Source organism: Nocardioidaceae bacterium SCSIO 66511, from assembly GCA_023100825.1.
Classification (GTDB): domain Bacteria; phylum Actinomycetota; class Actinomycetes; order Propionibacteriales; family Nocardioidaceae; genus Solicola.
Genome location: CP095846.1, coordinates 4,315,373 through 4,372,033 on the forward strand (window position 1 = coordinate 4,315,373; position 56,661 = coordinate 4,372,033).

Sequence of the window (56,661 nt, forward strand, 5' to 3'; positions counted from 1 at the left end):
CGCATGGTCGTCGACTTGCCGGCTCCGTTTGGACCCAGGAAGCCGGTCACGCGACCGGGCTCGACGGTGAAGTCGACAGAGTCGACCGCCCGGGTCGACCCGTAAGTCTTGGTGAGTGCGTTCGCGACGATCATGACTCGACCGCCCGGAGGAGTGGTGTGTTCATGCCCCATACGTTCGCGCCGAACGACGCTTCCCCGCATCGGGGACGACCCGCGATCCGACCCCGATGACCCCCTGAGGGCAACTGGTGCCGCGGGCGTTCTCAGTCGCCGAAGATGCCGCCGTCGTGACGGTGTGCGCGACCCGACGGGTCGATCTGGAAGTGCTGCCAGTCGGCACTGCCGAGCCAGCCGAAACCGGCCCCGCGCATGGCCCGTACGACGCCCTGCTTCGCGGACCGGTACGTGATGCGGTGCGGACGGGAGCGGAAGTTCCACCACCGGTTGGGTTTGAATCCGCGTGCGGATCGGTAAGGGTTCTCCCAGGTGTTGATGTCGATCGAACGCCCGAGACTGTGTGGGCTCAGGTCGTTCGGACGTCCGACGATGCCGCGGCAATTGAACGCGGAGGTGTTGCCCGCCCGCATCGACTTGAAGTCGTTTGCTCCGTGCAGCTTGCGGCTCCACCCGAACCGGTCGACGCGGAACATGTGCCGGATCGGAAACTTGCCACGGTAGATGGCCCGGAAGGCGCGCACGGTGTTACGCGCGATGGAGCGATGCACGACGAGCTCGCCGCGGTGGCGGTAGCCGTCGTACCCCCAGTAGTTCATCCGGACGAGCCGCAACTGCTTGCGCCCCACCGGGCAGCCACGGTGCCAGCTGCGGCCGGTCATCGACCGCCACACCTTGCCGGGGATCCGCATGACCCGCGGGTGCATACCGTGCGCGGTGGGTCTCGGTTGCTGTGGAAGGCGTATCCGTGGCCGAGGCGCCTTCTTCGGAAGCTGGACGGGTTCGATGCGTTCGGACCCCGCATGCGAAGCCGAAGCGGCCGGCCGGCTCGGCGCGGCCTCGACGCCGGCACCCCCGAGGGTCGTGACCGCACAGGCGGTGACGCTCGCAATGACGACAGTCCTACACCCGATCATCTGCACCACCTTCCTGCCGTCAGGTCGAGTCAAACACGGCAACCGACTGTTGTCAGACTCACCGACATCACAATGCGCCACAGCAATGTCATTGTGACGCTTGCGATGACGTCATAGTGATGTCATGATGGCGTCATGAACCTCACGCAGTACGTCGAGCGACTCCGCTCCGACTTGGCCGATGCGGCCGCAGTGGGCGACGACGATGTCCGCGCCGCGGGTGAGCGGCTCGCCCAGTCGCTGAGCCCGTCGACCCGGATGGTGCTGCTCGAAGCTCTCTCGGATGCAACTGCCGAGATCACCAGCGAGCTCGAGCAGTCGACGGTCGAGGTGCGGTTGAACGGACGCGAGCCCGAGTTCGTGGTGAGCGACGTCTACTCCGAGCCGCCCGTACCTCCGGCGCCCCCTGCTCCGCCGACTCCACCGCCGCCGCCCGGCCAGGAGGATGCCGACAGCGATGCCGTCGCGCGAGTGACCGTCCGCATCCCCGAATGGCTCAAGACCCGCGCCGAGGAGCTCGCCTCCGATCAGGCCCAGTCGCTCAACGCGTGGATCGTCAATGCGATCAAGTCGGCATCAGCAGAACGAGCCGTCAGCATCGACCTCGATCTCGGCTCGGGCCGGATCAACGTGGGCCATCCACACGGCCCCCGCTCCCGCCGCGTCCAAGGCTGGGCCCGATAGCGGTGCCCTAGACAACCTGACCCGAGCCAACGCAGGTGCGCGTACGCCCTGCGGCGGTCCCGCACACCCTGAAAGAGGCAGCACATGCAAACCTTCAAGACCGACGGCCCCGTCCGCTTACGCGTCGAGAACCGCGCCGGACGAGTGACGATCGACGCGGCCGACGTCACCGAGTCGACCGTCGAACTCACCGCATTGAGCCCCGAGGCCGAGCAGGCGATCGCCGAAGCGGTTGTCGAGCAACGCGGCGACAACCTGGTCGTCCTCCTCCCCCGTGGCAGATCCGGCCTGTTCCGTGGCCGCGGCGCGAAGGTCGCGGTCGACATCCGGGTGCCCACCGGGTCAACGCTGAGCGCGTCCCTGCAGTCAAGCGATCTGCGCACGACGGGGTCGCTCGGCGACGCCAAAGTCGAACTCGGCTCAGGTGATGTCGTCGTCGACACGATCATGGGATCGGCTCGGTTCGCCAGCGGATCGGGCGACGTACAGGTCGAGCGGTGCGACGGCAGTCTCGTGACGACGATGGGTTCCGGAAACGTCACCGTCGGAACAGTTCAAGGCAAAGCACAGGCCCGGACGGGCAGCGGTGACGTCACCATCTGGCATGCGCTCGGCGCAGTCATGGTGGGCTCGGGATCGGGTGACGTTTCGGTTGGCGAAAGCGTTTCGGGGGTCACGGCGAAGACCGGTTCGGGCGACGTGCGAGTGCAGCAGGCCCGATCCGGCGAGGTTCGCGCGACGACCGCGTCCGGCGACGTCGACGTCGCGGTGACCGCCGGAACGGCCGTATGGCTCGACCTGAACACCATCAGCGGCGACGTGCGCAATGAGCTCGACACGATCGCCGGCCCGGACGACACCGACAACCAACTCGAGCTACGAGTCAAGACCGCGAGCGGCGACATCAGCGTCGCCCGCGTATAGACACGAAACGAAGGGGAGAGGACCGTGATCAGGCCGATGAACCACACAATCGAGATGGTCGCCGCGCAGTACGAGACCTACGTACGCGAGCAGACCCGCCGAAGCCGCGCGTACGAGAACGACTTCGAGACGACGGCACGGCGACGTAGAACCAAGCGCACCCAGCGAGTGGCCGGTGCCGCCGACCCCAACGAGTTGTAGCTGCGCTCAGATCTTGGTGCGATGGAAGTTCGCGTACGAGCGCGACGGCGTCGGGCCGCGCTGGCCTTGGTACCGCGACCCGTACTTCGCGGAGCCATATGGATGGTCGGCCGCCGAGCTCAGCCGGAAGAAGCACAGCTGCCCGATCTTCATGCCTGGATACAGCTTGATCGGCAACGTCGCGACATTGGCCAACTCGAGCGTGACGTGACCGGAGAAGCCAGGGTCGATGAAGCCGGCAGTTGCATGGGTGAGCAGACCGAGCCGGCCAAGCGATGACTTGCCCTCGACGCGGGCCGCGATGTCGTCGGGCAACCCGACCTGCTCGTACGTCGACCCGAGCACGAACTCTCCCGGGTGGAGGATGAACGGCGCGCCCTTCTCGGCCGTCACGGCCTGAGTGAGATCCGACTGGTCCTCGGCGGGATCGATGTGCGGGTACTTGTGGTTCTGGAACACCCGGAAGTACTTGTCGAGTCGCATGTCGACGCTCGACGGCTGGATCATCTCGGTATCCCACGGATCGATCTCGATCCGGTTCCGGTCGATCTCGTCGAGGATGTCGTGGTCAGAGAGCAGCACTCTGTGAATGTACCGAATACGGGCGCCCGTACGCCGGGGTGCCCACGCGGCCGGACGGGCGACTAGTATTCTTCTCGCAACGCGCGGATGTAGTTCAATGGCAGAACCTCAGCTTCCCAAGCTGATAGTGCGGGTTCGATTCCCGTCATCCGCTCCACATGCAAAGGCCCAGGTCAGAGCCGGTTTCCGGTTGACCTGGGCGCAATGCATCTAGTTCGGTGCGGGCTCGGCGTGCCACCTACGTGCCACTCCGCGCGCCCGCCATCGGTGGATCGTCTCCCTCGCCGGGCTTCTTCTTGCTCGCCTTCTTTGCTTCCTCGATGAGGTCGTTCAGGCCTGCCGCGATGGCATGGTCCCGCTCGTCGCTGGCGTGTTGGTAGATCAACGCGGCCCGTTCACTGCTGTGTCCGAGTCGCTCCATCAGCTCGCGGATCGTCGCCCCGGTGCGCGCGGCGTACGTCGCACCGGCATGGCGCAGGTCGTGAAGGTGCACCCCTGAGACTCCCGCCTCATCCAGCGCGGCTACCCAGATGCGTTGGAAGTTCGAGCGCAGAGGCGTAGCTCCCTTCGGACCGACGAACACCCGGCCATCGCGCCCCTTCTCTGCGAACACCCGCAGGTGCCACGCAAGATCAGGGCCGATCATCTCGGGCAGCACGATTGACCGCCTGCCCGCGCCGGATTTGGTCGGCCCGATGATGCGTTCGGCTCCGAGCTCCTGCACCGCCCGCTCGATCCTCACGCGGGGCACTGTCACGTCGAGGTCGGGACGCTGAAGGCCCATCAGCTCACCCCACCGCAGACTGCCGAACGTGGCGAGCAGCACGAGCGCGCGATACCGAGGCTGAATAGCATCAGCAATGGCGAACACCTCAACCAGCGTCGGCGGCTTCCTCTCGGCGCTCCGCTCGATACCGCCACCTTCGATCCGGCACGGATTCGCACGGATCAGCCGATCGTCAACCGCCGTGTTCATGATCGCTTTCAGGAGGCGGTACGCCTTGGCGACGGTCACAGGACCGGCTCCGTCGTCCAGTCGATCCCTGCGCCAGGTCCGCACACGCGCATAAGTGATGTCTGCCAACCCGAGGGGTCCAAGGTCGGGTTGGAGGTGACGGCGGTACAGCAGCTTGTAGAGCGCCACTGTCCGAGGCCTCAGTCCCGGTCGCTCGTCGATCCACTGGGGCGCGTACTCGTTGAGCGGGATTGCGCCCGCGTCCGGGTCGTACCAGTCGCCTCGCCGCACTTCCACCTCCTTGTCACTGAGCCACGTGTTGGCGTCGGTCTTGTTGCCGAACGTGAACGGAGCTGGCCGCATGATGCCGTCGAGACCCCGGTATCGGACCTGATAACGCCCAGACGGCAGCTTGCGAACGGCTCCGAAGTGTCGTCGCGCCATCACGCGGCCGCCTTCCGGTCAAGACGGCGTACACGGCGCGGCTCGACCGTCCCACGCTCGATGTACTCGACAAGCGCAGCAGTCGGGATACGTACGTGCCGCCCGAGCTTCACGAAGCGGATACGTCGTTCCTCGACCAGGCGGCGGGGAAACCGATCGGTCGTACCAAGCACCTCGGCGGCTTGAGCAATCGTCAGCAGCTTGTCACTCATCGTTTCTCCTTCGGGTTATGCCGCGTCGGGTGCGGCGGGTTGTGGAGTTGCCGAACAGTTGTCGGGAGGTCCATCACGGGCGGCGATGATTGCTTGAGCGCGGTCGTATTCCGCGCGCCACCGGTTCCGCTCCGTGACAGCGGCTTTGATCACGCGTTGGTAGTCCGGGCACGTTTCGCCGGCGGTCGGGTCGAGGGATTCCCACACGTAGCGAGCCTGCCCGTCATCGTCTGTCGCGTCGGCGGCGAACCGATCCGTGTCGGGTGCGTCGATCCCTGCTTCGGCGAGGGTTTCGCGGACCACAGCGGCACGGTCGGCCTTGTGCTCGGACAACTTCTTGCCCGACCACTGCCGGGAGGCGAGACACCTTCTGCCGCCGTGGCCGAGGTTGTCCAACTCGTGCGCCTTCTTCCCACACTCCCCGGGACGCATCCCCGACTTCGCGCCCTTGGGCTGGACCCCGAACCGCAGCCAGTTCGCACACTGCGGGGTACACGGCAGATACACCAGCTCGGCATGCAGCCGGTCGCGATGGGCACGCTGGCGTTTGGTGATCGTGTCCGGGTCGTACGCCTCCGCGATCGACTTGGTGAGGTACTTCGTCAGATACCCGACCGACTTCGCGATCTGGCGTTCGTTGGACGCGATGATCCCCTGATAGTCGAACTGTTTCCCGGGCCGGATCATGTGCGCCGGCTCATCGGTGGCGGGGTCGATCGCGTCGAGCGCTTCATCCCAGGACGGGAGCAGCACACCCGTGTCGGGGTCGACGTAGCCGTCCTGTCGTTCGTCCCACACCGGCAGCCGGTCGACGTAGACCGGTTCGTCGAGCTGGGGCCACCACACTTGGTGATAGACGCCGTCGACGACCTGGCGCACCGTCTGTCGCGGGATCGTTCCCCGTACCGCGGCGTGTAGATGCAGCGCGAGGCGTTTCTGGGGTTCGACGGTCGCGAAATACTGGACCTTGTAGCCCGCACCCCGGCGCAGTGCCTGCCACAGCCGATCCACCAGCGCCGGGAAATGCAGGGCGTCCAACGCGGCCTTGCGGTAGTCATACGTCGACGGGTTGCACGGTGTGCCATCGCGGCGGACCCGCCCATACGACGGGAGCGTGAACGTCAAGAACATCGACGGCCTATAGACCGTGCCGTCCGGGGCCGTGAACGTGCGCCCCAGCGTCGTATCCGCCGTCGGGCGCTTCGGGAGCTCGCCCACATCATCACGACGCTTCGTCGACCGCACCCGCCGCGCCAACGCCCGCTCAGCATCCACGGCTCTCGCGTCGTCGCCGGGGTCGTCCTGGTCGTCGGTGTCGTCGGGTTCCTCGAGGTCGTTGCTGTCGTCGTGTTCGGGTTCGTCGACACGGTGCCAGCCCTCGAGGCACTGCGAAATGCGCAGCTGGCGTGCCTTCTCCGCACACGGTGGACAGACCCGCGACTTGGTCGACCCGCACGGGATCGGGATCACCCGTTCCTCACCCGTGGACAGGTCGATCAGTTTCCGCACGATCGGACGCACACACACGCCCGCGTACTCGGCCAGCTCCCGCACGGTCGCGTTATCCAGCTCCGGAAGGCCGTTCATGCCGCCGCCCCCTGGCCGTCGAGGCGTGGCCGGATGGTCTCGACCAACACGACATCGACCGACACACCGCGATCGAGTGCGGACAGCATGCGGTCGCGGTCGGCTTCGGTCGTTCCGCCCCACACACCTTGTTCGGCGTTGAGGAGCGCAGCGGCGCGGCACGAGGACCGGACCCGGCAGCCGTTGCACACCGCGAGCGCGGCAGCTTCCACCGATGCGCCGCGTTCGTCGGGTTCGGGATAGAACACGTCCCCGTGGGTGTCGACGCAGGCGGCTTGTGCCTGCCACCCCGGCGTGATCCGGCGCGCGAGCTGGGCGTCGTGGGTCGGTTCGGGTAGCGGCAAGGCGAGCTGACCGTCGAGCTTGGCAGTCATGACGCCTCCCCCTGCTCGCCCTCGGCCTGCTCGGCGTCAACGTCGGTGTCGGTGTCGCTCGACGAGCTGTCGCGCCGTGCGTCCAGCTCGATCACCTCCGCGTCACGCGGTGCCGGATGCGCGGCCGCCAATTGGCGAATCTGCTCGTCGGTCGTGAACGGGAACCGCAGGCGTACCGGGTCGGGAACACCGTCGACCACCGCATAGCCGGTACCCGGCAGCGAAAGCGGAATCTGGTCACACAGTGCGCCCCGCTCGCGCGCCCCGTCACCAAGGACCATGTCGACCTGCTCGGACGTGCGCAGCGACAGGGCGACACGGGACGGGAACAGGTCCCGCAAGCCCAAGTTCTCCTTACGCGGGTCCTGCACGGCGCCAACCACGGTGATTGCCTGTGCGCGGCCTTGGGTGAGGAGCGTCGACAACGCGGCCTCGATCCGCTTCTTCGCGGCCCTGTCGGTCATGTAGGCGGTGAGTGCGGCCAGCTCGTCGACGAGGACGAGGTAGAACGGCTCGTCGACCGTGGGAATGTGCAGTCGCTTGATTCCCCGCATGGCGCGCTTGCGTTGATCGTTGACCTCGACGAGCTGCTCGAGCCCGTCGGCCATCACCGACCCGTCCCCGTCATAGAGGGCGTGGAACAGAGGTGCGCCCATCGTGAGCTCGTTGAACTTCGGATCGAACCCCACCAGGCGCACCAGCCCGGTGCTGATGCCGGACGAGACTTGGTTGACGATCGACCACAACACGGACCCTTTGCCCGCGCCGGTCTGCCCCACGATCAACAGATGCGTGCCGAGGAGCCGCAGCCGGTACGCGGTTCCGTCCTCCGTCAGAGCGACCGGGAGACGTTTCAACGCTGGCGACTCGCCCACCGGGAACGGCTGCACCGGCTCACCGAGTACGTCGTGGCGGATCAGCTCGACACGCACCACCCGTCGTTCAAACCCACGCTTGCGGGTCCACGGCATGACCCCGGCGCGTTTGCCGGGTGTGCGAATACGGCAGGACTCGGCATTAAGCCCGACCGCGAGCGCGTCGGCTTTCGCGGTCCAGTCGCCGATCGTCTGACCCGCAGGAATCCTGGTCAGGAAGCGATCCATCGACGGCGACGAGACCACCGGCCCCACGGCAGGGAAGATCACCGTGCCGTCCGGGTCACGACCGGTCAGCCCGCAGCCGGCGATGACGCCGTCCCAGCGCCGACGGAGCCGGAACCGGTTTAGCCGGCCCCGCAACCGCCAGACCACCCGCTGACGGAATACGTCGGGTCGACGCCACGCCCACAAGCCCAACCCCGCAAGGCCGAACAGCACCAGGCCGGCCAGCAGCGGAAGCCCGTAGGCCGACAGCATCCAGCCCAAGAGGCCGCCCAACCCGAGCGCGGCGAGGCGGCGGGGTCGCGACACCAGCCAGAACCCCAGCCGTGCAAGACGGACCAGTGCCCAGCCGGACGCGACCAGCAGCAGCGGGATACGGAGTTTCGCAGGACGGACCCGCACAATCTCAGAACTCATCGGAAGTCGCCTCCACTTGCGGCGAGAGCACGTCTGGCGGGCTCAGTGGCCCAGGCCGGACGCAAGGTGTAGGACGGGCAGACGCCTGCCGTTCGATGCGGCCCCGAGACACCACAGAACGGACAAGCGCCCACCCGAGAATGCGAAGCCGCCTCAGCGGCCAGACAGGACCCGAACGCCGCACCCAACCGGGGATCGTCGAACACCACGAGGGCTGGTGCGCCGCAGGTGCAGACCTCACCGGCCAGGGCAGGCCGCCCGAGCGACCCACCCCGACCACGGCGAAACAGCGAAAACATCGGAACTCACCGACCCGCGTTCGCGCAGTGAATGCACGGCCCGTACTGCTCCTGCACCCCACCGCACCGCGTACACACCACCACGGCGGTCAGCGAGCACGCGCCGCACAGATCGCAGGGAGCCTGCGCGGCCAGGTCGTTGCACACCGCGCACGGATACCCGAGTTCGGCACCGGTCGAGACCACGGGCGCGACGGCCAGCGCGGGCATTACGCGGCCTCTTCCTTGCTCGCGCTACGCGCCGACTTGCCCGCCGGCGTCGAGGACGAGGGCGAGGCGGCATCGGTGCCGACCGGTACGAGCTGCTCGACGGTGATCGACAGCGCCATGCGCTCGTTGGACTCGTACGGCTGGACCCAGACCTTGCCGCGTGCCTCATAGAACGTGCCGAACTCGTAGACCGTCGCGGGTTTGAGCACATGCACGCTCGCGGTCTTGTCCGGCTGCACGCTGCCGTCCTTACGCTGCACCATCAGAATGCAGCCCGAACTGTGGGTCTGCTCCCCCGTCGGAGCCGCCTTCTCACGCGGCTTCACCGGAGCACCCATCCCACCAACCACAACCACCCAACGGTCAGCAGTGGTCTCTACCGGAAGCGAAGTACCTACGTCCATGATGCTCTCCTCACTAGTTGGGCTAGCTTGCCTAGCCATGTACTCGATCTGACCATCATGCACAACCTGCCTAGCCATGTCAAGCAACAGGGCTGACCTGACTAACAGGGCTAGGCAGAATGTCCTACTCTGGAGGAATGGCAGCAACGACAGAACTCGACCCGGACGACCCGCGCCCGCCGTACCAGCAGGTGGCGAACGCGCTTCGCGCTGCGATCCTCACGAAGAAGTTCCAGCCGGGTGAAAAGCTGCCGTCACAATCAGAGCTCGCCAAGCGATACGGCGTCGCTCGAATGACCGTCCAGGTGGCGCTGCGAGTGCTGCGAGACGAAGGCCTGACAGTCTCGCGTCAGGGCAGCGGCGTGTTCGTTCGCGAGCGCACCGAGCGTCCGGTCGGTCTGCGGCCCCACGTGGAGCAGGCTTTCGACACCGCCGAGGTACAGATCGACTTCTCTGGCTACACGTCCGAGACCCTGCACGGAGTCCTACAGGAGCCGCTCGACAAGATCCGGCACGGGCGCCTCACGCCGGACTCGATCCGCATCCGCCTGTTGCTCTCCGACATGACACAGCCGCTCGCGCTCCCCAGCCGTGCAGGCGACAAGCCCGGCGATGATCCCGGCGTACGCGACCGCATGGCCAAGATCGCCGAGCGCAACACCGTAGCGATCATCGACGCGGTAACCGAGCTGCAGGAGCTCGGCCTGGTCGAGAACGCGACCGTTGAGGCACGCGTGCACGGCTCAGCTCCGTTGTTCAAGGTCTACCTGATCAACAGACAAGACCTGTTCTTCGGCTACTACCCCGTCGTCGAGCACACGGTCACGGTCGGCAAGAAGCGCGTACCGATCTACGACCCCATGGGCAAGGACGCCGTGCTGTTCCACCACACCGCCGACACTGACCCTGAGTCGACAGAATCGCTGTACGTGGCCGAGACCGCACGGTGGTTCGACAGCGTGTGGGAGTCCATCGCTCGCCCGTACGTCTATGACGGGTAACGAGCAGCTCCGCCAGGTCGTCGAGCAGACGAGCGCGCTGCTGCTCGACTTCGACGGCCCCATCACGCCGCTACTGCCTGGCACCGCTGGCCGGGACCTCGCGCGGATCGCCGTCGACGTGCTTCACCGCGCCAGCATCACCGTGCCCGACCACATCGAAGCGACGACGGATCACTTAGCCGTCCTGCGGTTCGCGGCCGACACCCAGGCGGCCCGCGTGCTCGGCCAACTCGAGGAGGCATGCCGAGCCGCCGAAGTCATGGCCGCAGCTGCCGCCGAACCGACACCCGGCTCGGACGATGTGCTCTACGCCGCGCAGTTCGCACGCCGACCGATCGTCATCGTGACGAACAACGCCGACGAAGCCGTAGACACCTATCTACACCGGCGCGGCCTAACGAACCTCATCGTGGGCATCGTCGGACGCGAGCCGGGGCACCCTGAATTGATGAAGCCACACGCCCGACCCGTACAGCTCGCCCTCGAGGCCCTCCGCTCCGAACCGGAATCGTGCGCATTCGTCGGTGACTCGGTAACCGACATCGAGGTCAGCCACGCCACCGGAGTGCACTCGATCGGCTATGCCAAGACACGCGAGCGCGGCCAGGAGCTCGCCAACGCTCAGGCGGACGTCATCATTCACGACATGAGCGACCTAGCCACCGCGATCCGTTAGCGCATCTGCCGAATCCGGCTCTCTCAGGTCAAGGCGCGCCGCGTTCGCGGCGCGCGGCAGGGCCGCCCGTCCGGGCCGCGGGCACGGCATTGAGGGCTGGCGCCCGTCCCGGCCCGCGTCCCGTCCTGGGCGGCCCGCCGCCGCACAAGCAGAAGCACCCAACCGAGCGAACCCGTCGACAACAGCACCGCCGCGAGTTAGCCGGCTGACCGTAGAGCCCCGTCCCCTGATCGGTCCATTCTTCGGCCTCCGCTCCACGCGTCAAGAGCGCTCCTACGTCGCGTCACTTCGTGATCGAGCAAGCTCGACCCTTGACCCGCTCCACTCCGACCTACGAGCGGCACCTATCAGGGGATGGGGCAGGTGTGCCCGTTGCGCAAAAGCAGTACGGGCCGCGGCTTGTCCGTCTACGGTGCAACCCATGGCCCGAAGTTTGATGAACGCAATTGGCAAGGTCACGAATGCGTCGGCCTCGGTTGAGGAGAGCCTCCGATACCTGATCTGCGCCCTGATGGAGTCGGACATGGGCCACGTCCTGTACGCAGGCGAAGACATGTCCGTTCTCATCCGGACGTGCCTCCGCCTCGACTCATACGTCCTCGACGACGAGAGATCAGAGCGCATGCGGCAGATTCTCACCATCGCAGGCCATCTGAGAGAGCAACGCAACGTAGTAGTGCATACCCACTGGGAACGACACGACCTCAACGGACCCGGTTGGTACATGGGAGTCAAGCGGCGCCGGTCTCCGGAGAAGCGCGAGATTAAGCGACGTGAGTCTGTGGTGGAGCTGTCTGCAGATCGGGCGCACGAGATCGCAGATGAGCTCGAAGGGCTTGTGGGAGCGATCTACTCGTTGTGCGCCGACATCGGAGACATCTACTCGCCGCCGTTGTCGCTGCACGAGGTCACGGAGCTCAACAAGATTCTTGCGTCGTTCTCGCCCCGTAAGCCGCGCGTGTACCTGGACGCACCGGACCGATCAACCGGACGCCTACCCCTGCAAGAGGATTGACAGCTCGGGCCACTAACGGGCCATTAGCCGGAGCAAACTGGGGTCAGTCACGGTCAGCCCGGTTGTCATCGATCCCAGGAGCTACAGGCGTCATGGGCGCGCGGGGACACCTTCCAAGCTGGACGTACGTCGCGTGCCACGTACGTGCCACTTCGCGCAGGAACCACCGGGGAGCGACGGTCAAGGATGGTCGCCATGTAGCCGAGAGCCCTTATATATAGGCATTCCCGGCGATAACAGGACGATTCCCAAGCTGATAGTGCGGGTTCGATTCCCGTCATCCGCTCCAACGCAAGGACCAGAGCGGCCCTGCAGGTCGTGTCCTGGTCGCTACCGGATCTGACCGTCGTCGGTCGAGGCGAAGTCGTCGTCCGTGAGATCTAGGTCATCACCGAACCGACCACGCGCTTCAACGGGGATCAGCGGCTTCGCTGCTCGTACCGCCAGCTCCTGGACCGCCCAGGTATTGCCGTCCGGGTCCGAGAAGCCGAAGAAGGTCATCCCGTCCTGATCACCGAACGACGTGATCTCGCTCGCGTCGACTCCACGCGAGACGAGTTCGGCCCGGGCCGCGGCCGCGTCGGCGACGCACAGCTGGAGATTGCGCATCGACCCGGGCTCCATCTCGCGCTGCGTCGGGAGACTCCCGACAACGATCGAGCAACCTGAACCGCGCGGCGTCAGCTGGGCCACGTTGATGTGCTCGTTGACCGTGTGGTGGTCGAGTTCGAAACCCACCTGATCCCGGTAGAACGCCACCGAGCGCTCGATGTCGCTGACGGGCAAAATGACGACCTCGAAAGTCCAGTCCACTGGACACACCCCCACGGTTCGCACGACGAAGCGCAAGTGTGACATACCGCGCCACCTCGTCCATGAGAGCTTCTTCATCTTCTTCTCACGGCCGTCTCACCGGGGTTGCCGAGAGTGGAGGCACTCCCGGACCCGGGACCGCATGTCGAGAGAGGGAAAGAACGCGATGAACTTCCGTCGTACAACTGCAACCGTCGGAGCCGCAGCGCTGCTCGCAACCCCCATGGCTCTGCTCAGCAGCAGCCCGGCGAGCGCCGCGGACCGCGAGTTCAACTACGCCGGCGCCAAGGTCGAGTTCGATGTGGACAGAGACGATGGCCGCTACGAGATCGATGTGGAGCTCGACAACGTCAAGCAGCCCAAGGCCAAGTACCGCATCGTGTTGCGCCACAACGGCAAGGTGTTCCACAACAAGGCCCACCGTGCGGGCTCGGACCGTGAGATCGAGATCGAGAAGAACCGGCCCAACACACGCGGCAAGGACACCTTCAAGCTCCGCGTGAAGAAGGCATCGGCGAAGAAGGCCGCGGTGCGCGCCATCCGCAGGGGCTGACACCCGCAGCACACTTCGTAACTGATCGATGCCCCCGGCACATGCCGGGGGCATCGGCATTTCTACGTCCGGCTTGAATGAGACCATGGTGGACTACCGAATCCCAGACACCCGGCTCGGTGACGACCTGTTGGTCCTTCGTACCTGGAACCCGGACTCCGAGGCCGACGTTGCTGCCTGGCTCGCCGGAGTGACCGATGCCGAGTTCACCCGGTGGAACACGCCAACCCGGACGATCAGGTCGAATCGCGAGGCCCGGGAGTCGCTGTTGCGTCGCGTCGATGAACGGAGCAAAGGCATCAGTGCTCCGTACTGCATCGTCGATCGACGTACCGACAGCGTTCTCGGCCATGTCGGCATCAACTCGATCGCTTGGGAGATGAAGCGCGCACACGTGGGATTCTGGCTACTGTCGACGGCGCGCGGCCGCCAGGTAGCGGCCAGAGCGCTCGCGATGGCAGGGCAATGGGCGTTCGACACCCTCGGGTTACACCGGCTCGAGCTCTACCACGCGGTCGGCAACGAGGCATCGTGCCGTACCGCCCAGCGATGCGGGTTCGCGCTCGAAGGCGTACTGCGCGATCGGATGTTCCAGTCCGGCGACTTCACGCGGTTCCGCGACGCTCACCTGCACGCGCGGGTCGCTTCTGATTCGCGCTTCGAGAGGGATTAACCGAGTCAATCGGGACGCTCGTCCCCGGTCCACGGCCGCAGCTTCTCCGGGTTACGTACTGCCCAGATGCGGCTGACGCGCTCGCCCGCAACGTCGAACGCGAGCACCGCCGACGTCGCTTTGTCGACCTGGACGATCAGGCCGGGTTGACCGTTGACCATGCGCTCTGCGAGCTCGAACTGGATTCCGAGATCGAGCAACCCGATGAAGTACGCGGCGATCTGGTCACCGCCGACGATCGGCTCGGCCGCTGCGGACACCAGGCCGCCGCCATCCGCAGTTGCGACCGCATCGGGGTCGAGCAACGCGATCAACGCGTTGATGTCGTTGGATTCCCATGCCCGCTTGAACTTTCGGACAACCTCGGATCGCGGGGCAGGACTGGTATCGGAGGGGTGTGCCGCTCGGATCCGCCGTCGTGCCGAGGTCGCGAGCTGCCGACATGCAGCAGGGGTACGCCCGACGATCTCGGCGATGTCCGCGAACGGGTAGCGGAACACGTCGTGCAAGATGAACGCGACCCGTTCGGCCGGCGTCATCGAGTCGAGCACGACGAGGAACGCCATGTTGATCGACTCGTCGAGAGTCACCCGGTCTGCCGGATCGACCGATGCTCCACCGGACGGCCCGTCGAGCCATTCGTCGCCGTCGGGAACGGGTTCGGGGAGCCATTCGCCGACATATCTCTCCCGACGCGCGCGGGCGGAGCCTAGGAGATCGAGACAGATGCGGCTCGCGACCTTCGTCAACCACGCGCCCGGAGCATCGATCGCCGACCGCTGCTCCGACGGCATCGCATACCAGCGGGCGTACGTCTCCTGTACGACGTCTTCGGCGTCTCCCAGCGAGCCCAGCATCCGATAGCCCAGGTTGATCAGCTGTCGGCGCTCACGCATCAGGGCGTCCAGACCAGGCTCCGCGTACTGGTCAGAATCGTGAGCGTTCACGTCGGCCTCCTCCTGTCACCTCACCACGTCCGACGAAACACCGCGACGTTTTGTGAGGTCGCGACGGGGTCAGACGCTCGTGGGCAGCGCCCGGTCGTCCACGATCCGCTTCATCACCAGGGTGGAGTTGAGTCTTTGTACGCCGGGCATCGCGGCGAGTACGTCGTCCTCGAGCTGTTGGTAAGCGGCGAGGTCCCGAGTGACGATCCGCAGCAGGTAGTCGGGATCTCCGAACAACCGCTGTGCTTGGACGACATTGGGCACTTCGGCGACGGCTTCCTCGAACCCGAGTAGCGTTTCGCGGTCCTCCTGCCGCATCGTCACGAACACCAGCGCCTCGAAGGTCAGCCCGAGCGCGACAGGATCGACCACGGCACGGTAGCCCTTGATCGTCCCCTCCCGTTCGAGCGTGCGCAGCCGTCGGTGACACGGCGACACACTCAACCGGACGCGGTCGGCCAGCTCGGTGAGGGTGATCCGCCCTTCCTCCTGGAGTACGGAAAGAATCTCGCGATCAGTGTGATCCATGTAGAGATTCTTCCACTCAGTTTCCAAATCTGAGTAGAACTCGGAAGCACTTTTGGGCGATACGGCCCTAGCGTTGCCCGCATCGAAGCGTCGGGGTACGAAAGGAGCTGCTGATGCCGGTGAGTTCCGTCGTCTCGTTCTGGCTCCTCGCCGCCGTTCTCATCGCTGTGCCCGGCCCCGACTGGGCGTACGCGATCAGCGCCGGGCTGAAGGGAAAGGCGGTCTCCGCCGCGGCCGGCATCGTCGCCGGCTACGCAGTCATGACCGCCGTCGTCGCGACGGGCCTCGGGCTGGTGATCGCCTCGACACCGACGGCACTGACCCTGCTCACCCTGGCCGGCGGCGCGTACCTGATCTGGCTCGGCATCGGCACCGTTGCCAGACCCGCGGTCGTCACCAGTGACCTCGATCGCGGCGGGCACGCCTCGATCATGCTGCAGGGCATGCTGGTCAGCGGCCTCAATCCGAAAGGAATGTTGATCTTCGTCGCGATGCTCCCCCAGTTCAGCGACCCCGACTCGGCTTGGCCGTTGCCGATTCAGTTCGCTCTGCTCGGCGCGACTTTCACCCTCACCTGTGCTGTCACCTACCTCTGCGTCGGAGGCGCGGCATCAATGTTGCTCCGCGCGCGCCCATCGATCTCCCGCGCTGTGTCGCGCGTATCCGGCGCATCGATGGTCGTCGTCGGCGCTCTACTGCTTGTCGAGCGCGTAGTCTGACGCTTCCTACTCGGGCGTGTCACCACTAGCGTCGCTCAGCGGAGTTTCGGGCCCGCCCTCTGCAGCGGCTTCGACCTCGGCCTTCGCTTCGCTGACTGCCTTCTCGGCGAGCTTCGCGGCTTCGTCCGCCGCTGTCACAGCGTCCTGGCTGCCCTCGCCCCCGGCGGCTTCGGGCGCCGACTGCGCCTGAGGGCTCGCCGTTTGCGAGTGATCGGAGAATGCCCCCGTGATCGTACGTACGGCCTCGGTCAACTCCCCCGGGATGACCCAGAAGGTGTTGTTGGGCCCGCCCGCAAGCTCCGGCAGGGTCTCGAGGTACTTGTACGCAAGGAGTTGTGGGTCTGCTTGGTTCTGGTGGACTGCCTGGAAGACGCGTTCGACGGCCTTCGCCTCACCGTCGGCGCGAAGGATTCGGGCCTGCTGCTCGCCCTGCGCTTCGAGGATGTTCTGTTGGCGCGTGCCCTCGGCCGTCAGGATCTTCGACTGCCGCTCGCCCTCGGCGTGGAGGACGACGGCCCGCTTGTCCCGCTCGGCGCGCATCTGCTTCTCCATCGCCTCCTTGATGGTCGGCGGCGGATCGATCGCCTTGATCTCCACGCGGTTGACCCGGATGCCCCATTTGCCCGTGGCCTCGTCGAGTACGCCCCGCAGCTGCGCGTTGATCTCCTCGCGTGAGGTCAAGGTGCGCTCGAGGTCCATGCTGCCGATGACGTTGCGAAGCGTGGTGACGGTGAGCTGGTCGATCGCCTGCAGATAGTTCGCCACCTCGTACGCGGCGGATCGCGGATCGGTGATCTGGTAATAGAGCACCGTGTCGATGTGCACGACGAGGTTGTCCTCGGTGATGACCGGCTGCGGCTCCGAGGAGAAGACCTGCTCACGTACGTCGAGCTTGGTGTTGACCCGATCGGCGACCGGGACGATGAAGTTCAAGCCAGGCTGCAATGTCGCGCGATACCGACCGAAACGTTCGATGTTGTAGCGGCGTGCTTGTGGCACGACGCGAACGGACGAGACAACGAGGAAGACCATCAAGACGGCCGCGACGATGATCGGTACGAGCAGTTCCATTCAGCATTCGCCTTTCAGTTCAGATCAGCTGTTCACAACGGCAGTGCCGAACAGCCGATCATGGCAGCAGATCGTGCGGATAGACGATCGCCGTTGCGCCTTCGATCTCCATCACGTCGACGGCCGCACCAGCAGGGATCGTCTGCGCTTCGTCGAAGGACCGTGCCGTCCAGTGCTCACCTGCGAGCTTGATGAGGCCGCGGTCGACAGTCACCTCCTCGATCACCGTTGCCCGCTTGCCGATCAGGGCATCGCTTCCGTCGCGGATCGCCGGCGTCTGTTTCAGCTGACGCCGCGCGATGGGCCGTACGAGGAGCAGACCGGCGCCGGCGGTGACCGCGAATGCGAGCAGTTGGACAACCCAAACCGCTCCGACGCCCGCGACAACGGCGGCAACGAGTGCAGCGGTGCCGAGAATGCCGAACGCCAAGGTGAGCGTGAAGAACTCCGCGACGCCGAGCGCCGCGGCGGCAACCAGCCAAGCAATCCACGACACCGTATTCGGCCCTCCTTGGTATCTCCCAACCTACCGCGTGGGCACGAACGCGTGCACTGCAAGCGCAGCCAACCACCGCGTGGCGCAGCCGTTACTGCCGCCTCGACAAGCGTGCGGTGACCGCCAGGCGCCCAACGATCAGGCTCCGCCGCCGGGTTGGAACCCTCGAACCTCTACGACGTGAGTCTCTCCGAGACCGTGGCGTCGACGGCCGCCTTGAAGTCCGGGACCTGCTCGTAGAGCCGACCGAACGCATCACGGGTCAGGTGGAGAAGTTCGAGCGGTGTATCCGCGGTCACCGTCGCGGTACGCAAGCGACGCTCGTGCAGAGAGATCTCACCGACGATGTCGCCAGGAGCGAGCCGGGCGATCTCCTCGCCCTGCCGTCGCACAACGACCTCGCCCGACATGATCAGGTACGCCTCGTCGGGCGGGCTGCCCTCGAGGATCATCGACCAGCGTGCCGGCACTGTGACGACCGTTCCGGCCGCGGCGATCTGATTCATATCGGCATCGGAGACACCACGGAACCTCGGAAGCTCCTTGATGCGCTCTGGTCGTTTCAGGATCGCCATGCGTACCTCGCTCGGATTCGACAACACGCAGCGTTATCGCGACCGAGCCTGCGCCATTGGGGCGCCGATGTCCAGCATTTGCGAACGCTCAGTGCGGCTTCCACGCCTCTTCGTCGGTCGTACGCGCCGCTATGTCGTCACGCAGCTTGCCATCGGCGAGATCCTGGATGCTGACGTTCTCGAATACGTCGCGCAGGCTGCTGCGGGCGGCGATCCACACATGTTGGAGCACAACCGCCGAGTCGTTGTAGCTCACCGACTCCGGCCGCAGCCCGTACACGCTCACCAACGGGCCGTCGACCGCGCGGATGACGTCGGCGATGTGTACGTCGGCCGCCTTGCCCGCCAGCCGCCAACCACCCGATTGGCCGCGTTGGCTCACGACGATGCCGGCTCGGCGCAGATCGGCCAGGATCGCCTGCAGGAACCCATGTGGGATGTCCTGGAGGCGCCCGAGCTCCTCTGCAGAGACCGGACCGCCATCGGAGCGCCCGGCGATCTCGATGAGTGCACGCAGTGCATAATCCGACTTGGCCGATACCCGCATGGCACCAAGTCTCTCAGAAATGTAGACAGACTCGGTGTTCGGCCATCGCTTGCGCGCCGAGGTACGCCGTCCGGCCAATAGCGGTGGGTCCTATTGGCCGGACGGCGTACCTCGGCGGGTCTGTCGATCCAACCGATCAGACGGCGACCGACTCGACCGCGCGAGCACGACGCTCGGCGCGTACCGAAACCAGGAGCATCTGCGCCCACACGAGCACCCACACGACGGCCGCAACCGCGACGTAGACCCCCTCGACACCGACGGACTCGAGCACGGTCTTCAGGTTGGTGAGCACGATGACACCACCGGCCGCGACGCCCAGGATGCGCGCGGGCAGGTGTCGGACGAGCCAAGCGGCGATCGGCGCGGCGATCACACCGCCGATCAGCAGGGCGACGACCCAGCCGAAGTTGATGCCCTGACTGCCGAGCGCGAAGAGGAAGCCGAGCGATGCTCCGATCGCGACCACGAACTCCGAGGTGTCGATGGAGCCGACGACCTTGCGGGGTTCGAGTTTGCCCGAGGACAGCAGCGACGTCGTACCGACCGGACCCCAGCCACCGCCGCCGATCGCGTCGCAGATACCCGCGACAACGCCGAGCGGTGCGAGGAAACCGGCTTTCAGTTTGCCCTTGAACTGCGGCCGCTCGCCGCCGAGGCGCAGGAAGCGCCAGAGCACGTAGCCACCGAGGGAGAGCAGCAGAATCGCGACGAACGGCTTGGCCGTGTCGCCGTTGATGTTCGACAGCAAAGTGGCGCCCGCGAACGCGCCGATGCCGCCCGGCACCGCCATGATGCCGACGATGCGCCAGTCGACGTTGCCGAACTTCCAGTGCGCCGCACCCGATACGAGCGTCGTACCGACCTCGGAGAGGTGAACCGCGGCCGAAGCGGCTGCGGGCGAGATCCCGACCGCGAGCATCAGGGTCGACGAAGTGACGCCGTACGCCATGCCGAGTGAGCCGTCGATCAGCTGTGCCACCAGGCCGACGATGCCGAGCACGATCAGATTTCGCATGGAGTCATCCTAATTACTTAAGACTAGTGAACTACGTGACTTAGGCAGAATACATCACTCGGGCGAGATGGCAAGTACGAGGCACATCACCCGGTTTGGACTTGTCTTTGTTACTCTCGGGTAGCAGACTTGAGTTACTGACCAGTACGTACGCTGCGGGTAACGCAGCCGGATGACCAGGGGTGGGTCCCGTGAGCCACTACAAGAGCAATCTGCGCGACATCGAGTTCAACCTGTTCGAGGTGTTCGGCATCGGCGACGTGCTCGGCACGGGCCCGTACGAGGATCTCGATATCGACACGGCCCGGAGCATCCTGCACGAGATCGACCGGACCGCCCGTGAAGACCTGGCGCCGTCGTTCGCCGAGTCCGATCGCAATCCGCCGGTCTACGACCCGAAGGCGCATTCGGTGACCATGCCCGAGGCGTTCAAGAAGAGTTACCGCGCCTGGATGGACGCCGAGTGGTTCCGACTACAGATCCCCGCCGAGCTCGGCGGGCAGCCCGCACCCAACTCGCTGGTCTGGGCGAGCTCGGAGTTCGTGCTCGGCTCGAACCCCCCGATCTGGATGTACGCATGCGGCCCCGCGTTCGCGAGCATCGTGCACCAGAACGGCACCGACCGTGACAAGAAGATCGCCCAGCACATGGTCGACCGCGGCTGGGGCGCCACCATGGTGCTCACCGAGCCGGATGCCGGCTCCGACGTCGGCGCCGGTCGTACGAAGGCCACCCAGCAGGACGACGGCAGCTGGCACATCGAGGGCGTCAAGCGTTTCATCACCTCAGGCGAGCACGACATGTCCGAGAACATCGTGCACCTCGTACTCGCCCGACCCGCCGGCGTGGAGGGTGCCGGCGGGCCGGGTACGAAGGGCTTGAGTCTCTTCATCGTGCCGAAGTACCACTTCGACGTCGACTCGGGTGAGCTGACCGGCGAGCGCAACGGCGCGTACGTGACCAATGTCGAGCACAAGATGGGCATCAAGGTCTCCACCACCTGCGAGGTGACCTTCGGCGAGCACGAGCCGGCCCGCGGTTGGTTGCTCGGCGAGGTGCACGACGGTATCGCGCAGATGTTCCAGGTCATCGAGAACGCCCGGATGATGGTAGGCACGAAGGCCATCGCCACGCTGTCGACCGGTTACCTCAACGCGCTCGAGTACGCCAAGGAGCGCGTCCAGGGCGCCGATATGGTCAACCCGGCGAAGACCGCCCCGCGCGTCACGATCACCCACCACCCAGACGTACGCCGCTCGCTGATGACGCAGAAGTCGTTCGCCGAGGCGCTGCGAGCGCTCGTCATCTACACGGCGACGTTCCAGGACCGCGTCGCGATCGCGGCATCGAAGGGCGAGACCGACGAGCTCGCAGAGAAGGTCAACGACCTACTGCTGCCGATCGTGAAGGGCTACGGCTCCGAGCGCTCCTGGGTGCTCCTCGGCACCGAGTCGCTCCAGACGTTCGGCGGGTCCGGCTTCCTGCAGGACTACCCGATCGAGCAGTACGTACGTGACGCGAAGATCGACACGCTGTACGAAGGCACGACCGCGATCCAGGGTCAGGATCTCTTCTTCCGCAAGATCGTCAAGGACCAGGGCAAGGCGCTCACCTTCCTGGCGGGCGAGGTGCAGAAGTTCGTGGAGTCCGAGGCGGGCAACGGCCGACTCAAGGTCGAGCGCGAACTGCTCGCCAAGGGGCTCGAAGACGCCCAGGGCCTGATGGGCGCGATGTTCGGCTCCCTGATGGCGGCCGACGCGAATGCCGAGAACGGCGACGTGCGCAACCTCTACAAGGTCGGCCTGAACACCACTCGCCTGCTGATGGTCCTCGGCGATGTCGTGTGCTCGTGGCTGCTGATGCGCCAGGCCGAGGTCGCTCTCGAAGCGCTGAGCGGTGAGGTCTCGGCGGCCGATAAGGCCTTCTACGAGGGCAAGGTCGCCGCTGCGCAGTTCTTCGCCCGCACCGTCCTTCCCAAGATCACGGCCGAGCGGGCGACCGCGGAGTCGACCGACCTGTCACTGATGGATCTCGACGAGGCGGCGTTCTGACCAAGGCGCCGGCTCGCTGTACCGGGCTGTCGATAGCCTGAGTCGGTGACTGAACTGAAAGCGCCGTCGCGATGGTGGTACGCCGTCGCGGCGGCGATTTTCGTACTCGGGTTCGTGCCGCTGGTCGTCCTGGGCACGAATGCCGTATCCGGGTTGCTCGACTACGACGTGCACGAGTTCGACGACTCGTCGTCGACGGAGTTGCAGGTCGATGGCGACCCGGTCGCGATCTACAGCACGTACGAAGGTGTCGGATCGGTCCGCTGTTCGGGAGCAGCCGTGTCCGATGATCCGTCAGACGCGACGGCACAACCCGGGTCGCTCGAGCACCCGGTGTGGGATTTCACGTACACCCGGAACTCCGACGTGTGGCACCGGGTAGCAGTCACTCCTGACGACTGGACAGACGGCACGTACGAGATCACGTGCAACCTGGTGTCGCCGGGAGCCGGAGAATCCCAGCCGCAGCTCGCGTACGCCGACAACCCGTCCGTCCTCGGCACGGCGCTCGGTCTGCTGATCGCGGTCGGCGTAGCAGGGTCGGCTGCGCTCGCCGCGCTTGTCATCGTCATCGTCGTCGCGGTGAAGCGATCACGCATCAACGGGCCGACCGGCCCGCGGTTCCCGAACGCGCCGCCACCGTACTGACGACTCTGCGTCAGGCTGCGCGGGCACCGACCGTGCGGCGAGCGCGTGCGGGAACTTCGTCCCCATCGAGCAGGTGCCCTGAGAGGTCGACGCCTTCGTGATCGAGGTGCCGACTAGAGCCTGGCCGACAGACCTCCAACAGCGTCGGCAGCCAGTCAGCGCGGGCGATCGGTGTATCGAAACGTTGTCTCGGCGGGATCTGCCCCGGCCAAGCCAGCAGAGCGGGCGCATTCGGCGTGTGTGCACCGAGCACGAGCACGACGGTCATGCGGTAATGGTCGCCGCGTCGGAGTGCGGCCATCAGTGCGCCGACCCCGGCGTCGCAATCGGCGGCACCGAGCTCGACGTACGCAGCCCACGGCACCTTCCTACGCAACCCGACGAACGAGACCGCGCGATCGACGTCGGCGAACCGACCCGTGTCATAGCCGCCCTCGGCGAGCGGCGCCAGGAGCAGCGACATCGGCGGCGGCGCCGGACTCGTCGCGAGCTGCGTGAAGCGCGCGCCCGATTTGGCGAGTCGATCGAGATGCGGCGTGTCCACCGCTTCGCCGGCGTACGCACCGATCTGCGCGGCGCTGAGGTCGGCCGCGACGACGAGCAGCCGCGGCGTGCGAGGGCGGTGTGGATCTGCCATCGCGGTGAACCGCTGCTCGATCGCAGCGTTGGTACCAAATGGGACGAGCGCATCGGGCGCCGTCGTCAAGACATGGCTCATGTCGACTCCAATGTGGGGAAGAGGAGCACTCGAAAGGTAAGCCCCCGAGCCTCAGGGGGCACGGAGGCGCGCCGTTGAGCGAGGAGGCGGACGCTCGCTCGCATCACGCTGCCGGGTACGGCAGCAAGGTCGCGTCGACGGCCTCCCATGCGGTACGCAGCGCTGCCAGGTCGTCGGGTCGTTTCGCTGCCAGATCGGCTTGCTCCCGTACGTCCGACGCGAGGTCGTACAAATGGTCGGTGTCGCCGGATCGTACGTACTTCAGGTCGCCACGGCGCAGCGCACGCCCGTCGGCCATTCGCCAGAACATATCGCGCTCTGCGATGCCGCGACGCCGGAACACGTGCTCGACCAGGCTGACGCCGTCCAGTGGGTACTCCGGATCAGGTTCGGCACCGGCTAGCTCGAGGAAGGTCGCCGTCCAGTCGGTCGTGTACACCGGGGTGTCGTCAACCTGGCGTGGCGCGATCTCGCCCGGCCAGCTGAGGATCATCGGCACCCGGATTCCGCCCTCGTTGACGCTGCCCTTGTTTCCGCTCAGCGGCCATTGGTACGAGAACCGTTCGCCGCCGTTGTCGCCGGCGAACAAGATGATCGTGTCACGCAGTTGGCCGGTGCGCCGCAGCGTGGAGACGAGTCTGCCGATCGAGCGATCAAGCGACTCGACCATCTCGCGGTACGTGTCGAGCGACCCGCCGTCGCCGTGGAAGAGGACGCCCTCCTCACCTGCCTGCATACGCTCGGTGAGCTCATCGCTGGTCCGCTTGTCGCGCGGACCTTCCCACGGCCAGTGCGGCGTGGTGAAGTTGAGGTTCAGCAACCACGGCTTGTGGTGCCGCCGCCCGAGGAAACCGACGGCCTTCTCCGTGATGATGTCGGTGTAGTAGCGAGGGTCCTCGGTCTCGTCCTCGCCGTCGAAGAGGTCGTAGTCGCCGTTGTGGTTGTACTTCGAGAAGTAGTCCAGCCCGCCGGAATAGTTCCCGTAGAACTCGTCCCAGCCGGATTTCAGCGGCCCGAACCACGGCAGGTACCCGCCATGCCATTTTCCGAACATGGCCGTGTCGTACCCCTGTGTTTTGACCAGCGACGCGAGCGTGGGGTGCTCCGGAGGGATCCCGTCTCGCTGGTTGGGCTCGCCGATCGGCTCGGGAAGACCGCCGGGGATTCGGCCGGGATGCCGTCCGGTGTACAGCGCGACCCGGTTCGGCGAGCACACCGCCGAGGCGGCATACCCGTGGGTGTACCGGACACCGGATCGCGCAAGGCGATCGAGGTACGGCGTACGGATCTGTGGCGAGCCGAAGCAGCCCAGATCGGCCCAGCCGAGGTCGTCGGCGAGGATCACCAAGATGTTCGGCTGCCGAAGCCGGCGCCCCGAGTCCATCGGTGCAAACGGCTGCTCGATCGTGGCATTGGCGCCGGACGTACCCACGCCAACGGCCGCGCCGGCCGTGACCGCGCCCGCAAGTCCGGTGAAGCGCCGGCGCGTCAGCGAGGCTCTACTCCTCATGCGATCCATCGATCCTCCATTAAGTCGCGTTGTTTACTGTACTTTACTCGTACGGCTCTGACTCGTCGATAGCGCGAGGGGAGTTGACCGATAGCCGAGACCAACGGTGACGCACCGTAATCGGTCTGGATAGTCTTTTGCGCATGACGATCCAGGACTCAGTCGACGCTTGGTACGACTGCGCTAGACGCGTGGTCGAACTCCTGCGTTCCCTCCCCGACGACGAATGGGCGCGACCGACCGACTGCTCGCGATGGACGGTCCACGACGTCGCTGCACATCTCGCGGCGATCGAGACCGAACTCGTCGGCGGCGAGGGGTACGACCCCGACCGCGCGATCACCGACGTCACCGACGACTACACGCAGCAGGGCGTCGACGCGCGCGCCGATCGTCCGGCGGCAGCGATCGTCGATGAGCTCGAGTCGTCCGTCGAAGCTCGACTCGCACAGCTGCGCGACCTCGACATCGACCCCGACTCGACACCGCAGCGCACCCCGGGCGGCGTCGGCTGGACCTGGCAGCGGCTGCTGTCCAACCGAGTGGTGGATCTCTGGGTGCATGAGCAGGACATCCGCACAGCAGTCGAACGCCCGGGCGGCGAGGACAGCGCGGCCGCCGCACACACCGTCGCAGTATTCGGCGGCTCACTGCCGTTCGTACTCGGCAAGCGCGTCGCGCCCGAACCCGGTACGTCCGTGCGCTGGATCGTCTCCGGGCACGGTGGGTTCGACAGCACGGTCCGAGTCGGCGACGACGGGCGCGCCAGAGCGGCCGACGATGCTGACCCGACGGCACAGCTCGACCTCTCGCAACACGCGTTCACCCGGCTTTCGGCCGGTCGGCGCACCCCGGACGAACTCGACATCACGACTCGCGGCGACGCCGACCTCGCCCGGCGTGTGCTCGAGGCAATGCCGGTGATCGGATGAAGTGGTCGGTCAACAACATCCCAGACCTGCATGGCACCTGGACGATGATCACCGGCCCCACCGGCGGACTCGGCACCCACGTCTCGCTCGAGCTCGCACGGCGCGGCAGCAACATCATCCTGGCCGCGCGCAATCTCGAGCGCGCCCGCGAGCTGGCGAGCCAGATCCACGCGACCGCACCGGGCGTCGCCGTCAGCGTCGTACCACTGGACCTCGGCGAACTCACCTCGGTTCGCAGCGCCACGGACCTTATCCGGCGCGATCACAAGCACATCAACGTACTCATCAACAACGCAGGGGTGATGGCGCCGCCCGACCGCCGCACGGCCGACGGGTACGAGCTGCAGATCGGCACCAACCACATCGGCCACTTCGCGCTGACTGCTCGCCTGTGGCCGCTTCTCGAAGAGAGCAAATCGCGGGTCGTCACGGTCTCGTCGCTGATGCACACGATCGTTCGCGGCATCGATCTGAGCTCACTGGACCTCTCCAGCGACAATCGCCGCTACCGGCGCTGGCGTTCGTACGGTGAGTCCAAGCTCGCCAACCTGATGTTCAGCCAGGAGCTCCATCACCGCTGCACAGAGAGCGGCAGCGGAGTCGTGAGCGTCGCCGCTCACCCCGGGTTCGCGGCGACCGGCCTACAGAAGACCGGGCCAACTCTCGAGGGTCGCACCGTCGGCTCGGTCGGCCTCGGCATCGTGACCCGCATCTTCGCCCAACCAGCACATGCCGGCGCTTGGCCGCTCCTGATGGCGGCGACGACTCCCATGCTCGCGGGCGGTTCGTACGTCGGGCCGGGCTCGATGCGCCAGTCCAGAGGTGCGCCGCGGTTGGTCGGAATGTCGAGCGCAGCACACAGCCGCGAGCGCGGCGAGCAGCTGTGGGCGGCGACGGAGAAGGCCATCGGGGAGCGCTTCAGCCTGAGCTGAGACCTGCGTACGCGCAGGCCCGCGTTGCGCAGACATCCGGGTGTTCTGCGGCTAAGGTGACTTCGGCTGGGGAGACCCAGGTCACATCTGCGAAAGGCCCGTTGTGCGTCCACACTTCGTCCGCATGGTCACCGCTGCTGCCGTCAGCGGCCTCGTCGTCACCCTCGCACCGTCGGTCGTCGCGACCGCCGAGCCCGCACCGGCGCCCGCAGCCGAGGACTATTGCGAGGGTCAGTGTGACTACATCCTGCCGCCCGGCGAGGCCGGAAACGCGACACTCCCCCAGCTCCTGGCCTTCCTGCAGACGGGCAAGCGCCCGCCGCACTTCTCCGATCAGCTCGGCAAGTACGAGGATCTCGTCTACGGCTACAGCGGGCTGACCGACGACCAGCTCGACCGCTACTTCAACGAGGAGTCCTTCGGCGTACCGGATGATCAGATCGAGAGCACGATCTCACCGCGCGACGATGTCACGATCGTCCGAGACAAACGCGACGGCGTACCGCACATCACCGGGGAGACCCGCGCAGGCACGATGTACGGCGCCGGCTATGCAGGTGCCGCCGACCGGTTGTTCGTGATGGACGTGTTCCGGCACCTCGGGCGCGGCAATCTCACCTCTCTCGCCGGTGGCGCAGTCGGCAACCGCGAGTTCGAGCAGTCGATCTGGCGCATCGCGCCGTACACCGATGAGGAGCTGCAACGTCAGTTCGACGACCTTTCCGATCTCGGCGAGGTCGGCGTACGCATGCAGAAGGACGCCAAATCCTGGGTGAAGGGCGTGAACGCCTACATCAAGGAGGCTCGGGTGGCCGCCAAGCTGCCCGGCGAGTACGCAGCACTCGGCCACCCGAAGGGTCCGACGAAGTGGAAGGTCACCGACATCCTCGCGACCGCGGCCGTCGCGGGCGGCATGTTCGGAAGCGGCGGAGGATCCGAGGTGCAGTCGGCCATCGCCCTGATCGAAGCCCGCGCACGTTTCGGCAAGACCCGGGGAACCAAGATGTGGAAGACCTTCCGCGCCGCCGACGATCCCGAGACCGTCACGACGGTCGACGAGACGTTCGAGTACGGCACCGACGCACTGACCGACGGTACGGTGCTCCCCGACCGCGGCAGCGTCAAACCGGCCACCTGGGTGACGAACCGCAAGGGCAGCGCGAAGAGCAACCGGAGCACCCCTGCCGCCAGGTCGGCGGGCTCCCTGCGGGGGTTCGCGAACGGCGGCGTACTCCCCGACGGGTTCCTCGACGAGCCCACCACGATGATGTCGAACGCGACGATGGTCAGTGGCGAACACACCGAGAGCGGCAATCCCATTGCTGTCTTCGGCCCGCAGACCAGCTTCTTCGCGCCCCAGCTGTGGATGGTCCAGGAGCTACAAGGGCCCGGCGTCAGCGCATCGGGGGCATCGTTCGCCGGCCTGAACTTCGCCGTGCTCGTCGGCCGAGGCCAGGACTACGCATGGAGTCCGACGTCGGCGATGCAAGACATCACCGACTCGTACGCCGTACGTCTGTGCAAGCCCTCCACCGGCGAGCGCGGAACTCTCAAGTCGCGCGGCTATCGCTTCCGGGGCAAGTGCCTGCCGATTCGCCGGGTGAAGCGCCACAGCGCATGGAAGCCGTCGCTTGGTGACCAGACGCCGAAGGGGTCGTACACGCTCGTCGCAGATCGTACGAAGCTCGGCATCATCACCCACCGCGCGACCGTGTACGGCAAAGCGACTGCGTTCACCTCACTGCGTAGTACTTTCATGCACGAAGGAGATGCGGCGGCCGCGTTCCTCGCCATGAACGACCCGGAGCAGGTCAAGTCCGCCGAGGACTTCCAGCACGCGGCGTCGGGCGTCAACTACACGTTCAACTGGTTCTATGCCGACGACGAGGACATCGCGTACTTCAACTCGGGCGCTAACCCCGTACGTCGTCCGGGCACGGACGCCAACCTGCCGACAGAAGCGCGTCAGCGTTACGAGTGGAAGGGCTGGAAGCCCGGCGACAACTCTGCGCGTTACACGTCGTTCGACAAGCACCCGCAGGTCATCGACAAGGACTACATCGTCAACTGGAACAACAAGCAGGCGCCCGGGTACGACGCGGCCGACGGCAACTTCATGTTCGGCGCCGTGCACCGAGCGCAGCTGCTCGACGACCGCGTACGCGAGCGGATCGATGCGGGTGAGAAGTTCACTCGCGCGTCATTGGTCGGCCTCGTCGAGGAAGCGGGGCTCGAAGACCCTCGGGCCGACCGTCCACTCGGCTTGATGCTCGAGGTCATCGGCGACCGCCCGATCAAGAACCCCGACGTCGCTGCGGCAGTGCAGAAGCTCCGCGCGTGGCGAGACTCCGGCGGCCTTCGTACCGCGGGTGCAGCGGGGAAGACGAAGTTCAAGCGCAGTGGGGCTCTTCGCCTCCTCGACGCTTGGTGGCCGCGCGCGGTGAAGGCGGAGTTCCGGCCTGCCATGCGCAAGAACCTCTACGCGACGATGCGTCAGACGGCCCCGATCATGGGCGGATACTCCCATCGCGGCAACGCCAGTGCCGACTCGTGGAGCAGCTGGATGAGCAAGGACCTGCGCCGCATCCTCGGACGTGACGTCGAGAACCGTCTGCCGCGATGGTTCTGCGGCAAGGGCACCGTGTCGAGCTGCCGCAGAGTGCTGCTCGACTCATTGAAGTCGGCGCTCGCCGTACCGAAGAAGCAGGTCTACCCGGCCGACGGGACGTGCAAGGCGGGCGACCAGTACTGCGCGGCGCAGACGTTCCACCAGTCACTCGGCGGGATCACCCAGGATCCGATCCACTGGCAGAACCGCTCGACGTTCCAGCAGGTGATCGAGTTCCCGAGCGGACGGTGAGTGGCGCCGGGTCAGCCTTGGGTCGCTGCGACCTGGCGTTCGAGCTCGGCGGTCAGCTCCGCGCGCAGTTCGTCGTGCGCTGGGCCGAGCTCGTGCGCGCCGCTGTCCACGCGACCGGCCCAGAAGGGCACCGCCGCCGGCCATCCGACGATGTCGGGCGGCTCCCACGCGTACCGCGGCGTGACATGAGCGTGCAGGAACGCGTCGGTGTTGCCCTGGATCTCGAGGTTGATCCGACGGAACTCGGGATCGCGGCGACCGCACACGACAGCAACCGTTCGTCCGAGGATCGCCATGTCCTCCAAGAAGGCGAGTTGGCGATCCGCAGGTAGGTCGATGAGCTGGTCGGTGCCGGGTGTATCCGTGATCAGCACGCAGTAGCCAGGGAGCCGCTGGACGTCACCGATCGCTGCGAACCCGGCTTTCATCCGGCGCATCACCGTCGGGTTCGTCCCAGCGATCGCGCTGCCGACCCGGTCGGCCTTGAAGTCCGCGTCTGTCTTACCCATGTCGCAATCTTGCCCGCGAACGGTCCCTGGTCACACCACCGTGACCGGGTGACGTACGACCGCCCAGAACAGATAACCACCGTCGTTGTACGGAACCTCCATGGGTTGCGTACGACCGGCAGTGTCGGTTGCCCGCGCCATCAGCTCGTACCGACCGCTGCGGCGAGGTCGCCAGTCGTACGACCACCTGACCCAGCGCGCGTTCGGATGTCGGCGCTCGAACCGAACGCCGTCCCAACTGGCACCGCCATCGGTGCTGACCTCGACTCGCGCGATATCAGCGGTGCCGCTCCAGGAACGTCCGGTCAATCGGGTGCGGCCTCGGCGTAGGCGTGCGTCCAAGGGCAGCTCGAACGCGCTCTTCACGGGCAATGTGGTGAGTGCGGGTGAGTCATCCGGGTACGCTCCGCCGGTCATCCGGTACCACTTGGTGTTCCACGGTGACTCGAGCGCTCGGCTCGAAACCTCCAGCGAGCCCAGCCACTTGATGTTCGCAATCCCGACCCAGCCGGGCAGCACCAGGCGTACTGGGAAGCCGTGGTCGGGAGGCAACGGTCGGCCATTGGCCTCGTAGGCGAGCAGCGCATCGTCGAGCGCCTTCGAGATCGGGAACGGCCGCCGTACGTTGCCGTAGTCGACGCCGTCGCTCACGTACCGCGCATCGAGCCCAGTGGCCATCACGTCGAGGGCTGCTGGGGACAATCCGATCTTCTTCAGTACGTCGGCCAGCGGCACCCCACGCCATTGAACGACGCCGACGCCTCCGAGCTTCCACGGTGTGCCGCTGACCGGAGTGCCCTGCTGGGTGTCGAAGTAGCTGCGCCCGTTGTCCGTGCACTCGAGCACCGACACGGTGGTACGTGAACGCATCGCCCGCAGCTGTTCGTACGACAGCGTGACGGCGTGGTCGGCCGTCAGCGGGTTGGCCAGCCCGTCGCCGTAGATGCGTAGCGAGTAGTCCGCGGCAGCGATACGTGGCGTCGACGTGTGGTCACGTACGAACAGCCTCGACAACGGAGTCAGGTAGCCCGGATGCACGGAGCCCCAGCGCATCTCGGCATTCGTGCCGTAGTCGTAGAACCACCGCTCCGGCAGGGGTTTGACGATCGGCCCCGCAGCCGGGCGGCGCGGAGTTGCACCTGCGTAAGGCGCAACGGAACCCGTGGCTCCTGCGGCGACCGCCGCCACTCCCGTCGCGCCCAACCGCAGGACCGTTCGACGACTCGTCGTGTACTGACTCATGCACGCCACCATACATGAGTAATCCACTCAACTTAATACCTGCTCCGTACGCGCGGGTCCGCGAAATACCACGGGCCCATAGCAAACCGCGCCACTCACCACCAAACTTGCTGGGTAGCGGCGTGGATTGCCATGGGCCCGTGGTATTCCACAAGCTCGCTCAGACCGCAGCCACGTCGAGCGCAGCGAGGGCGGCGGGGTACGCGCGCTCGCGGTCGTCGGCGACCAGGCCGAGGCGCGTACGCCGGTCGAGAATGTCGTCGACGGTCAGGGCGCCTTCGTGGCTGACGGCGAATGCGAGCTCGGCCGCGCACACGTCGAGCCCGTCGGCTACCGGCGCCACACCTGCACGCTCGGACGCAACGGCCGCCGCCTCATTGCCGTAGCGCATCACCAGGGTCACCGGGAGCCTCGGCGACGACGGGCCGGCACCGACCAACGGGAGACGAGCGGTACGCGACGGCACGGCGTCGATGCCGGCGCGTGCGACCGCGGCGTCGACTGCGTCCTGGGCCATGCGTCGGTAGGTCGTCAGCTTGCCACCGACGACTGTCAACGGGCCTCCGGGAGACGGATGCACGACATGTCGTCGCGACAGGTCCGATGTCGACCCGCCGTCCTCGGTATCCAGCAATGGGCGCAACCCGGCGAACGCACCACGCACATCTGCCCGGGTCACCGGCTCGCGCAGCACCCGCCCGATCGTCGCAAGCAGCATGTCGATCTCGGCGTCGCTGGGCTCGGGAACCTCCGGCACCGGCCCGGGCGCAGGCTCGTCGGTCAAACCCACGTACACACGGCGATGCTGGGCAGGCAGCGCCATCAGGAAGCGGTTGCGCTCGCCCGGCAAACTGACGGTCAGGATCGCGTTCAGTCCCCTGAACGTCGATGCGTCGAACACCAGATGCGTGCCCCTGCTGGGTCGCAGCCGGATCTGGGGATCGACGGCGCCCGCCCAGACACCCGTCGCGTTGACGACAGCCCGGGCGCGTACGTCGAAGCTCTGCCCGCCGAGCTCGTCGTGGAGCGTCGCCGAGGTGTCCGTGACGTCACTCGCGGAGACTCGCGTGAGGACTCGCGCACCATGCGCAGCCGCCGTACGAGCAACGGTGACGACGAGCCGCGCGTCGTCGACCAGCTGGCCGTCCCAGCCGAGGAGCCCTCCCGACAAGCCGTCTTCGACCAAGGACGGTGCGAGGCGGAGCGTCTCGGACCGGGTGATCCGACGCGAGCGGGGTAGTACGTGCCGGCTCGTGCCCGACACCTGACGCAGGAGGTCGCCGGCGTGCTGGCCAACGCGGATGAGCGCCCGCTGACCTTGCCTCAAGTCCGAGGTGAGCGGGATCAGCTGTGGCATGGGGCGTACGAGATGCGGTGCGGTGCGGGTCATCAGGATGCGGCGTTCGACGGCACTCTCGTACGCGATGCCGACATCACCGGACGCGAGGTACCGGAGACCACCGTGTACGAGCTTCGAGCTCCATCGGCTGGTGCCGAACGCCAGGTCGTGCCGCTCTACGAGCACCGTACGAAGGCCTCTCGATACCGCATCGAGTGCGACCCCGACACCGGTGATGCCGCCGCCGATGACGAGCAGATCGATCGGGTCGCCGGCCGCAACCTCCTCGAGTTCGCGACTGCGACGCGCAGCGTTGAGCGCGGATGATCCTCTCATTGCGAACCCCCAGCGAGATAGCCGCCGATCGCCAGCGCGAGCTCTCGGTCGAGATCCTCAGGTGGCAGCGTGTCTTCGACCATCCGCGCGGACTGCACCGTCGACTGCACGATCAGCAGCACCATCGTCGCCAATTGATCGGCGTCGCCCTCACGTACCGAACCGTCGGCCTGACCTGCACGGATCGCGGCTGCGCACAGCTCGATTACCTCGTGCTGCGACCGACCGAGCCGCTCGACGATGTAGGTGAGAAGGAGATCGGTGTCGGCGTGGAAGATCTTTACGAAGACCGGATGGCTGCGGATCCGCCGGGCGCCCTCGATGACACCCGTGACGATTCGCGTACGCGCATCGGGACCGTCGGGCAACGCCCCGGCGACGGCCTCGCGGAACTGGCGCGCGATCAGCTCACCGACCAGACTGTCGGTGTCGGCCCAGCGGCGATAGACAGTCGGTCGGCTCACCCGCGCACGCCGAGCGACCTCGGCCAACGTGGTCTTTCGTACGCCGAAGTCGAGTACGCAGGACCGCGCGGCATCGAGGATTGCGGCTTCGACGTCGGCCGGGTCGGTGCGAGGCATGACCCTCTCCTTCGTTACACATTGACGCTGTATGTAACACTGTATCGCATGAGCGAACAGCCCATTGGCCGCCTGCCACTCGCCTGGGATGCCTGGGGAGTGCCCGACCGCGCACAGCCCCTGCCCGAGCGGGTTCGCGCACTTGTCGCCGCCGCATTCGCGCTCGGCGACGACTCCGTCCCGAGGATCGATGCCGGCGACGTACGTCTCGCCCCGAGCCGGTTGGACCCGGCCGACCTCGAGGCACTTGCGGCGATAGACGGCGTCGCGTCCGTGTCGGCCGATCACCAGACGAGGCTCGACCACGCCGGCGGTAAGAGCACCACCGATCTCCTGCGTCGGCAGGAGGCGGAGCAGGACGCTCCCGACGCCGTCGTCGAACCGACCACCCACGAGTCGGTCGTACGCGTACTCAAGCACTGCACCGACGTGAAGATCGCGGTCGTCGCGTACGGCGGAGGTACGAGCGTCGTCGGTGGACTCGACCCCGTGCGCGACGGATTCTCTGCCACGGTCTCGCTCGACCTCCGCCGACTCGATCAGCTCACGGCCCTCGACGAGACCAGCCTGCTCGCCACCCTCGGCGCCGGCATGACCGGGCCACGAGCTGAAGCGCTGCTCGGCGACCACGGCCTCTCGCTCGGACACTTTCCGCAGAGCTTTGAGCACGCCAGCATCGGCGGTTTCGCCGCAACCCGCTCCTCCGGCCAGGCATCGAGCGGCTACGGCCGGTTCGACGACATGGTGCATGCAGTCACGGTGGCGACACCACGTGGCACGTTGCGGCTCGGCCGCGCGCCGGCATCGGCCGCCGGACCCGACCTACGCCAGCTGTTCCTCGGGTCCGAGGGAGTCCTCGGCGTGATCACCGACGTGACCCTACGCGTGCACCCGCGCGCAGAGCACACCGCGTACGCTGCGTGGACGCTTCCCGACTTCACCGTCGGCGCGAATGCCGTGCGTACGCTCGCGCAGCGCGGTTGCCGGCCGACGGTTCTACGCCTCTCCGACGAGGCGGAGACGGCGATCAACGCAGCCGTCGCCGGCAACGCCGATGCGCCGTCCGGTTGCCTCGCGATCGCAACCTTCGAGGGTGAGACCGAACGCGCTGAGGCCGAGCTCACGTACGCTCGCAACATCGTCGAGTCGGCGGGCGGGCAATGGCTCGGCGCCGACGTCGCCAAGGCATGGGAACGCGGGCGGTTTGATGCGCCATACCTGCGTGATTCGCTGCTCGGTGCGGGCGTACTCGTCGAGACCCTCGAAACTGCGACGACCTGGACGACCCTCGACGCGCTACGAACTGCCGTGACCGGCGCGCTCACCGCCGCCCTCGGCGCGGATGGCACAACACCGCTTGTCATGTGCCATATCTCGCATACGTACGCGACTGGAGCGTCGCTCTACTTCACCGTCGGAACCGCTCGCGGTGACGAGCCGATCCAGCGATGGGCGCAGGCGAAGCGCGCCGTCGGCGATGCGATCGCAGATCTCGGAGCGACGATCAGTCACCATCACGCTGTCGGCCGCGATCATGCTCCGTGGATGCACCGCGAGATCGGTGACCTCGGCATCGAGGCCATCGGTGCGGTGAAGGACGCCGTCGACCCCGCAGGCATCCTGAACCCGGGCAAACTGATCCTCAGATAGCGTCGGGTCCATGTCACTACGCACTCGGGCGACGGCAGCACTGTCCATCGGTCTGTTGGTCACCGCGTGCTCGACCGCGTCAGACCAGACAGACGAGAGCGGCGGCGACGCCGGGCCCCCGACAGACCTGGCTGCTGCGGAGTCTCAGCCCATCGATGACCCGTATTACCCGCAGCACGGCGAGCCGTATTTCGACGCGCTCGCGTACGACCTCACGCTCGACTGGGAGCCCGCGCAGGCGACACTGACCGGCAAGGCGAAGATAAAGTTCCGTCTCACGGAGCCGCGCGACGAGATTGCGCTCGACTTCGCCAAACCGCTCGAGGCAACGCGGGTCGCGCTCGACGGCGACCGGATCGAGTCGACCGAATCCGCCGAGCAACTGACGCTGAAGACCGGCGCCATCAAGGCCAATGAGCAGCGCACCTTGACGATCGAGTACTCCGGGCAGCCGGAGCCGGTGGCCACTGCGGCCTCGCGCGGCGACCTGAGCAAGGTCGGCTGGACGACCGAGTCCGACGGCAGCGCCTGGACGATGCAGGAACCGTGGGGCGCGTACACCTGGTACCCGGTGAACGACCATCCGTCCGATAAGGCCTACTACAACGCAGACATCACCGCCCACGGCGGGATGTCAGGGGTCTTCAACGGCGAGCTCACCGACATCGAAGAGGGCGACGACACGACGACGACCACATGGTCGCTCGACGAGCCGGCCGCGTCGTACCTCATCACGATCGCAGTCGGTGACTACACGGCAACGACCGACGAGGGCCCGGACGGCCTTCCGTTGACGTACTGGACCCGACCCGGCGACGAACGCCAACTCTCCCAGCTGAAGAAGTCACCAGAGATCCTCGACTGGCTCGAAGAGCAGCTCGGTCCGTACCCGTTCGACACCGGCGGGAGTGTGATCGTGCCTTCTCGATCGGCGATGGAGACCCAGACAATGGTCACGATGGGCACGCAGGTCAGGTACATCGGCGACGAGTACGTCGGCGTGCTCGCCCACGAGTACGCCCACCAGTGGCTCGGCGACACCGTCACGCCCGACAACTGGAAGGACCTCTGGCTGAACGAAGGTCTCACGATGTACGTCGAGGCGCTCTGGAACGACCACATGGGCACTGCGTCGTACGACGAGCAGATCAAGGACTGGGCCTCGTACGAGAACTCGAGCCGGGCGAGCGAAGGCCCGCCCGGTGAGTACCGCAAGAACCAGTTCGCGTCCGGGATCGTCTACTACAGCGGTGCAATCATGCTCGACCGAATCCGCGACGCCGTCGGCGACGAGGTGTTTGCCGAGGCGTTGCGAGGCTGGCCGCAGGAGCACCGCAACGAGTCCGTCGACAGACAGGACTTCATCGCGTACTTCTCCGAAGCGACCGGCACCGATATCGGTCCGTTCGTCGAGAAATGGCTGACGGCGCCGACGATGCCGAAGGGACCCGTCGTCGACGGATAGCTCAGCGCTGTGCGGTGAGCACGCGGCCGCCCGCACGGAGTTGTTCGTACGCGTGCGGGTCGCGTGCGGCGAGATCGGTACGTGCCTTGCGCCGGTAGCGGATGATCTGCGTCGCGCCGATGCCCCAGAGGACGTACTGGACGCACATCGCCGTGGTGAACGAACTCGCAGAGTACGCACTGCTCGTGCCCGGGGTTAGCACGTCGAGCACCAGGCCGATCGACAGGATCGCGATCAGACTGGCGATGAAGCCACCCTGGTTGACGATTCCGGTGGCGCTGCCGAGTCGCTCCGGCGGGTTGAACGTACGAGCGAAGTCGAACGCGACCATCGACCCCGGCCCGCCCACTCCGACTGCGCAGACCAGGATCACGAGCAGCCAGACGGGCGCCGGGCCAGGCCAGGCGAGTACTGCGGTCCAGGCGGCGATCAGCGCGCCGAGGATGCCGAGTACGAGCGTCGAGCGGTGAAACGGACGTCGACCCACGAGTACGCCCACGATCGGCCCGGAGATCATGGTGGCGACCGTGAGAAGGGTCAGCAGCAGCCCGGCTGTGGTCTCCGAGGTGCCTTGCCCACGTACGAAGAACGGGAAACCCCAGAGCAGCGCCAGCGTCGTCGCGCCGTACTGGAGGCTGAAGTGCGTCCAGAACGCCAGCCGTGTGCCGGGCTGGCGCCATGACTGCTTCAGCCCGTCGACGACTGCCTCAACGGAGATCGCAGGTCCGCGTACGACCCGCTGCTCGGGTGTGTCTCGGACGATCAGATACAGCCATGCACCGAGCACGACACCGATACCTGCGGCTACGAGGTAGGTGTCGGTCCAGCCGAACCGCTGAAAGGCCATGGTCATCGGCACCGCCGCGGCGACGGCGCCGAGCTGGCCGACCAGTCCGGTCAGCTGCGTGACGACGGGAATGCGCAGCGGCGCGAACCACGTGCTCACGAGCCTCAGCACGCTGATGAAGATCATCGCGTCGCCGATGCCGACGAACACCCGCGCCGCGATGCCCGCGCCGTACGTGCCCGCGAAGGCGAAGGCGAGCTGGGCGATAGTGAGGATGCCCAGACCGACCAGAAGCATCCGGCGCGGGCCGAACCGGTCGAGCATCAACCCGACCGGGATCTGCATCGCCGCATAGACCAGCAGCTGGACCATCGTGAAGGTCGACAGCTGCGATGCCGTGATGTCGAACCGGTCGGCGGCAATCAGGCCGGCGACCGAAAGCGAGGAGCGGTGGAACACCGCGAGCAGATACACCGCGACTGCGGCGGCCCACACGTTTACGGCGCGGCCCTTGGTCTCGGGCTGCGCGATCGTGGTTGACGTCATGCGCTCGAACGCTCACTGATGTTGTGGCGGGCGCGGTCGAGGTGCTCCTGGGTGGCGACGACGAACGCGTCGACGTCGTCTCCACGAAGTAGCTCGACGAAGCGAGCGTGGTCGGCGATCGCCTGCTCCATTCGTGCCGCGGACGCGCGCATGGACTTGGCGTTGATGCACACCTGTCGTTCGCGCAGGCCGTGGTAGAGCCGGGTGAGCACTGCGTTGCCCGCTGCCGACACGATCACCTCGTGGAAGCTGCGGTCGGTCTCGCTGAAGGCAGTCACGTCGCCTGCAGCGAAGGCCTCGCGCATGCGCTCGGTGAGCGTGTCGAGCTCGTCGGCGATCTCGGATCCGTGCTCGAAGGCTCGGGTCGCGGCCCACCCCTCGACCAAGGCGCGTGCTTCCCAGACATCCGCTGCCTCTTCGGCCGTCACGGGTACGACCAGCGCGCCCTTCTTCGGGAAGAGCTTGACGAACCCTTCGCTCTGCAGCCGGAGCAGTCCCTCGCGTACGGGCGTACGGGAGCAGCCGACGGAGTCGGCGAGGTCTCCCTCGGTGAGCAGCTCGCCACCGGGGTAGGAGCCGTCGAGGATTGCAGACTTCACGTGGTCGTACACGCGATCCGGGGCAGATGTACGCATGATGTATCTATGTTAGATGCAAGAGGCCGGCGCTGTCGCGCTAGAACTCTGTGAGCCTCGCCGCATGCGCCCCCCAAACCGCGCTGAGCCGCACGTTTCGGCCCTATTGAAACGGTTCAGAGGGGCGGAAACGTGCGGCCCAGCGGTAGGCGAGCGCGGCGACGGCCACGAGTACCGGTACGACGATGTAGCCCGCGGCGAACGGCGCGATGGCCGCCGTGAGCAGGAACGCGACGCCTGCGACGACTCGGGCACGCCCCGACAGCAGGCGTACCGCGGCCGCGGTGCCGATGAGGTACGTGACCAGTACCAGCGCAGCGGGGACACCGACGATGTCCTCCGCCCCACCTCCGGCGACGTACGTGGCAATCAGCCCGGCTGCCCCGAGCGCAGTCACGACGAGCACACTCGCGGCCGGCACCGCTCGGGCGTTGAGTCGGCTCATTGCGCTCGGCATCCACCCGTCGCGACCGAGTGCGTACCCGAGTCGCGAGATCGATGCCATGAACGCGTTGGTCGTACCGAGGCTGATCACAAATGCGAGCACGCCCGAAGCAGTGGCGGCACTGACGCCGATTCCGTCGCCGAGCACTCGCCCGACGGAGGTACGGTCGAGTGCCTCCGTCCCGTAGCTCGACGTGGAGACGACTGCGAATGCCACACCGAGATACAGCACCAACACGATGACGACCGTCATCAACGTCGCGCGTCGCAGGTCCCGGCGTACGTCGTCGAACTCACCCGCAAGGTGCGCGATCGCCTCCCAGCCGGCGAAGGCGAAGAACAGCACGACTGCCGCTTGACCGATGCCTGGGAGCCCATGCGGAGCGAACGGAGTGAGGTTGTCGAGGTTGGCCTGCGGGATCGCCACCAGCGTCGCAACAAGCAGCAGCAGGGCAACCCCCGCCGCGACCGCGAGCTGCAGGCGAGCACTGAGACGCAGGCCCGCGAGGTTGGCCGCACACGCGAGCGCGAGGATGGCGGCCGCCGCCACGAACGCGAACCCCCCGCCCTGATCGCACGCCACGGCGATGTAGTAGCCGCCCGTCAACGGCACGATCACATGCCCGAGAGCAACCGCGACGTAGTAGAACCACCCCGCGACGCCGCCGGCGTTCGGGCCGAACGCCTTCGCCGCGTACGTAGCGATGCCACCCGCGTCGGGATACTCGGTCGCGAGCGCGGCGAACGTCAATGCCAGCGGGAGCCCGAGCAGTCCGAGGAAGAGCCAGGCGAGCAATGCCGATGGGCCCGCGAGCGATGCGGCCTGACCGGGTAGGACGAGCACGCCCGCACCGAGCACCGCACCCGTGTAGAGCGCGACCGCCTGACCGAGACCGATTCGGTGTGGTGCCGACGGCGTGGCCGTACGCTGGGCCATCGGTCAGTCACCAGGCTCGAACGCCACTGTCAGCGGCCGCTCGAAAATGGTCTTCAACACGATCGTCGTACTCGTACTGTGCACCGACGGGATCGCGCGAAGTCGGTCGAGCGTATCTGCGAGATCCGCGGTCGTTGCGACGCGGACCTTCACCAGATAGCAGTCGTCACCGGCGACCTCATGCACCTCGAGGACGCAGCGCTCCTTCTCCAGCGCGGTATTGACCTGCGCCTTGGCGTCGTCGGGGCCGAAACGCAACGACACGTACGCCGCGGTTCCGCCGCCGACAGCCTCGGGCGCGAGGTCTGCATGGTATCCGCCGATCACATCGTCTCGCTCGAGCCGCAGAATCCGATCACGGACGGCCGGCTCCGACATCTCGATCTCGCGGGCGAGCGCTCGTACGGTCGTGCGACCATCCTGCGCGAGCAGGTCCAGCAGCGTTCGGTCAACATCATCCAGATGGCGCATGTCTTGAGCATAAGTTAGGCCATAGTCGGATTCAACCTAACTTTGCTAGGTCATACGGCATTTAATCCTACTCATTCTCGATCGCCGGATCTTGCGGATACGATCCTTGGCCTAGCGAGGAGAGCACATGAATCGACAGCCGGCCGTCCTGGATGCACCGTCCAACCTCGGACTGCGTCCACCCGCGCCGGGAGTCGTGCCGGGCTGCTACAAATTGGCCGGCGCGTTGCGCGACTGCGGCATCGTGAGCCGAATCGGCGCCGACGACGCCGGCTGTGTCACGCCACCCCGATACGACCGCCACGACTGGTCACCGGGCGACGGCGTCGCCAACTCGAGCGGCCTGCGTACGTACACGATGCGACTCGCCGATCGAGTCGGCGCACTCCTCGATGAGGATCGCTTTCCGATCGTGCTCGGTGGTGACTGCAGCATCCTGCTCGGCGCCGCACTGGCTCTGCGACGGCGCGGCCGATACGGCCTGGCGTTCCTGGACGGCCACTCGGACTTCCGCCACCCGGGCAACTCACCGTCGGTCGGCTCCGCCGCCGGCGAGGATCTCGCGCTGGTCACCGGCCGCGGCCAGTCCGACCTCACCGATCTGGAGGGCCGTGGTCCGTACGTCCGCGACAGCGACGTATCCGTGCTCGGCATCCGCGACGACGATGAATGCCGCGAGGAGCTGCGTACGTTGGCGATCGAGCACTCAACGGTCGCAGACGTACGCACCGATGGCCCGGTGTCTTGCGCGACGAACGCCCGACGACGGCTGGAGACCGACGGGCTCGACGGCTTTTGGGTGCACATCGACGCCGACGTCCTCGACTCCGGGGTGATGCCCGCGGTCGACAGCCCGGCCCCCGACGGCCTCGGCCACGACGAGGTACGCGACCTGCTGCGCACGTTGCTGGCGTCGGATCGGTGCGTCGGCTTGGAGGTGACTGTGTTCGACCCAGATCTCGACCCCGACGGCCGACTCGCGGCCGAGTTGACCGACACCCTTGTCGCGGCGCTGCGCTAATAGCGCGTACTCGTCACCACATGCCCACTTACGGCTCGCGCGCACACGCCGAACGCACCAGCGACAGCCACCAGCCCGACAACCAGGATCGCAACGTCGGCTTCGAGGTCGACACTGTCCGTGGGCTTCGTCGGCGCCCGGCCATCGGGATCGACGAACACTTCGATGGTGCTGCCCTCCTCCACACCGTCGAAGCCCCCCTCACCGCGGTACTCCATGGGTTCTTCGATCGGCTGCCCGTCAGTGCGTTCCAACGTGTAGCGATGCGTGTACGCCTTACTCGTCCGTCCCTTTCGCACCACGTCTCGTACCTCAACCGAGTGATCGACGACGACCGCCTCAATTCGTTCGCCGGACTCGGTGAGAGCGAGGTCCTCCCCCAGCATCACGGCGCCGAGGCCGGCCAGGCCGGCCGTGGGAAACACCAGCCAGATGACCCAGCGGCGGCCGATGCCCCAGTACGCCGCGCCGGTGATGCCGGCGACCGCGACGAGTGCGGCGCCGATGGCAAGGAAGAGTTCCTGCGGGAACGCCAGACTGAGTACGAACGCCACCGCCAGGCCGACCAACAGCCACACCGCCAACGTGAGCATGGTCAGCGGCCGCGGGTTACGCAGGCTCATCTGTCTCCTCGACCCGAGATCCGAATCGGCCGCATCCTGTTCTCATCGGCCGCCGCACGATCCTATCGAGGACGAGGAGCACCCGGGCCCTGCTCGGTCGCTCCCGCCCGTTAGGTGATCAGCGCGTCGGGTCGGAGATCGACTCGCCGCAGAAGCTGCGCGTTGAGTGCCACGACGATCGTGGACAGCGACATCAGGACCGCTCCAGCGGCCGGAGACAGTACGAACCCGACCCCGGCCAGCACGCCCGCCGCGAGCGGCACGGAGAACAAGTTGTAGCCGGTCGCCCAGGCGAGGTTCTGCAACATCTTCCGATAGGTCGCCTTCGACAGCTCGGTGACCGACAACACCGCCCGCGGGTCGTTGCTGGCCAGGACGACACCGGCCGACTCGATCGCTACGTCGGTACCGGCGCCGATGGCGATGCCGACCTCGGCACGCGCAAGCGCCGGAGCGTCGTTGACACCGTCGCCGACCATCGCGACCTCGAGCCCACGCTGTTGGAGCTCGGCGACCTTCGCGTCCTTGTCCTCCGGCAGGACCTCGGCGAACACCTCGTCGATGCCGAGTTGACGCCCGACGTTGTCGGCGACCTGGCGGGCGTCGCCGGTGATCATCGCGACCCTGATGCCGTGCTCGTGCAGTGCGGCGATCGCCTGGCGCGACTCCTCGCGTACGGCGTCCTCCAGCGCGAGCGCACCGACGACGTCGCCGTCACGTACGACGTGCAATACAGAGGCGCCTCGATCGATCCAGGACCGCGTTGACTCAGCAACGTCGCTCGGTACGGCAGCCTCCGACTCGCGCAGCAACGCTGGTCCGCCGACCATGACCCGAGCGCCGTCGACAACCGCCGAGACGCCGCGTCCGGCGTGCGACTCGAACCCGTCGACCGAGTGCCCGCTCGTCGTATCCGCCGCGGCGACTATTGCCCGCGCGAGCGGATGCTCACTGTCGGCCTCGACGGCGGCGGCGAGCCCGAGGAACTCCGCACGATCGAGGCCGCTGTCGGAAGCCACGACGACGTCGGTGACCTGATGTGCGCCCTGGGTCAGCGTGCCGGTCTTGTCGAACAGCACGACGTCGACCGTACGCATCCGCTCCAGGGCGAGCCGGTCCTTGATGAGCACGCCTGCCGATGCTGCGCGCTCGGTGGAGATGGCAATCACCAGCGGGATCGCCAGGCCGAGTGCGTGCGGGCACGCGATCACCAGAACAGTGACGGTACGAGTGACTGCGTCGTCGGCATCGCCCATGGCCATCCAGACGACGAAGGTGATCAGGGCGACGATGGTCGCGAAGTAGAACAACATGCCCGCTGCGCGATCCGCCAGCGCTTGCGCGCGTGACGACGATGCCTGGGCATCTGCAACGAGCCGTTGGATACCGGCGAGAGCGGTTTCCTCGCCGACCGCGCCGATCTCGACTCGGATCGCCGTGTCGGTGGCGACCGTGCCGGCGACCACTCGATCGCCGACGTCGCGGCGTACGGGTGCGGATTCGCCGGTGATCATCGACTCGTCCAGGTTGGCGCGACCTTCGACGACGACGCCGTCGGCGGGTACGCGACCTCCAGAACGCACCAGGACAACGTCTCCGACCACCAGGTCGGCGACTGTCGTTTCGACTGGTTCGCCATCGACGATCTTCTCTGCCGAGTCGGGCAACAGCGCCGCCAGCGCGTCGAGTGCGCCCGATGCGGCTCCGAGGGCGCGCATCTCCAGCCAGTGCCCGAGCAGCATGATGTCGATCAGTAGAACGAGCTCCCACCAGAAGTCGAGGTCGAAGCCGCCGATCTCGAGACTGGTCGTCCACGACGCCACGAACGCAACCAGGATGGCCATGGCGATGAGCAGCATCATGCCGGGCTTGCGCGATTTGAGCTCCGACCAACCACCGGTGAGGAACGGCGCACCGCCGTAGGCGAACACGATCGTGCCGAGCACCGGGGCGATCCAGTCGACCCCGGTGAATGTCGGCCGGTCGTACCCCAACAGATCCGCGAACATCGGGCTGAAGAAGACCACCGGTATCGACAGGACGAGGCTCAGCCAGAACTTGTCCCGGAACTGCGCTGCATGATCGCCGTGGCCACCGTGGGAATGACCACCGTGGGAATGGCCACCGTGCACCTCGTGACCCTCGTGCGAATGCTCGCTCTCGCCGGCGAGGTTGGTGTGATGAGAGTGATCCATCATTCCTCCATAGAGCCGAGTCAGCTGTCGCGAGCGGTGCTCAGCGCCTTGAACCGCCTCAACCGCAGGCTGTTGGAGACCACGAAGACGCTGGAGAAGGCCATTGCGGCACCAGCAATCATCGGATTCAGCAGCCCCGCGGCCGCCAACGGCAGTGCCGCAACGTTGTATGCGAAGGCCCAGAACAGGTTGCCCTTGATCGTGCCCAGTGTCCGTCGCGAGAGCCGGATCGCATCGGCGGCAACGCGCAGGTCACCACGTACGAGGGTCAGGTCGCTGGCCTCGATGGCGACATCGGTTCCCGTGCCCATCGCGAGACCGAGATCGGCCTGCGCCAGTGCCGCAGCATCATTGACGCCGTCACCGACCATCGCCACGACCTTTCCGTCAGCTTGGAGCTTCTTTACGGCGTCTACCTTGTCTTCGGGCATCACCTCGGCGATCACGGAATCTTCGGCGATCCCGACCTCGGCAGCGACAGACTTGGCCACCTCGGCGTTGTCGCCAGTCAGAAGCACAGGGGTCAGGCCGAGGTCGCGGAACTGTGCGATCGCTTGGGCCGATGTCTCCTTGATCGCATCAGCGACGACGAGCACGCCGCGTGCCGCACCGTCCCAGCCAACGGCGACCGCCGTCTTGCCATCGGCTGCCGCGTCAGACATCGCGCCTTCCAAGTCTGCCGGCAGCTGCTGCGACCACTCGGCGAGCAACCTCGCGCGCCCGACGAGCACAGCGTGGCCGTCGACGACCCCCTGCACACCGAGTCCTTCGACGTTCGCGAAGTCCTCTGGCGCTGGCAGCTCGCCGACCCGCTCGGTCGCACCGGCCGCGATCGCCTGGGCGATCGGGTGCTCTGACGAGTCCTCTAGTGCACCCGCGAGGCGTACGACCTCCTCGGCGTCCTCGCCCGCGGCGGGGATCACGTCGAGCAGGGTCATCCTGCCCGTCGTGACCGTCCCGGTCTTGTCGAGTACGACGGTGTCGACCTTGCGCGTCGACTCCAGGACCTCGGGTCCCTTGATCAAAATTCCGAGCTGAGCGCCGCGACCCGTGCCGACCATCAGCGCCGTCGGCGTCGCCAGACCCAACGCGCACGGGCAAGCGATGATGAGCACGGCGACCGCCGCCGTGAAGGCTGCGCCGCTCCCGCCGTCGGCACCGAGCCAGAAGCCGAGCGTCCCGACCGCCAACGCGATCACGATGGGAACGAAGATGCCCGAGATCCGATCAGCCAGCCGCTGGGCCTGCGCCTTACCGGTCTGGGCGTCCTCTACGAGCTTGGCCATCTGCGCCAGTTGCGTCTCGGCACCGACTCGGGTCGCACGTACGACGAGGCGGCCTCCGGCGTTGACCGTCGCGCCGACGACCGGATCACCGACGCCGACCTCGACCGGAACCGACTCACCAGTGACCATGGACGCGTCGACCGCCGAGGTGCCCTCGACGATCTCGCCGTCGGTGGCGATCTTCTCGCCCGGGCGGACGACGAACTGATCTCCCACGTGCAGCTGGTCGATGGGGACCCGCTGCTCGCGACCGGCACGAAGGATCGAGACCTCCTTGGCGCCGAGTTCGAGCAGTGCTCGGAGCGCCGCACCGGCGCGGCGCTTCGCCCTGGCCTCGAAGTAGCGTCCGGCCAGGATGAACGTCGTGACGGCCGCCGCAGCTTCGAGATAGATGTTGCCCGAGCCATCGCTGCGTTCGATCGTGAACTCGAACGGGTGACGCATACCCGCCATCCCGGCGGTGCCCCAGAAAAGGGCGTACACCGACCAGCCGAGAGCGGCAATCGTGCCCATCGAGATGAGCGTGTCCATCGTCGCCGTTCCGTGGCGCAGGTTGGTCCATGCCGCCTTGTGGAACGGCCATCCTCCCCACACCACAACCGGCGCTGCCAATGTCAGTGACAGCCACTGCCAGTTGTCGAACTGGAGCTTGTCGGTCATCGCCATCGCTACGACCGGGATGCTGAGCGCAGCAGAGATGAGCAGGCGCTGCCGGAGGTTACGGGTCGGGTCGTTGTCCTCCTCCGACGCCGAGCCGTCGTCACGGTCGGCCTCCTCCACCGGCACGGCCGCCGAGTAGCCCGCCTTCTCCACGGTGGCGATCAGGTCATCGGTCGAGACGTTGTCACCGAAGTCGACGCGCGCCTTCTCCGTCGCGTAGTTGACGCTCGCGGTGACGCCGTCGAGTTTGTTCAGCTTGCGCTCGATCCGGTTCGCGCACGACGCGCACGTCATCCCGCCGATCGTCAGATCGACGTGCTCGCGGGGTTCTACGGGTGTCACGCGATCGGTGCCGGAGCTCATTGCTCCTCCAAAACTGGTTGAGTCGGGTGTCGGTCAGTTGCCGTGACCGTGCTCGGATTCACCGTGCTCTGCATCGCCATCTGCGACGGGCGCATCCGGCGTACCCTCGTCTGCACGTACGGTGAACTCCGCCGTTCGGACCTCGTTGCCGTGCTTGAAGTCGAGGAACAACCGGTAGTCGCCTACGGACGGCACCTCGGCGAAGAATCGGATCTGCGGGCCCGGCTCGGTCTTGCCGTCGCCCGGGCTTCCGTCCGGGTGAACGTGCAGGTACGCCAGGTCGGAGTCGCGTAGTGCGACGAGGTGACCGTACGCCTCGAGGTACGGCTGCAGATCGGTGACCGGCTTGCCGTCCTTGCTCACCGAGAGCGTGAGCAACGAGCTCTCACCGGGAACGAGCGCTCCGTCGAGCTTCACCTCGTACCCGTCGACCTGCACGGTGCGTACGGGGTCCGGCAGCGCGCGTGGTTCGTACGAACCGCCCGCGGACAGGTCCGCGCCGAGCGTGAGCCCGTCGCCGCCGGCGGGCTTGAAGTCGGCGAACACGCGGTAGACGCCGGCAGCCGACAGGTCGACAGCAGCGCTCCACGTACCGTCGGCGCCGAGTGTCGGGTGTACGTGCTGGTAGCCGACCATGTCTCGGCGGACCACGATCAGGTGGAGATCCTTGCCGTGCTCGCGCTCGTACTCGGTCACCGGTTCACCGTCGGGTCCGAGGATCCGGAATCGGACTGGCGTGTCGGGCGAGGTCGCGACCTGGCGCTCGGAGAGCGCCAACGTGTAGCCGCCGTCGGAGACCATGAGTCCTCCTGGTAAATCTGCCACGCCACCGATATCGGCCTCGTGGCTTGCTTCTTCGGAGTCGTGTTCGGCGCCGGTATCAGTACCGTGGTCGGCCATCTGCTCGCTCGACGTTGAGACCTCGTCGATCGGACCGGCCGCGTTGCCGATACCCACCGCGCCCGCAAACACAGCCGCGGCGCCGACGGCGAACGCGGCGAGCTTGGTCGGGGCGTTCATCGATCGCCGACCGTCATGCAGTCGAGGCGGCGAGCTGGTAACCCGCTTCCTCGACAGCTTCGCGGATGGTTGACTCGGCGACCGGCTCGTTGCTGGTCACCTTCAGGCCGCCGCTGGCGAGGTCAACATCGACGTCGACGACGCCCGGGACCTCGGTCACTTCCTCGGTCACCGACGAGACGCAGTGGCCGCAGGTCATTCCGGTGACGGTGTAGTTCGAGGTGATCGTTTCGCTCATGGTGCTTGCCTTCCAGCTTCGTTGTTGCTCTGTTGGACCTACTTCAGGAGCGGACGAGTCGGGCGATGGCGTCGGAGGCTTCCTTGAGTTTCTCGTCGGCCTCGGGCCCACCCGCGGCGGCCGCATCGCGTACGCAGTGGTTCAAGTGCTCGTCGAGCAGACCGAGCGAGACCGACTGCAGCGCCTTCGTCATCGCAGACACCTGCGTGAGGATGTCGATGCAGTACTTCTCCTCTTCGACCATCCGCTGCAGGCCGCGGGCCTGCCCTTCGATGCGTCGCAGCCGCTTCAGGTAGTCGTCCTTGTTGCCGATGTACCCGTGGGTCGCGTGCTCGTCCATGTCAGCTCCTTGTCTCGGTAACACATCTGGCAGCATACCTCTGCCAGGTATCCGTACCGACAGATGCGACTGTATACCCCCTAGGGGTACATACACAAGGGAATGAAAGCGCCGAGGTACGGATCCCCTCCCATGGCGGGGCGCACGTGGGAGGGAATCCGTACCTCGGCGGAGGTGTGCGGGGGCGTCAGGTCTGGTCGGCTGTGCGACCCGCCGCGATCACCGTACGGCGGGCCAGCTCCTCGGCTGCGTCGACGACTCGGAGGTCGGTACGTACGTCGTCGACGACGACGGACAGCTCGGTGCAGCCGACGATCACACTCCCAGCACCATGCGCGGCCAAAGAGGCGAAGATCGCCAACAGGGCGTCGCGTTCGGACTGTCCGTGATCACCCGATTTGACCGCGTGGATGATCCGCATGAGCTCGGCCTGCTCCGACGGCGACGGAAGCACCGCTTCGCGTCCGGCCGCGAGCAGTGCCCGTTGATAGAGCTCGGACTCAACCGCGCCGTCGGCGGCGACCAAACCGACCTTGCGCTCCTGATCGGTCACATCGACTGCCTCGACCGCTGTGTCGATGATGCTCACGAACTCGACCCCAACACCCGCCATGACCGCGGGCAGGAACGCATGAACGGTGTTGCAGGGCGAGACGATGAGCTCAGCGCCCGCCTCCTGCAGCCGGCGTACGCCGTCGGTCAGCCACGGCGAAGGATCCGTGCCGGCGCCGCGTACTGCAGCGAGCCGATCCGGCACGGTCGGGTCGGCCCACATCACCACGCGCAGATGGTCCTGGTCGGTACGAGCCGGAGTCGCCCGGACGAGCTTGTCGTAGAAGTCGACGGTCGCTGCCGGACCCATACCGCCGAGGATCCCGACGATCCGGGACGGCTGCATCTACTCGGTCCCGGTACCGAGTACGGCGTCCTGGTACGCGTACAGCGCGGGAGATCCGCCCGTGTGAACGAAGACGACATTGCTGTCGCGCTCGAACGCGCCGCTGCGCGCCAGATCGACGAGACCGGCCGCAGTCTTGCCCGTGTAGACCGGATCCAGCAGGATGCCTTCCGTACGCGCGAACAGCTGGATCGCCGCCGTCATCTCCGGGGTGGGCAGCGAGTACCCTGGGCCGACGTACTCGTCGCGGACCCGGACCGCCTCGGACGGGACCGCTCGGTCGGCGCCCGCCAGCTTCGACGTCGCGTTCGCGAGGTCCAGCAGCTTCGCCTCTTGTGGCGCCCGCTCGGCCCGGACACTGATCCCCGTCACCGGAATGCCCGCCTGGTTTCCGTACAGACCCGCAACCAGCCCGGCGTGCGTACCTCCCGAGCCGCTCGCACACACGACATGGTCGATCGGCAACGACTCCTCGAACGACTGCACAAGGAGCTCCTCAGCGCAGGAGACATAGCCGAGCGCACCAAGAGCGTTGGAGCCACCACCCGGGACGATGTACGGCTTACCGCCGCTCGCGGCGACGTCGGACGCGACGTCTTGCATCGCCGCCTCGAGGTCGGTGCCGCCCTCGACCACGGTGATGTCGTCGGCACCGAGCAGCCGGAACAACAGGTTGTTTCCGCTGGCGTCGGGGCTGTACGAGCCGGCGACGCGCTCCTCGAGTACGAGCCGGCAGCGCAGGCCCTCCTTGACCGCCGCGGCCAAAGTGAGCCGGCAGTGGTTCGACTGCACCGCGCCGGTCGTGATGATCGTGTCGGCGCCCTCGGCCAGTGCATCGGCCATCAGGAACTCGAGCTTGCGGGTCTTGTTGCCGCCGGCGCTCAGGCCGAGCAGATCGTCGCGCTTGATGAAGATCCTCGGTCCGCCGAGCTCCTCGCTCAGGCGCGGCAGGAGCTCGAGTGGGGTCTTTCCGGGCGTGTACGTCCGGCGGGGGATACGTGCGAGATGCATTGCAGTTCCTCTTCGGGTCAGATCGTGGTGCGGGACAGATCGGCCTCGGATGCGAACTTCCTGTTCCATCCGGTGAAGATCGAGATGAGTAGGACGATGAGCAGCGCCCACGAGTACGGGTTGAGCGCGGCCGCGCCGATCGACGGAGCGGGCAAGTCGTACTCCTTCGCCGTGGCGGCGACCGTGGAGAACCACACAATCACAGCGTTGTGCCAAGGCAACATGTAGAACGCCGTGTTGGCACTGCAGTCCATCAGGTTGGCGGTCCGGGCCGGAGCCAGGTTGTACTTCTCGCCGAGCGGCCGCCCGAGGGTCGGGCCGACCAGCAGGATCGCCGGCGCGTTCGCGCCGAGTGGGATCGTGAACACGAGCGTGATCATCGAGATCGCGAGCTCTGCACTGCGTACGCCCCGAGCCGCGTGGGTCTCGAGTCGCCGCAACAGTCGTGCCATGAGACCGCTGTCGGCGAGAACCTGCGCCAGCGCGAGGATGAACAGGACCAGCACGATCGCACCGGTGACCTTGGCGATACCGTCCTCGATCAGCCCGGTGGAGGCGCCTTCGGCGTCCGGCACAGAGAAGACGTCGCCCGGCGACATCTGACCCGTGACGATGCCGAGTGCGATCGTCGCCAGACTCCCCCACGTGAGCGCGGTGATGATGTGCTGGCCGCGCATCGCCAGCACGATCACCAGCAGGAACGGCGCGATCATGATGAGCCCGAGCGCTGTTGCATCAGCACCGACGACCCGCTCACTCATCTCTCCCCCGCCGCCGAACACCGCGAACACCACGGCGGCGACAGCAGCCGCCGACAACGACAACGGAAGACGAGATCTGACCACGTCGCCCATTCGGGCACCCGCGGTGTACGCGGAGCTGATGGTGGTGTCGGAGACCGGCGCGATGTTGTCGCCGAACGCTCCGCCGGCGATGATCGCAACCGCGAGCATCGTGGAGTCGGCGCCGAGGAACACGCCGGTGGGATAGAGCACCGGGGTCATCGCGATCACGGTGCCGACGCTGGTGCCAGTGCCGGCGGCGAACAGACAAGCGAGGACGAACGCCAGCACCGTGAAGGCGCTGCCCTGCACACCCGTCTCGAGCCCGAACCACAGCAGGCCGTCGACGAGGCCTGCGCCTTGCAGCAGGGCACCGAAAACGCCGGCAAAGATGAACGCGGTGATGATCACCGCACCGGTCTTGTCGCTCAAACCGCGGAGCAGCGACGCGGCGTACTCGCTCTTCGTCGTCGTGAGGAGGAAGCCGACGACGACCGCCGCCCAGCCTCCTACCCAGAAGCCCGAGATCGTCGCTCGCTCTGCGATGGACAGCACGACGAGAACTGCCACGAGTACCAGCGCAGGCACCACCGCCGTCGCTGGTCCGCCCACCATCCGTAGTCGGGGTTTCGACTCGGTCATCACGGTCGTCTCCATTTTAGATTTTTGATCGAAAATGAGATTACGGCGAAGATCCGGGGTCGTCAAGGTTGATATCTTGATGCCATGATGATCGCGCCGAGACATCAGCAGCTCAGCTACGTCTCGATCGCCTATCAGGAGATTCGCTCGCTGATCCTGTCCGGAGAGCTGCAGCCGGGCGCCCGGGTGACGGTACGCCCGCTCGTCGATCGGCTCGACCTCTCGCCGACCCCGATCCGAACCGCGCTCGCAACGCTGGAGCGCCAAGGGATGCTCGAGATCCAGGAGCATCGAGGCTACTTCGTACCGACTCTCGGCCGCGAGGACATGATCGAGATCTACGAGCTGCGCGAAGCGGTCGACAGCATCGCCTCGAGGCGGGCTGCACGCGCGACCGAACGCGACACGCTCGTCACCCAACTCACCGAGCTGCTCGAACAGCAACGCGTCTGCGTCGAGGCTGGAGACGTCGACGAGTACGCCGAGCTCGACATGCGCTTCCATCGCGCGATCTGGGACAGCTCAGGCAACGGCCGGCTCGCGACGATCAGCGAGAACCTCATCGGCCAGCTGCGCATAGGCAACAACATCTCGGTCCACGCGCCAGGTCGACCGCAGGCGTCTCTCGAGGAGCACCGCGTCATCATCGACGCGATCCGCAACGGCGATGCGCCGGCCGCCGAGCGCGCCACGCGTCGACACGTACGCCGGGCAAGCGCCGCGCTCGCCAAGCTCCTCGACGCGAAGTAGTGCCGAGAGAGCTCGGTGCGAGCTGCACAGCCGCCCGACCTGCGAGCGGTGCACCTCGCACCGAGCCCTCCCGTGGCCTCAGTAGAGCAGGGCAGTCGCGGGATCTGCGAGCAACGCGCCGACATCGGCGAGGAAACGCGAACCCTGCTCGCCGTCGACGATGCGGTGGTCGAACGACAGCGCGAGCGTGGTGACCCAGCGCGGCTCGATCCGCTCGCCATCGGCGTCGTCGACCACCCACGGCTGCCGTTTGACGGCGCCGAACGCGAGGATGCCCGACTCACCGGGGTTGAGGATGGGCGTACCCGCATCGACGCCGAAGACACCGACGTTGGTGATCGTGAAACTGCCGCCCGACATGTCCGCCGGCTGCGTACGCCCGGAACGCGCAACGTCCACGAGCTCACCCAGCGCAGTGGCCAGCTCGAGCATCGACAGGGAGTCGGCGTTCTTGATGTTGGGAACGACGAGCCCACGCGGGGTCGCCGCCGCGATGCCGAGGTTGACCGCGCCCTTGAGCACGATCTCCTGAGTGGCGTCGTCCCAAGCGGCGTTGAGCTCCGGCGTACGCCGCGCTGCGAGACACACGGCCTTCATGACGACTAGCAGCGGCGATACGCGTACGTCGGCGAACTCGCGCCGGCGCTTGAGCGACTCGACGAACTCCATCGTCGGCGTGACATCGAGGGTCAGCCACTCGGTGACATGCGGTGCGGTGAACGCCGACTGGACCATCGCTTGCGCCGTCATCTTGCGGACGCCCTTGATCGGGATGCGCACGTCGCCTGCCGCACTCGGCGCCGTCGGTGTCGGCGTCGCCTGCGCACCCGCCGCATGCGCCTCGACATCGGCTCGGGTCACGACCCCGCCGTCGCCGCTGGGCGTGACGGCTGTCAGGTCGACGCCGAGATCCTTCGCGAGCTTGCGTACGGGCGGTTTGGCGAGAGCACGCAACCGTGGACCGGTCGGGGCGGACACCGGCGCAGCTGCCGGAACGCTCTCCTCAGCACGCTCGACCGGTAGCTCCGGTGCGGGCGCGGGAGTCGTCGAGAACGCCTGCTGCACATCGGCCCTCGCGGTCGCTGCCGCCGGTGTGGCCGAGCGCCGTGCACGACGCTTGGTCGCCGCCTCCTTCGGGCCGGTGCCGACGAGCATCTGCTTCTCGCTGCCGCCGGTGGCGGCCGGGTTCGACATGTCGATCTCGTCGCTCGACGCCTGGTCGGCGAGGTGGATGTACGGATCGCCTTCGCCGCGCTGGGCACCACCGCCGGTGTCGGGATCGTCGGCGGTCGCCACCGCGATGATCGCGGTGCCGACGTCGACCGTCTGCCCCTCTGCCACGAGCAGATCCGCGACCGTACCGTCGTACGGGCTCGGCAGCTCGACGAGCGACTTCGCTGTCTCGATCTCGACGATGATGTCGTTGACCGCGACGGTGTCGCCGGCCTTGACCTTCCAACTCACGATCTCTGCCTCGGTCAGACCTTCGCCGACGTCGGGCAGCTTGAACTCTTGTGCCACGAACTTCTCCTTGTCGGCAGGTCAGAACGACCGCGTGCGGTCGACGGCATCGAGGATCCGGTCGAGATCGGGGAGATACTCCTCCTCGATCCGGCTCGCTGGGTACGGCGTGTCGAAGCCGCCGACGCGCAACACCGGGGCTTCCAGCGAGTAGAAGCAGTTCTCGGTGATCCGGGCTGCGACCTCGGCGCCGATGCCGAGGTTGGCGTGCGCCTCGTGCACGACGACGGCCCGACCGGTCTTTCGTACCGATTCGTAGACGGGGCCCATGTCGAGCGGCGAGAGCGTACGAAGGTCGATGACCTCGAGGCTCGTGCCGTCCTGCTCGGCCGTCGCCGCCGACTGGAGCGCGGTCTTCATCGTCGGTCCGTACGCGAGCACCGTGGCATCGGTGCCCTCACGTACGACTCGCGACGAGAACAGCGGGGCGGGCGTCGCCGTGACGTCGATCTCGGCCTTCTCCCAGTAGCGTGCCTTCGGCTCCAGGAAGATCACCGGGTCGTCGGCCTTGATCGCCTGCTGGATCATGAAATACGCGTCGACGGGATTCGAGCACGCAACGACCTTCAAGCCCGGCGTGTGCGCGAACTGCGCCTCCGGACTCTCCGAGTGGTGCTCGACACCGCCGAACCCGCCGCCGAACGGGATGCGCACGACGATGGGCATCGGCACCTTGCCCTTGCTGCGGAAGTGGATCTTCGCGACCTGGCTGACGATCTGGTCGTACGCCGGGTAGACGAAGCCGTCGAACTGGATCTCGCACACCGGCCGATATCCGCGCATGGCGAGGCCGACGGCGGTGCCGAGAATTCCCGACTCCGCAAGCGGAGTGTCGATGACTCGGTCTTCACCGAAGTCCTTCTGCAGGCCGTCGGTCACCCGGAAGACACCGCCCAGCTTGCCGACGTCCTCCCCCATCACGAGGACCTTCGCGTCGTCCTCCATCGAGGCCCGCAAGCCGTTGGTGATCGCCTTGCTCAATGTCGTCTGGCTCATGAGACGGCTCCCTGCTTCTCCGCGTCCTCGAATGAGGCGAGGTACTCGGCGTAGCCGTCGCGCTGCGCGGCGAGCTCCTCGGTCTGCTCTGCGTACACGTTGTCGAAGATGTCGAGGATCTGCGGCTCGGGAAGCGCTCGGCAGCCCGTACGCAGGCGCTTGGCGACCTCGTCGGCCTCGGCCTCGACGTCGGCGAAGAAGCTCTCCTCGACCCCGGCATGGCGGGTGAGGTACGCGCGTACTCGCTCGATCGGATCCTTCAGCTTCCAGTGCTCGAGGTCGGTCGACAACCGATAGCGGGTCGGATCGTCGGTGGTCGTGTGCGCACCCATGCGGTAGGTGTACGCCTCTACGAAGGTGGGCCCGCTGCCCTCTCGCGCGCGTTGCAGCGCGGCCTGGGTCACGGCGTGGCACGCCAGCACGTCGTTGCCGTCAACGCGTACGCCTGGGAAACCGAAGCCGAGAGCTCGTTGATACAGCGGGATGCGCGTCTGCCGCTCGATCGGCTCGGAGATCGCCCACTGGTTGTTCTGGCAGAAGAACACGACCGGCGCCTGCGAGACGCTTGCCCAGATGAACGACTCGTTCACGTCGCCCTGGCTGGTCGCGCCGTCGCCGAAGTACGCGATGGTCGCCGCATCGCGGCCGTGGTCACCGGTGCCGACAACGCCGTCGCGGAGCTGGCCCATCGCGTAGCCGGTCGCGTGCAACGCCTGTGCACCGATCACGATCGTGTAGAGCGCGAAGTTGTTGTCGGCGGGGTTCCAGTTGCCGTGGTCGACTCCGCGAAAGAGCCCGAGCAGTGCGAGCGGATCGACTCCTCGGCACCACGCGACGCCGTGCTCGCGGTAGGTGGGGAACGCCATGTCCTGAGGCTCGAGCGCGCGACCGGAGCCGATCTGAGCGGCCTCCTGGCCGAGGAGCTGTGCCCAGATGCCGAGCTCGCCTTGGCGCTGCAGTGAGGTGGCCTCGACGTCGATGCGTCGGGTCAGCACCAGATCGCGGAAGAAGCCCTTGATGGTCTCGTCGTCGCCGTCGAAGGCGAACTCGTTGTGCTCGACGCGCTCACCTTCGGGGGTCAGCAGCTGCACGAGGTCGTGCTGATCATCGGGCGACGCGGGTCCGAAAACGGCACCGAGCTTCTCGGCGCCAGCCTCGGGTGCGGGCAGGTCGTTGCTCATAGGCACTCCTGGTGTCATGGCCTGCGGGGTCTCCGCAGCTGGCGGGAGTATCCACACTCCGCCTCAGCTATGGGTGTTTGCGTACGTGCGGCGCGTGGTGCTGTGACTGCTGTCACAACATGCTCAGGCTATCGTCCGCGTGGCCGCAGACAAAACTCGGGCCTACCTGAACCCGTCCGAACGTTCGGTGTGTTCGATACCCGTGCGGTCGTGGGTCAGGCGGCCATTCCGGCGAAGACGATCGCTTCGTTGTTCGGTTTCGGCGTCACTCCCGTACCGGTGGTCGCTGGTGTACCAGCGCGCATGGAAACCGGTCACTGTGCACGGCGTACTTGCCGTGCAGGGTGGAGTGTTGCCGCGCAAAGCGCGGAGGAAGTGGTGGTTCACCATGTCTACTTGGTGAAGCACCACCGGCCGACCCCG

57 protein-coding genes and 1 tRNA gene (1 of these 58 running past the window's edge) are annotated in these 56,661 nt (G+C 66.6%); 19 read left to right on the top strand and 39 right to left on the bottom strand.

Translation table 11 applies throughout. The features are described 5' to 3' along the window. A protein-coding gene (locus MU582_20475) for an ABC transporter ATP-binding protein (GenBank protein UPK74782.1) crosses the window boundary here: on the bottom strand, positions 1–134 show its start. 781 nt of this gene lie to the left of the window's left edge; 134 of the gene's 915 nt are visible here — the first part of the coding sequence; it begins with the start codon at positions 132–134; the stop codon falls past the left edge of the window. Positions 135–265: 131 nt separating this feature from the next. Then, positions 266–1,093 carry a M15 family metallopeptidase gene (locus MU582_20480; protein ID UPK74783.1) on the bottom strand — a complete coding sequence of 276 codons (828 nt, stop codon included), beginning with the start codon at positions 1,091–1,093 and terminating at the stop codon, positions 266–268. Positions 1,094–1,228: 135 nt separating this feature from the next. Between MU582_20480 and MU582_20485 the strand changes: the two genes are divergently transcribed. The 3 genes from MU582_20485 (at position 1,229) to MU582_20495 (ending at position 2,902) form a co-directional block, all read left to right on the top strand. Next, positions 1,229–1,777: a type II toxin-antitoxin system HicB family antitoxin gene (locus MU582_20485; protein ID UPK74784.1), complete on the top strand. Its 549-nt coding sequence runs from the start codon at positions 1,229–1,231 to the stop codon at positions 1,775–1,777. 84 nt (positions 1,778–1,861) lie between these two features. Further along, positions 1,862–2,701, top strand: coding sequence for a DUF4097 domain-containing protein (locus MU582_20490; GenBank protein ID UPK74785.1), 840 nt, complete (start codon positions 1,862–1,864; stop codon positions 2,699–2,701). A gap of 36 nt (positions 2,702–2,737) precedes the next feature. Further along, entirely contained in the window at positions 2,738–2,902 is a 165-nt protein-coding gene (locus tag MU582_20495) for a hypothetical protein (GenBank protein UPK74786.1), read from the top strand. A gap of 6 nt (positions 2,903–2,908) precedes the next feature. On the opposite strand, the gene dcd is transcribed toward MU582_20495, so the two are convergent. After that, the gene (gene dcd, locus MU582_20500; GenBank protein ID UPK74787.1) at positions 2,909–3,484 is read right to left on the bottom strand and encodes a dCTP deaminase; all 576 of its coding nucleotides are present in this window, start codon (positions 3,482–3,484) and stop codon (positions 2,909–2,911) included. Between the two features lie 83 nt (positions 3,485–3,567). Here dcd and MU582_20505 point away from each other — a divergent pair. Next, a tRNA-Gly gene (locus tag MU582_20505) sits at positions 3,568–3,641 on the top strand. 81 nt (positions 3,642–3,722) lie between these two features. Here the strand turns inward: MU582_20505 and MU582_20510 are convergent. The 6 genes from MU582_20510 to MU582_20535 form a co-directional block, all read right to left on the bottom strand. After that, positions 3,723–4,883 (bottom strand): site-specific integrase, encoded by a 1,161-nt coding sequence (locus MU582_20510; protein ID UPK74788.1) that lies wholly within the window; start codon positions 4,881–4,883, stop codon positions 3,723–3,725. Further along, positions 4,883–5,095, bottom strand: coding sequence for an excisionase family DNA-binding protein (locus tag MU582_20515; GenBank protein UPK74789.1), 213 nt, complete (start codon positions 5,093–5,095; stop codon positions 4,883–4,885). The genes MU582_20510 and MU582_20515 overlap by 1 nt, the downstream gene beginning before the upstream one ends. A 15-nt stretch (positions 5,096–5,110) precedes the next feature. Next, complete coding sequence (locus MU582_20520; protein UPK74790.1) at positions 5,111–6,682, bottom strand: replication initiation protein; 1,572 nt, start codon at positions 6,680–6,682, stop codon at positions 5,111–5,113. After that, positions 6,679–7,056, bottom strand: coding sequence for a WhiB family transcriptional regulator (locus MU582_20525; protein ID UPK74791.1), 378 nt, complete (start codon positions 7,054–7,056; stop codon positions 6,679–6,681). Before MU582_20525 ends, MU582_20520 begins: the two co-directional genes overlap by 4 nt. Next, positions 7,053–8,573 (bottom strand): hypothetical protein, encoded by a 1,521-nt coding sequence (locus MU582_20530; GenBank protein ID UPK74792.1) that lies wholly within the window; start codon positions 8,571–8,573, stop codon positions 7,053–7,055. Before MU582_20530 ends, MU582_20525 begins: the two co-directional genes overlap by 4 nt. Positions 8,574–9,081: 508 nt before the next feature. Then, positions 9,082–9,486: a hypothetical protein gene (locus MU582_20535; protein ID UPK74793.1), complete on the bottom strand. Its 405-nt coding sequence runs from the start codon at positions 9,484–9,486 to the stop codon at positions 9,082–9,084. 137 nt (positions 9,487–9,623) lie between these two features. On the opposite strand from MU582_20535, the gene MU582_20540 reads away from it, so the two are divergent. The 3 genes from MU582_20540 to MU582_20550 all read left to right on the top strand — a co-directional run bounded on the left by MU582_20540 (position 9,624) and on the right by MU582_20550 (position 12,178). Continuing rightward, a complete protein-coding gene (locus MU582_20540; protein UPK74794.1) occupies positions 9,624–10,487 on the top strand; it encodes a GntR family transcriptional regulator in 864 nt (287 codons plus the stop codon). Continuing rightward, positions 10,477–11,163: an HAD hydrolase-like protein gene (locus MU582_20545; GenBank protein ID UPK74795.1), complete on the top strand. Its 687-nt coding sequence runs from the start codon at positions 10,477–10,479 to the stop codon at positions 11,161–11,163. The genes MU582_20540 and MU582_20545 overlap by 11 nt, the downstream gene beginning before the upstream one ends. Before the next feature lie 421 nt (positions 11,164–11,584). Further along, positions 11,585–12,178 carry a hypothetical protein gene (locus MU582_20550; GenBank protein UPK74796.1) on the top strand — a complete coding sequence of 198 codons (594 nt, stop codon included), beginning with the start codon at positions 11,585–11,587 and terminating at the stop codon, positions 12,176–12,178. A gap of 330 nt (positions 12,179–12,508) precedes the next feature. Here the strand turns inward: MU582_20550 and MU582_20555 are convergent, their stop codons facing one another. Continuing rightward, entirely contained in the window at positions 12,509–12,991 is a 483-nt protein-coding gene (locus tag MU582_20555; protein UPK74797.1) for a VOC family protein, read from the bottom strand. Positions 12,992–13,133: 142 nt separating this feature from the next. On the opposite strand from MU582_20555, the gene MU582_20560 reads away from it, so the two are divergent. Both MU582_20560 and MU582_20565 read left to right on the top strand, forming a co-directional pair. Beyond that, positions 13,134–13,544, top strand: a complete 411-nt coding sequence (locus tag MU582_20560; protein UPK74798.1) for a hypothetical protein — start codon at positions 13,134–13,136, stop codon at positions 13,542–13,544. An 85-nt stretch (positions 13,545–13,629) separates the two neighbouring features. Then, a complete protein-coding gene (locus tag MU582_20565) occupies positions 13,630–14,217 on the top strand; it encodes a GNAT family N-acetyltransferase (GenBank protein UPK74799.1) in 588 nt (195 codons plus the stop codon). A 5-nt stretch (positions 14,218–14,222) separates the two neighbouring features. On the opposite strand, the gene sigJ is transcribed toward MU582_20565, so the two are convergent. Further along, positions 14,223–15,164, bottom strand: a complete 942-nt coding sequence (sigJ, locus tag MU582_20570; protein ID UPK74800.1) for an RNA polymerase sigma factor SigJ — start codon at positions 15,162–15,164, stop codon at positions 14,223–14,225. Positions 15,165–15,233: 69 nt separating this feature from the next. Further along, positions 15,234–15,692: an Lrp/AsnC family transcriptional regulator gene (locus MU582_20575; GenBank protein ID UPK74801.1), complete on the bottom strand. Its 459-nt coding sequence runs from the start codon at positions 15,690–15,692 to the stop codon at positions 15,234–15,236. A gap of 113 nt (positions 15,693–15,805) precedes the next feature. Here MU582_20575 and MU582_20580 point away from each other — a divergent pair, with 113 nt between their 5' ends. Beyond that, positions 15,806–16,411 (top strand): LysE family translocator, encoded by a 606-nt coding sequence (locus tag MU582_20580; protein ID UPK74802.1) that lies wholly within the window; start codon positions 15,806–15,808, stop codon positions 16,409–16,411. A gap of 6 nt (positions 16,412–16,417) precedes the next feature. Here MU582_20580 and MU582_20585 read toward each other — a convergent pair whose 3' ends face one another. From MU582_20585 to MU582_20605, 5 genes are all read right to left on the bottom strand, one after another. After that, positions 16,418–17,482: an SPFH/Band 7/PHB domain protein gene (locus MU582_20585; protein UPK74803.1), complete on the bottom strand. Its 1,065-nt coding sequence runs from the start codon at positions 17,480–17,482 to the stop codon at positions 16,418–16,420. A gap of 58 nt (positions 17,483–17,540) precedes the next feature. Next, the gene (locus MU582_20590; GenBank protein UPK74804.1) at positions 17,541–17,978 is read right to left on the bottom strand and encodes an NfeD family protein; all 438 of its coding nucleotides are present in this window, start codon (positions 17,976–17,978) and stop codon (positions 17,541–17,543) included. Between the two features lie 173 nt (positions 17,979–18,151). Beyond that, positions 18,152–18,553, bottom strand: a complete 402-nt coding sequence (locus MU582_20595; protein ID UPK74805.1) for a cyclic nucleotide-binding domain-containing protein — start codon at positions 18,551–18,553, stop codon at positions 18,152–18,154. An 88-nt stretch (positions 18,554–18,641) separates the two neighbouring features. Beyond that, positions 18,642–19,100, bottom strand: coding sequence for an Rrf2 family transcriptional regulator (locus MU582_20600; GenBank protein UPK74806.1), 459 nt, complete (start codon positions 19,098–19,100; stop codon positions 18,642–18,644). A gap of 136 nt (positions 19,101–19,236) precedes the next feature. After that, positions 19,237–20,118, bottom strand: a complete 882-nt coding sequence (locus MU582_20605) for a sulfite exporter TauE/SafE family protein (protein ID UPK74807.1) — start codon at positions 20,116–20,118, stop codon at positions 19,237–19,239. A gap of 191 nt (positions 20,119–20,309) precedes the next feature. Here MU582_20605 and MU582_20610 point away from each other — a divergent pair, with 191 nt between their 5' ends. Both MU582_20610 and MU582_20615 read left to right on the top strand, forming a co-directional pair. Continuing rightward, entirely contained in the window at positions 20,310–22,169 is a 1,860-nt protein-coding gene (locus tag MU582_20610; protein UPK74808.1) for an acyl-CoA dehydrogenase, read from the top strand. A 45-nt stretch (positions 22,170–22,214) separates the two neighbouring features. Further along, complete coding sequence (locus MU582_20615; protein ID UPK74809.1) at positions 22,215–22,817, top strand: hypothetical protein; 603 nt, start codon at positions 22,215–22,217, stop codon at positions 22,815–22,817. Positions 22,818–22,827: 10 nt separating this feature from the next. Here the strand turns inward: MU582_20615 and MU582_20620 are convergent, their stop codons facing one another. Beyond that, positions 22,828–23,535, bottom strand: a complete 708-nt coding sequence (locus tag MU582_20620; GenBank protein UPK74810.1) for a hypothetical protein — start codon at positions 23,533–23,535, stop codon at positions 22,828–22,830. A 103-nt stretch (positions 23,536–23,638) separates the two neighbouring features. Further along, complete coding sequence (locus MU582_20625; GenBank protein ID UPK74811.1) at positions 23,639–25,045, bottom strand: sulfatase-like hydrolase/transferase; 1,407 nt, start codon at positions 25,043–25,045, stop codon at positions 23,639–23,641. Between the two features lie 191 nt (positions 25,046–25,236). On the opposite strand from MU582_20625, the gene MU582_20630 reads away from it, so the two are divergent. From MU582_20630 to MU582_20640, 3 genes are all read left to right on the top strand, one after another. Then, positions 25,237–25,977, top strand: a complete 741-nt coding sequence (locus MU582_20630) for a maleylpyruvate isomerase family mycothiol-dependent enzyme (protein ID UPK74812.1) — start codon at positions 25,237–25,239, stop codon at positions 25,975–25,977. Further along, positions 25,974–26,909 (top strand): oxidoreductase, encoded by a 936-nt coding sequence (locus MU582_20635; protein UPK74813.1) that lies wholly within the window; start codon positions 25,974–25,976, stop codon positions 26,907–26,909. Before MU582_20630 ends, MU582_20635 begins: the two co-directional genes overlap by 4 nt. A gap of 124 nt (positions 26,910–27,033) precedes the next feature. Further along, a complete protein-coding gene (locus tag MU582_20640; protein ID UPK74814.1) occupies positions 27,034–29,769 on the top strand; it encodes a penicillin acylase family protein in 2,736 nt (911 codons plus the stop codon). An 11-nt stretch (positions 29,770–29,780) separates the two neighbouring features. Here the strand turns inward: MU582_20640 and MU582_20645 are convergent, their stop codons facing one another. The 4 genes from MU582_20645 to MU582_20660 all read right to left on the bottom strand — a co-directional run bounded on the left by MU582_20645 (position 29,781) and on the right by MU582_20660 (position 33,776). Then, positions 29,781–30,278 (bottom strand): diadenosine tetraphosphate hydrolase, encoded by a 498-nt coding sequence (locus MU582_20645; protein ID UPK74815.1) that lies wholly within the window; start codon positions 30,276–30,278, stop codon positions 29,781–29,783. A gap of 30 nt (positions 30,279–30,308) precedes the next feature. Further along, the gene (locus MU582_20650; protein UPK74816.1) at positions 30,309–31,520 is read right to left on the bottom strand and encodes a molybdopterin-dependent oxidoreductase; all 1,212 of its coding nucleotides are present in this window, start codon (positions 31,518–31,520) and stop codon (positions 30,309–30,311) included. Between the two features lie 160 nt (positions 31,521–31,680). Then, entirely contained in the window at positions 31,681–33,195 is a 1,515-nt protein-coding gene (locus tag MU582_20655; protein ID UPK74817.1) for a glycerol-3-phosphate dehydrogenase/oxidase, read from the bottom strand. Beyond that, complete coding sequence (locus tag MU582_20660; protein UPK74818.1) at positions 33,192–33,776, bottom strand: TetR/AcrR family transcriptional regulator; 585 nt, start codon at positions 33,774–33,776, stop codon at positions 33,192–33,194. The genes MU582_20655 and MU582_20660 overlap by 4 nt, the downstream gene beginning before the upstream one ends. A gap of 48 nt (positions 33,777–33,824) precedes the next feature. Here MU582_20660 and MU582_20665 point away from each other — a divergent pair, with 48 nt between their 5' ends. After that, a complete protein-coding gene (locus MU582_20665; protein ID UPK74819.1) occupies positions 33,825–35,426 on the top strand; it encodes an FAD-binding oxidoreductase in 1,602 nt (533 codons plus the stop codon). Between the two features lie 10 nt (positions 35,427–35,436). Beyond that, positions 35,437–36,891 (top strand): M1 family metallopeptidase, encoded by a 1,455-nt coding sequence (locus MU582_20670; GenBank protein ID UPK74820.1) that lies wholly within the window; start codon positions 35,437–35,439, stop codon positions 36,889–36,891. A 1-nt stretch (position 36,892) separates the two neighbouring features. On the opposite strand, the gene MU582_20675 is transcribed toward MU582_20670, so the two are convergent. The 4 genes from MU582_20675 to MU582_20690 form a co-directional block, all read right to left on the bottom strand. Further along, positions 36,893–38,224 (bottom strand): MFS transporter, encoded by a 1,332-nt coding sequence (locus MU582_20675; protein UPK74821.1) that lies wholly within the window; start codon positions 38,222–38,224, stop codon positions 36,893–36,895. Next, positions 38,221–38,859: a GntR family transcriptional regulator gene (locus MU582_20680; GenBank protein UPK74822.1), complete on the bottom strand. Its 639-nt coding sequence runs from the start codon at positions 38,857–38,859 to the stop codon at positions 38,221–38,223. The genes MU582_20675 and MU582_20680 overlap by 4 nt, the downstream gene beginning before the upstream one ends. 103 nt (positions 38,860–38,962) lie before the next feature. Next, positions 38,963–40,240, bottom strand: a complete 1,278-nt coding sequence (locus tag MU582_20685) for an amino acid permease (protein ID UPK74823.1) — start codon at positions 40,238–40,240, stop codon at positions 38,963–38,965. Between the two features lie 3 nt (positions 40,241–40,243). After that, complete coding sequence (locus MU582_20690; GenBank protein UPK74824.1) at positions 40,244–40,711, bottom strand: Lrp/AsnC family transcriptional regulator; 468 nt, start codon at positions 40,709–40,711, stop codon at positions 40,244–40,246. A 127-nt stretch (positions 40,712–40,838) separates the two neighbouring features. Between MU582_20690 and MU582_20695 the strand changes: the two genes are divergently transcribed. After that, a complete protein-coding gene (locus MU582_20695; protein UPK74825.1) occupies positions 40,839–41,732 on the top strand; it encodes an arginase family protein in 894 nt (297 codons plus the stop codon). Here MU582_20695 and MU582_20700 read toward each other — a convergent pair. The 9 genes from MU582_20700 to MU582_20740 form a co-directional block, all read right to left on the bottom strand. Next, positions 41,729–42,355: a hypothetical protein gene (locus MU582_20700; GenBank protein ID UPK74826.1), complete on the bottom strand. Its 627-nt coding sequence runs from the start codon at positions 42,353–42,355 to the stop codon at positions 41,729–41,731. The genes MU582_20695 and MU582_20700 overlap by 4 nt on opposite strands. A 110-nt stretch (positions 42,356–42,465) precedes the next feature. Then, positions 42,466–44,553: a copper-translocating P-type ATPase gene (locus MU582_20705; protein UPK74827.1), complete on the bottom strand. Its 2,088-nt coding sequence runs from the start codon at positions 44,551–44,553 to the stop codon at positions 42,466–42,468. A gap of 17 nt (positions 44,554–44,570) precedes the next feature. Further along, the gene (locus MU582_20710; protein ID UPK74828.1) at positions 44,571–46,859 is read right to left on the bottom strand and encodes a heavy metal translocating P-type ATPase; all 2,289 of its coding nucleotides are present in this window, start codon (positions 46,857–46,859) and stop codon (positions 44,571–44,573) included. Positions 46,860–46,892: 33 nt separating this feature from the next. Further along, a complete protein-coding gene (locus MU582_20715; protein UPK74829.1) occupies positions 46,893–47,879 on the bottom strand; it encodes a hypothetical protein in 987 nt (328 codons plus the stop codon). A 13-nt stretch (positions 47,880–47,892) separates the two neighbouring features. Continuing rightward, complete coding sequence (locus MU582_20720; protein ID UPK74830.1) at positions 47,893–48,117, bottom strand: heavy-metal-associated domain-containing protein; 225 nt, start codon at positions 48,115–48,117, stop codon at positions 47,893–47,895. Between the two features lie 43 nt (positions 48,118–48,160). After that, positions 48,161–48,457 (bottom strand): metal-sensitive transcriptional regulator, encoded by a 297-nt coding sequence (locus MU582_20725; protein UPK74831.1) that lies wholly within the window; start codon positions 48,455–48,457, stop codon positions 48,161–48,163. A 187-nt stretch (positions 48,458–48,644) separates the two neighbouring features. Further along, entirely contained in the window at positions 48,645–49,355 is a 711-nt protein-coding gene (locus MU582_20730; protein ID UPK74832.1) for an amino acid racemase, read from the bottom strand. Beyond that, entirely contained in the window at positions 49,356–50,366 is a 1,011-nt protein-coding gene (locus tag MU582_20735; protein UPK74833.1) for a D-cysteine desulfhydrase, read from the bottom strand. 17 nt (positions 50,367–50,383) lie between these two features. Then, positions 50,384–51,790, bottom strand: coding sequence for a hypothetical protein (locus tag MU582_20740; protein UPK77211.1), 1,407 nt, complete (start codon positions 51,788–51,790; stop codon positions 50,384–50,386). Between the two features lie 84 nt (positions 51,791–51,874). Between MU582_20740 and MU582_20745 the strand changes: the two genes are divergently transcribed. After that, positions 51,875–52,540 carry a GntR family transcriptional regulator gene (locus MU582_20745; protein UPK74834.1) on the top strand — a complete coding sequence of 222 codons (666 nt, stop codon included), beginning with the start codon at positions 51,875–51,877 and terminating at the stop codon, positions 52,538–52,540. A gap of 78 nt (positions 52,541–52,618) precedes the next feature. Here the strand turns inward: MU582_20745 and MU582_20750 are convergent, their stop codons facing one another. Genes MU582_20750 through pdhA form a run of 3 tightly spaced genes read right to left on the bottom strand, consistent with a single transcriptional unit; the run spans position 52,619 to position 56,238 of the window. Next, the gene (locus MU582_20750) at positions 52,619–54,061 is read right to left on the bottom strand and encodes a 2-oxo acid dehydrogenase subunit E2 (protein UPK74835.1); all 1,443 of its coding nucleotides are present in this window, start codon (positions 54,059–54,061) and stop codon (positions 52,619–52,621) included. 21 nt (positions 54,062–54,082) lie between these two features. Next, a complete protein-coding gene (locus tag MU582_20755) occupies positions 54,083–55,057 on the bottom strand; it encodes an alpha-ketoacid dehydrogenase subunit beta (GenBank protein UPK74836.1) in 975 nt (324 codons plus the stop codon). Continuing rightward, complete coding sequence (pdhA, locus tag MU582_20760; protein UPK74837.1) at positions 55,054–56,238, bottom strand: pyruvate dehydrogenase (acetyl-transferring) E1 component subunit alpha; 1,185 nt, start codon at positions 56,236–56,238, stop codon at positions 55,054–55,056. The genes MU582_20755 and pdhA overlap by 4 nt, the downstream gene beginning before the upstream one ends. Positions 56,239–56,661: the final 423 nt, after the last annotated feature.

Excerpts from the sequence above, each read along its gene's own strand:
- MU582_20645 (UPK74815.1), bottom strand. The coding sequence starts at position 30,278 with ATGGGTAAGACAGACGCGGACTTCAAGGCCGACCGGGTCGGCAGCGCG.
- MU582_20720 (UPK74830.1), bottom strand. The coding sequence starts at position 48,117 with ATGAGCGAAACGATCACCTCGAACTACACCGTCACCGGAATGACCTGC.
- MU582_20650 (UPK74816.1), bottom strand. The coding sequence starts at position 31,520 with ATGAGTCAGTACACGACGAGTCGTCGAACGGTCCTGCGGTTGGGCGCG.
- MU582_20640 (UPK74814.1), top strand. The coding sequence starts at position 27,034 with ATGGTCACCGCTGCTGCCGTCAGCGGCCTCGTCGTCACCCTCGCACCG.
- MU582_20530 (UPK74792.1), bottom strand. The coding sequence starts at position 8,573 with ATGAGTTCTGAGATTGTGCGGGTCCGTCCTGCGAAACTCCGTATCCCG.
- MU582_20690 (UPK74824.1), bottom strand. The coding sequence starts at position 40,711 with ATGCGCCATCTGGATGATGTTGACCGAACGCTGCTGGACCTGCTCGCG.
- MU582_20585 (UPK74803.1), bottom strand. The coding sequence starts at position 17,482 with ATGGAACTGCTCGTACCGATCATCGTCGCGGCCGTCTTGATGGTCTTC.
- MU582_20545 (UPK74795.1), top strand. The coding sequence starts at position 10,477 with ATGACGGGTAACGAGCAGCTCCGCCAGGTCGTCGAGCAGACGAGCGCG.
- MU582_20515 (UPK74789.1), bottom strand. The coding sequence starts at position 5,095 with ATGAGTGACAAGCTGCTGACGATTGCTCAAGCCGCCGAGGTGCTTGGT.
- MU582_20595 (UPK74805.1), bottom strand. The coding sequence starts at position 18,553 with ATGGCGATCCTGAAACGACCAGAGCGCATCAAGGAGCTTCCGAGGTTC.
- MU582_20730 (UPK74832.1), bottom strand. The coding sequence starts at position 49,355 with ATGCAGCCGTCCCGGATCGTCGGGATCCTCGGCGGTATGGGTCCGGCA.
- MU582_20575 (UPK74801.1), bottom strand. The coding sequence starts at position 15,692 with ATGGATCACACTGATCGCGAGATTCTTTCCGTACTCCAGGAGGAAGGG.
- MU582_20705 (UPK74827.1), bottom strand. The coding sequence starts at position 44,553 with ATGATGGATCACTCTCATCACACCAACCTCGCCGGCGAGAGCGAGCAT.
- MU582_20635 (UPK74813.1), top strand. The coding sequence starts at position 25,974 with ATGAAGTGGTCGGTCAACAACATCCCAGACCTGCATGGCACCTGGACG.
- MU582_20600 (UPK74806.1), bottom strand. The coding sequence starts at position 19,100 with ATGCGGGTATCGGCCAAGTCGGATTATGCACTGCGTGCACTCATCGAG.
- MU582_20755 (UPK74836.1), bottom strand. The coding sequence starts at position 55,057 with ATGAGCCAGACGACATTGAGCAAGGCGATCACCAACGGCTTGCGGGCC.
- MU582_20740 (UPK77211.1), bottom strand. The coding sequence starts at position 51,790 with ATGACCGAGTCGAAACCCCGACTACGGATGGTGGGCGGACCAGCGACG.
- MU582_20485 (UPK74784.1), top strand. The coding sequence starts at position 1,229 with ATGAACCTCACGCAGTACGTCGAGCGACTCCGCTCCGACTTGGCCGAT.
- MU582_20520 (UPK74790.1), bottom strand. The coding sequence starts at position 6,682 with ATGAACGGCCTTCCGGAGCTGGATAACGCGACCGTGCGGGAGCTGGCC.
- MU582_20495 (UPK74786.1), top strand. The coding sequence starts at position 2,738 with ATGAACCACACAATCGAGATGGTCGCCGCGCAGTACGAGACCTACGTA.
- MU582_20540 (UPK74794.1), top strand. The coding sequence starts at position 9,624 with ATGGCAGCAACGACAGAACTCGACCCGGACGACCCGCGCCCGCCGTAC.
- MU582_20675 (UPK74821.1), bottom strand. The coding sequence starts at position 38,224 with ATGACGTCAACCACGATCGCGCAGCCCGAGACCAAGGGCCGCGCCGTA.
- MU582_20550 (UPK74796.1), top strand. The coding sequence starts at position 11,585 with ATGGCCCGAAGTTTGATGAACGCAATTGGCAAGGTCACGAATGCGTCG.
- MU582_20685 (UPK74823.1), bottom strand. The coding sequence starts at position 40,240 with ATGGCCCAGCGTACGGCCACGCCGTCGGCACCACACCGAATCGGTCTC.
- MU582_20510 (UPK74788.1), bottom strand. The coding sequence starts at position 4,883 with ATGGCGCGACGACACTTCGGAGCCGTTCGCAAGCTGCCGTCTGGGCGT.
- MU582_20560 (UPK74798.1), top strand. The coding sequence starts at position 13,134 with ATGTCGAGAGAGGGAAAGAACGCGATGAACTTCCGTCGTACAACTGCA.
- MU582_20655 (UPK74817.1), bottom strand. The coding sequence starts at position 33,195 with ATGAGAGGATCATCCGCGCTCAACGCTGCGCGTCGCAGTCGCGAACTC.
- MU582_20660 (UPK74818.1), bottom strand. The coding sequence starts at position 33,776 with ATGCCTCGCACCGACCCGGCCGACGTCGAAGCCGCAATCCTCGATGCC.
- MU582_20665 (UPK74819.1), top strand. The coding sequence starts at position 33,825 with ATGAGCGAACAGCCCATTGGCCGCCTGCCACTCGCCTGGGATGCCTGG.
- MU582_20625 (UPK74811.1), bottom strand. The coding sequence starts at position 25,045 with ATGAGGAGTAGAGCCTCGCTGACGCGCCGGCGCTTCACCGGACTTGCG.
- pdhA (UPK74837.1), bottom strand. The coding sequence starts at position 56,238 with ATGAGCAACGACCTGCCCGCACCCGAGGCTGGCGCCGAGAAGCTCGGT.
- MU582_20480 (UPK74783.1), bottom strand. The coding sequence starts at position 1,093 with ATGATCGGGTGTAGGACTGTCGTCATTGCGAGCGTCACCGCCTGTGCG.
- MU582_20565 (UPK74799.1), top strand. The coding sequence starts at position 13,630 with ATGGTGGACTACCGAATCCCAGACACCCGGCTCGGTGACGACCTGTTG.
- MU582_20620 (UPK74810.1), bottom strand. The coding sequence starts at position 23,535 with ATGAGCCATGTCTTGACGACGGCGCCCGATGCGCTCGTCCCATTTGGT.
- MU582_20490 (UPK74785.1), top strand. The coding sequence starts at position 1,862 with ATGCAAACCTTCAAGACCGACGGCCCCGTCCGCTTACGCGTCGAGAAC.
- MU582_20670 (UPK74820.1), top strand. The coding sequence starts at position 35,437 with ATGTCACTACGCACTCGGGCGACGGCAGCACTGTCCATCGGTCTGTTG.
- MU582_20735 (UPK74833.1), bottom strand. The coding sequence starts at position 50,366 with ATGCATCTCGCACGTATCCCCCGCCGGACGTACACGCCCGGAAAGACC.
- MU582_20535 (UPK74793.1), bottom strand. The coding sequence starts at position 9,486 with ATGGACGTAGGTACTTCGCTTCCGGTAGAGACCACTGCTGACCGTTGG.
- MU582_20580 (UPK74802.1), top strand. The coding sequence starts at position 15,806 with ATGCCGGTGAGTTCCGTCGTCTCGTTCTGGCTCCTCGCCGCCGTTCTC.
- MU582_20700 (UPK74826.1), bottom strand. The coding sequence starts at position 42,355 with ATGAGCCTGCGTAACCCGCGGCCGCTGACCATGCTCACGTTGGCGGTG.
- MU582_20745 (UPK74834.1), top strand. The coding sequence starts at position 51,875 with ATGATGATCGCGCCGAGACATCAGCAGCTCAGCTACGTCTCGATCGCC.
- MU582_20725 (UPK74831.1), bottom strand. The coding sequence starts at position 48,457 with ATGGACGAGCACGCGACCCACGGGTACATCGGCAACAAGGACGACTAC.
- MU582_20710 (UPK74828.1), bottom strand. The coding sequence starts at position 46,859 with ATGAGCTCCGGCACCGATCGCGTGACACCCGTAGAACCCCGCGAGCAC.
- MU582_20715 (UPK74829.1), bottom strand. The coding sequence starts at position 47,879 with ATGAACGCCCCGACCAAGCTCGCCGCGTTCGCCGTCGGCGCCGCGGCT.
- MU582_20525 (UPK74791.1), bottom strand. The coding sequence starts at position 7,056 with ATGACTGCCAAGCTCGACGGTCAGCTCGCCTTGCCGCTACCCGAACCG.
- MU582_20695 (UPK74825.1), top strand. The coding sequence starts at position 40,839 with ATGAATCGACAGCCGGCCGTCCTGGATGCACCGTCCAACCTCGGACTG.
- MU582_20605 (UPK74807.1), bottom strand. The coding sequence starts at position 20,118 with ATGCGAAATCTGATCGTGCTCGGCATCGTCGGCCTGGTGGCACAGCTG.
- MU582_20680 (UPK74822.1), bottom strand. The coding sequence starts at position 38,859 with ATGCGTACATCTGCCCCGGATCGCGTGTACGACCACGTGAAGTCTGCA.